Here is a 57,671-nt window from a genome sequence, read left to right as displayed (position 1 = left end):
GTCACGGGGCAGGCGCGGGTAGAAGACCAGCGAGCCGTCCTCGCGGGCCCAGACGCTCCCGCCCGTGCCGTCCACGTCGATGTCGAGGCGCTCGTCGAGGGTGGAGGCCCAGCCGGGGCCGTAGCTGCGTCCGTAGTCGTAACCGGATATGTGGGTGCGGCGCAGGATCAGCGGCAGGACGCCCGGGAGGGCGAGGTCGGTGTGCGCGAGCACCATCTGACCACTGACCACGTCCACCGGGTCGGTGGCGCAGCGGCGCCCGTTGAGGGGTACACCCTTCCCGCGCGGATCGTCCTTGACGTCGCGTGTGGACCGCGGGTCCCGGGCGGAGGGCGGGCTGTCGCTGTCGCCGCCGGAGCCGCCTTTTCCGTTGCCCTTTGCACTCGCGTCGCCGGAGCCGGAGCCATTGCGTTTCAGGCGGTTGAAGTCGTCGTGGAGGGCCTGGTCGTTCTTCTTGTGGTCGGTGGAGATCTGCTTGACCGCTTTGGGAAGGGTGGTGCCGACGTGGTCGCCCATGGCCTTGGTGGCTTTGGTGAGGGCGGTGAGGGCCTTGTCGGCGACGGGGTCGATGGCCTGGGCGATGGAGTCGCGGCCCCGGGTGCGGCCGTGGTGGGACTTGGCCTTGGTGAGTTTGGAGGTGGTCTTGCCGTGGATGCCGGTGCTGACCGTGTTGAGGTGAGTGCCGGCGCGGTCGTGTTCGGAGTGCTCGATGTGCAGGTCGACCAGGCCGGTACCGCCCCCGCCTCCGCCCCCGCCTCCTCCGGCCGAGGCGAGGTGGAGGGATTCCTTGCCGGACTGGACGCCTTCCTTGAAGCCGTCCTTGCCCGCGTTCTTCGCCTGGTCGAGGTCCACGCCGTCCTGGAAGCCGAGGGCCATCGAGCCGAGTTGGACGACGAGGTCGGCGGCCATGCCCTCCAGGGCGGCGACGGCCGGCTCGGTCATGGCCGAGACGATGTAGCCGACGGCCTCCTCCATGCACTCCTTGATGAGGCGCTTGATGACCTCCTGGGTGGCGCGCATGGCACCCGCGCCGATCAGCATCGACAGGCCGCCGGTGACGGGTATGAGGGAGAGCGCGATGCCCGCTTCGGTGGCCAGGTAGCCGAGTTGGACCAGGGCGGCGGACTTCATGGCGACCACGGCGTCGGCGGCCAGGTCCATGGCGCCGGCGATGGTGCGGGCCGCGGAGGCGAGGTCCTTGAAGTGCTTGCCCTTGACCGTGTTCCAGTGCTTGTTCAGGGCCTCGATCGACTCGCCCTTGCTCGCGGAGAGCAGGCGTTCGACGTGGTTGTTCGCGAGCTGGCCGTCGTCCAGGAGGTCCTCGGCGAACTCCCGGAGCGAGTCCGCCATGTCCCGGTAGGCGTCCTCGTCCACGTTCGGCCAGGCCACACCGATCAGATCCAGCAGTGTGTCCGCCCAATCGGGCACCGTGACAGACACGCAACCCCCGCCCTCCGTAGCCGAATTCGCTCAAACAGTCGAACAGTCCTATCATGCGACCGGCCTGACGGGTAATCCGCATTCGCAAACCGCCGGGGTCGGGGTTGAGGCGGACGGCGCAGGCGCCGCGGGTGGGCCGGGGACACAGGGGGAGGTTGGACATGTCGTCGTCTGGCGGGTCTGCTTGATCAGTACGGCGGTGGCGCGGTCCAGGAGGGCGTTCAGCGTGGCGTGTTCGGCGGACCGTGACGATCCCCGAGGTGTTGGCCCTGTTCAAGGCCTCGCGGGTCGGTGGCCGGTACGAGCACTACCGAGTTCCCGCCGACCCCTGATGTCCTGCGTAAGCGCTCGCAGAGGGGTGCGGACGAGATCTGGGAGGGCCGTCCCAAGTGGCGCCATCCCGAGATCCTCCAAGCGGCTCAGAAGGGAGCGGAGTTCGAGAGGTGCGCCCTGGACATGAACGCGGCGAACTTGTCGACGTTCAAGTCTGGCTCCGATCGGCCAGCTCCGCGAGACCACCAGCGGCGTCCACGATCGGAAGAAGTCCGGCGTCCGCCTCATCACCTCGACAGCCCGGCCGGCCGTGAGGCCTTGGCCGGGCAGGGCGTCACAGCCCGCACGGTGCGTTCCTGGATGCGCGGGAAGGCCACCCCGTCCCCGGCGTCCAGGGAGCGGATTGACGCGGCGTACTGGTGGCGCCGGCGGGAGAACCTGATCCGCTCCCGCTGGCTGGTCCGCCACCCCGACAACAACGGCCGCGGCAGCCGCATGGAGATCTACCCCGTCGACCAGAGCCACGTCGACGCCAAGTACGCCCGCCCCCTCAGCGACCGCTCCATCACCGTCCGGTACATCTGGCCCGACCTGGTCAGCGCATGGGCCGCCCGGGACGAGGCGATGGTGGACGAGATCTGGGACGACGTCATCACCGACCTCGACTCCGACTATGCCGCCTACGCGTACGTCTCGTCCGTCGGCATCGGAGCCTGATCCCCTCTCCTGCCTCGGACTGCGCGTGCGCGGCGTGCGGTGTCGGAGGAGGGACTGCGCGGCGGGCGCTGGCATTGAGGTCAGGTCGGTCGAAGACGGCACCTACTTGGGCCAGGACGGCCTGCGCGGGCGGGGTCTGGTTGCCGCCGAGGTCTCCCGGCAGCAGGAGAACGCCGACTGGGAGGCCGCCCCCGCGACGGCAATCCCCGCCGCGAGAGCAGGGGGAGGCTGTCCTCAGTACCCTTCTAGTCGCTGTACGGCCCGCTGGGCGCCCCGCAGCGCGTTGCCGCCCCTCAGTGAGCCTGTTCCATATCCCGGTTTTCGAGGCGTCCGGGGCTCTAGCCTGTAGTGGTGTCCGAGGGTTCCGGGCGTCCCGGAGTGCGGGTGTGTGGAGGCTGCGGTGGCCGGTTGAGGCCAGCCGCGCGGCCGGACGCAGTGTTCTGCTCGACGGCGTGTCGTGCCAGGTCATGGCGGCGGGATCGTCGGTTGCGGCGCCGGGTGATGGCGGAGTTGAACGGGTCAGGGCGGGTGGCGTGTCCCGAGTGCGGGACGGTCTGGGTGGCCGGGGTGGATCGGCGTTCGGACGCTGTTTTCTGTTCGCGGCGGTGCGTCATGAGGGCCTGGCGGTCGCGGAACGAATCGTTCGGAGAACGGTCACAGTGACCTCTCCACGAACGCATCCGAATCGGACCTTCGATCAGATTCCGGCTCTTTCCAGTCATCCATTGTGATCTTCGGCAGGTGGGTTCGACTCTCGGTCACGCAGTGGGCCGCGTCTTGTCACGGCCGAGGGGCCGTGCCCCGGCCCGTTCAGGGTGGTGAGAACCATGCCCGAGAAGATCGAGAGTGCCGACAAGGTCGGCAGCGTCAGCGCCCACCGTTACGAGCAGATCGTCGCGGAGCTGCGCAAGATCGTGGAGGCCCAGACCCGGGGTCAGTTCGCGATCGGGGACTACGCCTTGGAGATCGAGCCCATGCGAGAGCAGGGCCCGCAGGACAGGGGCGAGGAGTTGTTCACGGTCAAGGACTCGCTGTTCCGCCTGTCCGACATCGTGTGATGGCTCGGGGTACTTCGCCTTACCGGAGCGGACAGCAGCGCAGAGCGGCGATCTTGGCCCGGTTGGCACACAGTGACCCCGAGCTCCCGCAGCAGGACACCACCCCGGACGAGTCTCCTTGCTCGTACCGGGGTGGTCTGCGAGGGGGGCAACGCCGGGCCTTCGAGCGTCTCCACCCAAACCCGCAGAGAGGGTGTTCGTGGGCCGGTGGTGTGGAGTGGTGGAGGCCGGTGCACGGGGTCGTGCTCATGTTGCCGAAGGCCGTCGCCTATAAGCACAACGGCCGGCGCGTGACCGTGGCGACCCGGGCCGACGTCCTCGTTGTCGATCTCGGAGAAGCAGATGGGTGGCGTCTGCTGCGCGATGTGTGGATCTCCGGTCAGGGTGTCGCCGAGGCCGTGCAGACGTGGGAACCGGGCTGGTCGCCGGTGACCTTCCGCCGTTGGGGCCGGGGCGGCTGGACGGCGACGCGGACACCGGAAGCCGTTCCTGGGTGGCGCATCCTGGCCTCCGTGCTCGGCAGTGAAACGCGCACGCGACACTGTGCATAGCGCAAACCGGTGAGGGAGATACTCCCTCACAAAAGACCGGGACTCCGTTTCCCCGTATGGCCCAAGGAGTTACGGGGTCTCCATCTGAGTTAACGCTATGCGCCGCAGGGTGCGCTTTTTGCGTGCCGATAACAGCCCTTGCGAAAAACCTTTGCCCCTTGCTAAAAGGCCCTTACCCGGTTTTGCGCAAAGCGCGAACAATGGCTTTATGAATCGTACGAAGAGTGCCGCCCGCGGCAGCCGCCTTCGGGACGCCCGCCTCAGGCGGGGTTGGACCGTGAAGGAGGCAGCGGAGCGGGCAGGGGTACCTCCCATGTCGGTCTACGGGGCCGAGTCCGGGAGGCGCCTGCCGACCGCGCTTAACCGCCTCGCCGAGGTGTACAGCATCACGAACAGCGCCGCGCCCGCGGAGATGCCAGCGCGGCCACCAGCAGCACAGGGCCGTCCTCGCATGACGGTCCCCGAGGCGCTGGCCACCGATGACGACGAATCAGAGGTCGTCACCGACTTCGCTACCGGCTACTTCGCCCGCCGGGACCAGGAGCAGCGGCACCGCGAGCGGGAGGCGTCGTACCTGGCACAGCAGGAGGAGCCGGAGCACGGCCCGCGGAAGGTGGCCCCCATCGGCTACCTCATCCCGGAACCACCTCCGCCACCTCCTCCTCCGCAGCCGCGACCGCAGGCGTACCAGCGACTCATCCAGCCGAGGTGACCATGAAGTGCTTCAACCCCTTGCGCCGGCCGCGGCACGCCCCTGCCGAGCCGATCACCGACCTCTCGACTCCTGAGGCCCGCGGCGACTACGCCGAGGCCCTGGCGGCCAAGGAGGCCGACTACCAGTCGAGGCTGGCGCTGGTGGACTTCTCCCGGCCGCCTTCCCCGCCGGTCGTCCGTCGCCGCGGTGACGGTGACCCGCCGCCGACTTTCGCCCTGGCGCGGAAGGCGGCGCGACCCGTACCGCCGCGGGCGTCGGGCCTGCCCGATCTGGTGGACTGACGATGCGACGTACGCGTACGCGAGGCGACCAGCGACGGACCATGCTGCGGGGCGGCCCTGTGTTCATCGACGCCGACCTCCCCGTAGAGGAACCGGAGCCGGAGCCCGTACAAGAAGTTGTGAGCCCCGTTCGGGTGCTGGCTGAGCAGACCCTCGCCAAGCCCCCGCCGAGCTGCCCCAGGGCCCCCTACCGCCCCGAGGGGCCGCCGTCCCGGATGGTCTCCCCGGTGCCGGTGCTCAACGGCTGCGGCACTCCCGTCGCTTGGACGGACGAGCAACCGTGGCGCGAGTGGGAGAGCCGTGTAGGGGCCGCGGCGTACGAGCTGCAACGCGAAGACGAGCGAGACCGGTTGCGCGAGGCCGCGGAGGGACGCGTGGCACAGCCCTGGACGGGCTACGAGGCACACGACCCGCTCGCTAAGACGAACGCCGTCGTCAACCACCTGCGGAACAGACTCACCGCCCAGCAGCGGGCCCAGCGCGGACTCGTCAGGCCCTGGAACAGGACCGCACCGCCGAAGAAGGCGGAAGAGGAACTACCCGAAGCCCAGTGCTCCTTCACCCCTGTCGGCTGGTGGGAGTAACCCGCCGGCCCCTGACTTTCCGTACCCACCGAAAGAGAGCCCCACCATGGCCCGAGCAAGCCTCGGCGATCCGCTCGTACGCGACGAGACCGCACAGACCCCCGTCCCGATTCCCACCCCCACGTGGTACTCCGCCAGTGCTGACGGCGCCGCGGTACAGCCCCCGCTGCGTCCGGTACGCAAGGGCGATCCGCTCCCGGGCGGGTACGCCGCCGAGCGGGAGATCCAACTGTTTTGGCGCATGCCGCCCGGAACCGTCGACGGGTCGATGGCGCCGGGCTCCAAGGGCGTGGATGTGGTCCAGGTTCGCGGCTATCTCGTTTTCGTGGGTTCGCTGCCGATGCCTTCCCCCGGGCCCGCACCCCCACCCCAACACCCCCCGCCCCGGCCCCCGTTCCCGCAGGCCAGTGCCGTCCTCCCCCGCCCGTTGTCGTAGGCTGCGCAAGCGTGACTACCGGAACCGGCGGCATACTCGCCCCACTTGAACCCCAGGACCCCCGCGAGAACGCCGGCTACCGGCTGCTCGCCCGGATCGGCGAAGGCGGCATGGGGACCGTCTACCTCTCGCACACGCGCGGCGGCCAGCCGGTGGCACTGAAGCTCATCCGCCGGGAGTTCGGGCAGGACCCCGACTTCCGGCGCCGTTTCGAGCAGGAAGTGCAGGCCGCCCGCCGGGTGCAGGGCTACCACCTCGTCCCGGTCCTCGACCACGACACCACCGGCGCCACGCCCTGGCTGGCATCGGTGTTCGTGCCGGGGCTGTCGCTGCACGACGCCGTGAGCACCTACGGTCCGCTCCCGCTGGACACCGTCTTCCAGCTGGTCGGCTGCACGGCGCGGGCGCTCGCCTCCATCCACGCGGCGGGGGTCGTGCACCGCGATCTGAAGCCCGCCAACCTCCTGCTCGGCGCGGCCGGTCCGTACGTCATCGACTTCGGGATCGCCCGGGCCGCCGACAGTACGCAGCTCACCCGGACCGGCGGGGTCATCGGCACCCCGCAGTACATGTCCCCCGAACACACGCTGGGCGCCGAGGTCACCACCGCGAGCGACCTGTTCGCGGTCGGGCTCATCGCGGCGGTCGCGGCCACCGGGCGGCACCCGTACGGGGAGGGCGGGGCCACCGCCCTCGGTGTGCGGATCGCCAACACCGACCGGCTGCCTCCGGACCTGAACGGCTACCCGGCGGAGCTGCGGCCGTTGCTGGAGCGCTGCCTGACGGCGGATCCGGCGGAGCGGATCGGTACGGACGAGCTCGCCGCGATGTGCGAACTGTTCGCCGGGCGACCGCTGAACGATTTCGACGGCTGGCTCCCGGAGCCGGTCGGGCTGGAGATCGCCCGACGGGTGCGGGCCGCGGAGAACCCGCCGGTGCCCACGGTCGCGGACGCGGGCGCGGGTACGGGCCGCGCGGGCGTTGGCGCGGGCGGATCGGGTACGGGCGGTACGGGCGCTGGTCCCGCCGGCGCCTTCGGCGGGGTGTACGGGGCGCCGACGGTGGGCGCGCCGCCCCGGCCCGCGGGTCCCCCGCCGGCCGCCGGCCACCCGACGCACCCCCCGGTGCCGGGCCCGGCGCCCGCGCCGGCCCCCGGACCGAAGCGGTTCCGGGGCGTGCTGATCGGGGCCGGCCTCGTACTGGCCGTCCTCGCGGGCGCCGGCGCGGTCCGGCTGCTCGACGGCGGCGGCGCCGCGAAGGACGACGCGAAGCAGGAGGGGCCGGTCGCGCCCGCCTCCTCCGACCAGGCGCAGGTCCAGGCCCCGGCTCCGGCCCCGGTCTCGTCCGGGCCCAAGACCGCGCCCTCGGCCTCCTCCTCGCCGAAGTCCGCGTACACGCCGGTCTTCCAGGACAAGCCCCTGACCCTGCGCGCGCCCTCCTCCAGCACCGGGACCCACGTCGACCTGGACGCCCCGCAGATCTTCCCGAAAGGAGCCATCGGCAAGACCCAGGGCATGGAGCTCACCTACCAGGACTGGGGCGACGCCGATCTGCGCTTCCTGACGGCCATGGGCAAGAGCACCGGCACCACGCCGGAGGAGTGCCGGGACGCCGTCGCCACCAACACCTTGGCCTCCAGGGTGGGCAAGGACGAGCTGAAGGCGGGCAAGACGCTCACGAAGGGGACGGTGCTGTGCACCGTCACCGGTGACAACAACCTGGCGATGCTCCGCATCACCGAGGTCGTGCTCGACACGAGCAAGGGGTCCATCGGCCCCATGCCGGACTACGTCACCGCACTCACCCTCTGGAAGATCGGCTGACGCCGTGGGCCGGGGCTCCCGGGGAAGCCCCGGCCCACGGACGTTGCCCTAGACGCCGGCGCCGGCCCCGGCCCGGCGCCGCGACGCGGCGAAGCCCAGCGCCACGTCGGCCGCCAGGAACACCAGCAGGCTGATCCCGAGCAGCGGTACGAACCAGCCCACGAGGGCCGTCGCGGCGGCCAGCGGCACTCCGCAATTTCCCGCAATCTCGTTGAGGACAGAGCCGTGACCTCCGTAGCGTCGAACGACACCGACGCGACGCACTCAGCACACGGAGGCGGTGCCCATGAGCGCACCCACACCCGCCGGCCTCCAACCGGAAGACCAGCCGCACGCCTTCGGCCAGCCCTCCGCGGCGCTGATCGCTCGCGCCGATCGCGGCTACGCCCGCTTCCTCGCCGTCCAGGCCCCGGCCGCCGACACCGGCGACCACGACCAGGACGACGACGCGGCGGGCGCCCGATGAGCAGCACGCACCTGGTCCTCCACGACCCCGAGGGGCACCTCGACACGGAACTCCCCCTCGACCGGGAGCTCCACAAGGCTCTGGTCAAGGCCGTGCTCGGATGTACCGGGAACCCCAGCCTTCCACCCGCGGACCTCCAACAGATCGCCCTGCTGCTCACCGGCACCGCCCGCGCCGTCGCCGCCGATGTCCGCCGCGCCGCCGACCTGCTGCCCGAAGACCACGCCGCCCGCGCCCTGGCCGACGTCGTCCTCGAGGAAGCGAGCCGCCGCCTGTCCGTCCCGCCGGACGGCACCGCCCGCTGCGCCCAGAACCGGGCCCGGCTCGTCCGCGCCCTGTACGAGCGCCTGGACCGCCTCGCGGGCGTCGCACCCCAGGCCGCCATGGCCCCCTGAGACCACCGCGCACCCGACCGGGACCGGATCCCTTCGGGTGCGCGGTGCACGGCACCACCCCTGGCCCAACCCGGGCCGGGGGAGCACCACTCGACACCGAGAGGGGCACCACCGTGAGCACCGCAACCACCGAACTGGGACGGTTCCTGACCATCACTGGCCAGCGCTTCCACACCGGCCAGTCCGCACCCGAGATGTTCTCCCCGGCCGTCGACAAGGCGTGGCACGAACTGCTCGGCACCCCCGCCTACGAGGCCCTGTGCCTGGAGACCGCCAGCCAGCCGATCCGTCACGTCGCGAACAACGGCCACGGCCCGATCGCCTGGGTCGCCGCCTACGAGGCCGCGTACGGGCCGCTGCCGAAGATCTGGTTCACCGACGCCGACGGCAACCTCGACCAGGGCGCCATCGCCCGCTACCGGGAGACCGGCACCGTGGTCGCGGAGTGGGACTGCGGCCCCGCCGGCGGCGGCGACGGCGACGACGTCGCGCACGACCAGCCGGAGACCGCCAGCCGGTGACCACCGGCCGCACCATCGCAGCGCCCCGGCCCACCGCCGGGGCGCTGCGCCTCGTTGAAGCCGCCACCACCCGGCCGAGATCCGTGGACATCAGCGGCTACGTACGCCAGATGACCGCCCACTGCCCCTACCTCCCCCCGTCGCTCCAGCGGGGCCTGACGACCTGGACGGTCTACCGCGCCGACGGCGACGCCGACGCCGTCCAGGCGGAGCTCTTCCACGCGGGCGCCCAGGCCGCGGAGTGGCTGCGGCCCTTGCTGAACCGGCCGCACGGCGCCCTGCGGTGCGAGAACATCGTCCTGCTGGGCGACGTACCCGGTACCCGGCACCGTGACCTGCTCGCCTGGCCGCACTGGGTGCTGAAACACCTCTACGGCCCGGTCGGGGTGATGTTCGGCAAGTTCTACGCGGGAGAAGGGGAAGTCACCGCGGCCGGCCACCGGATCCCGGCCGCCCCCGCCTCGTTCCTCCCCGTGAGGGCCGCCGTCCGTCGCCGCGACCCACGCTTCCTCGCCGCGACCCCCGACCTGGCCGCCGTGCTCGCCGCGGCCGACGACGACGGCCGCGACGTGTTCGAGCACATCCCCACCGACTGGACGGAGATCCGCACATGGGCCAGGCGCCTGATCCCCCCGGCAAAGCCGTCGCCCTCCTCACCGGCCACACCGGCGAACCCACCGCGATCCAGCTCCTGAGCGACCGGCGCGGCTCCCGGGCCTGGAAGATCCAGGGCCCCAGGGCGCCGTCGCGCTGAAGGCCAACAACCCCGACGGCGACAACGCCCGCGACAAGGCCGCCGAGATGGCCCAGGAGGACGACCACCTCCGCCACCTCACCGCCGCGAACGCCCTGAGCCCCGACTACCGGGTGCGCGCCGGCACCTGGGACGGCGGCCGGTGGCTGGCCGTCAACTGGATCGACGGTGTACCCCTGTGGCGCGCCCTCGCCCTCGCCCGCGGCCCGGAAGGAGACCGCGCCTCGGTCCGCCCCTGGCTCGCGGGCATCGCCCGCACCTGGACGGAGCACCTCGCCCTCATGCACGCCGCCGGATGGGCCCATGCCGACGTCCAGCCCACCAACACCCTCGTCACGCCCGGCGGCCACGCCGCAGTCATCGACTACGCCCTCGCCTGCGGCCCCGACGACGTCCACCGCCGCGTCCCGTACCGCGGCGCCCTCACCCACACCACCGCCCCCGAAGTCGCCACCGCCGTCCTCGCGACCCCGGCCGACACACACGTCCAGGCGCAGCCGGCCGCCGACATCTGGAGCCTGGGCGCTTCCCTGTTCTGGTGCTGGACCGGCCACCGCCCCGTCGCTTACGACGACGACCTCGACCGGCTGGACAAGCTCGCCGTCATCGCCAAGGGCACCACCACCACACTGCGCGACGTCCGGCCCTGGCCGTTCCCCGAATTCGAAGGCGCCATCACCGCCTGCCTCGCCCCCCGCCCCGCCGACCGCCCCACCGCGAAGGAGCTGACCGCCGCATGGTGACCCTGCGCGCCCTGACCCTCGACGACGCCCCCGCCCTCACCCGTATCTACAGCGGCGCCTCCATCCGGCACACCACCGGCAAGCCCCTCACCCTCGACCAGGCCCACGAGAAGGTCCGCGCAGCCCTGGCCCGAGCCGCCGAAACCCCGCGGGCCCAGTGGAGCTGGGGCATCGTCACCGAGGACGAGCTGATCGGCCTGATCGCGCTGCGGCGACGAACGGCGTCCATGGGCACCATCAGCTACATCCTCCGCGAAGACAGCTGGGGCCACGGCTACGCCACCCACGCCGCCAACCACGTGGTCTCCACCGCCTTCACCACCGCCGGCCTCAACCGCCTGGAGGTCATGCACCACCCCGACAACCCCGCCTCCGGACGAGTCCTGATCAAAGCCGGGTTCACCCATATCGGTACGTCTGACTGGCACACCGAAGACGGAACCACTGTGCCGTACGAGGCGTACGCGCTGCAGAAGATGTAGGGCAACCCAGCACTCTCGTTCTCGTCTCTGCAGGCACCCCTAGGCACCACCAGGAGGAACCAGTGTCATACCCGCATCTGCTCACCCCCGAGGAGAAGCTCGCCGACGTGAAGAAGCTGTTGAGTCTCCCGCGTATCGTCGTGATCTGCGGCTCCACCCGCTTTATGACCGAGATGAACGAGGCCGATCTGCAGGAGACCAAAGCCGGAAGGATCGTCGTCAAACCAGGCATCGACATGAAGTCGCCGCGCGCGCTCTGGTCCTCTCCTGCAGAGGCAGAGGCGCTGAAGGTTCGACTCGACGATCTGCACCGGGCGAAGATCCGGCTCGCTGATGAGGTGCTCGTTGTGAATGTGCGCCCGAGTTCCCCCGCACGCGGTGTCCGTGGGCACCTCCCCAGTGGCCCTGCGTTGTGCATCGATAGGTCCCTGTCACCTCTACGGGTGAAGAGTGAGGGAACCTCGTAATTTGTGAGCTTTCTTCTAGCAGCCTGAGATTCCCTACGTTTCGGGAAGTTGAGGGGGCGGGATGTCGCTCGCAGTCGTTGCACCAATCCGATCTCGACCGCTGCTGCAGTCACCGCAAGACGTCGCGGACTTCGAGCAGGACCTGCTGTCGGAGTTTGTGCTCGCACGGGCGGCGGCCGGACTCGCCGACGAGACGATCTCCGGCGACGTGGACGCCCTGATGGAGATCCGAGGATGGTTCGGCGGCCCGCTCTGGGAGCTGGTTCCCACCGACCTCGACCGCTTCTTCGGCGAGGACCAGCGCCGACTGGCCACGCTGACGAAGGTGCGCAAGGCGCAGGCGCTGGCCACGTACTTCGAGTTCCTGGAGGTGCGGCACCAGGCCGACATCCACGCTGCCACCGGAGTGCTGGTGCAGTGCCCGGTGGACGAGATCAACCGTCCCCGTGGCAATACCAACATGCGGGTGCGGATCCCGCCGCCGGCCGCGGACGTCGACCGGCTCTTCGCCGGCTGGCGCGACGACCTGCACGCGGCTCGGAAGTACGCGCCGACCGTCCGCAACTACACCGCATGTCGCCTGGCCAGCCTCATCGGCCCGCGGGTCTCGGAACTGTGTCTGCTCGAAGTTCACGACATCCGCTGGGACTTGGGCACCTTCGGCAAGGTACTGCTGCGCGGTAAGGGCAGTCGCGGCCAGAAGAAGGAGCGCCTGGTCCCGCTCATCAACGGCTCCCGCGAGCTCCTCGAATGGTGGCTCCAGGGACCGCGGTGGGAGTTCGACGACCAGCTCGATGAGCCAGGCGCACCACTGTTTCCGTCCGAGCGCCGCGACACCGGCGGGCGCTGCAAGCGCGTGAGCACCAGCGCGATCCGGGGCGGCATGGCGGAGGCAGTGCAGCATCACCTCCCCCGCTGGACCGGCCGTGCCACCCCGCACGCGTTGCGGCACTTCGCCGCGTCGGATCTGTACGCGCAGGGGATGAACGTCGTCGCCGTCCAGGAGCTGCTCGGCCATCGCTGGATCAACACCACGATGATCTACGTCCACGTCAACAAGACCCACATCGAGGATGCCTGGATTTCCGCCGGACAGCGGTGGACGTCCCGGTTCACCGGTTAGCCCTGGACAGGAGCCCTTATGAAGTGGAACCTGCGGCTGGCCGCCGCGCAACGCGACATCTGGAAGTCATCGCAGCTGCAGGCGATGCTCGCCGACGCCGGCCTGGTGATCAGCGCCGGGAAGATGTCCAACCTGTGGTCCGGGCAGCCGGTCACGATCCGCCTGGACGACCTCGACATCATCTGCGAGGTCCTTGGCTGCGAACCCAACGACCTCATGGTCCGAGAACCGGAGAAGGCCCGCGCTCAGCGACCTGCGAGCACTCCCGCCCGTGCGGCGGTCGCGGGCGAGCGCCCTAGGCTCGAACGCAGGGTCGGCCGGACGGAACCACCGCTGTGAGCCACCTGCGTCCCCGATCGTGCAAGCAGTGCGGCGAGAAGATCGCGGAGTACGGCCGGGCCCGCTGCTTCAGCTGCCTGCATCCCAACCTTCCGCCTCCAAACTGCAAGGCCTGCGGCAGCGACGCCCACTACGCCGGCGGCTTCTGCCGCCGATGCCATCCCCGCGTGCCGTCCCCGGACAGCTGCAGCGACTGCCTTGCCTGGGGCCTCTGGCGCCGCCACGGCCGCTGCGCGGCCTGCACCTCCCTACGCAACCGCGGCCACCAGACCGGCACCTGCGCGACTTGCCGCCGCACCGTGCCGCTCTTCAAACAGGGGATGTGCCGACTGTGCCGCTGCCAAGCTCTCGCAGTTCCGCGCACATGGCAGCGCCCGGACTGGTCCACCGCGGCCAACACCGGGCAGCAGCTGTTCCTCGCCGATCTGGTCCGGCGGGTGCACCTTGCCGCCGCCGCTCGACCGCAAGGATACGGAGCCCCCGCGGCGCACCAGCAGCCCGACATCGCCTTCTGGGCGACACCCCGGTGGCGCCAGGAGCCGCTGTTCATCGCAGCTCGGGACATGTCGCGCGTCACCGTGACCGACGTCACGCCGATCGATTCAGCCTTCACCGCCTACGTCGCCACACAGGCCGATGCCAGCGCCGAGACCCAAGGCTGGTCACCAGCCTTGCGCGAGCGCGTCCAGAAGAGCCTGTACCTACTGACCGCTGTGCACGGTCCGCACGAGACGATCAAGGCCAGCACCGTTGCCTCGCTGCCGCGTCAGCAAAACCGACGTGCCGTCATCCGGGTCACCGAAGTCCTTGCCCACCTCGCTCTCCTCGACGACGACCGCATCGACCCCCTCGACGCGTGGATCCACCGCCGACTGGCCAGCGTGCACCCGGAGATCCGCGAAGAAGCCCTCGTGTGGATCCGCATCGTCCGTCACGGCGGACCTCGCCGCCGTCCCCGCTCGACTACCACGGTCCGAAACCAGGCCAACTCCGCGATCCCGTTCCTTCTTGCCTGCTCGCAGCGCTACCGCACCCTCCGCCAGGTCAGCCGTGCCGACGTCACCGAGTGGCTCGCCCAATGCGCGGCACCGCACACCGAAGCCGTCGCGCTGCGCGACATGTTCAAGACCCTCAAGAGCGAACGGCTGTTGTTCGCCAACCCCGCACGCGGCGTGAGCCTGGGATCCCGGCCCAGCTCGGTGCCCATGCCGCTGAGCCCCGAAACGATCCAGCGTCTGACCGCAGCCGCCGAAACCAACCCCGCCCTGAAGCTGCTGATCGCCCTCGTCGGCATCCATGCGCTCTACCCGCACCAGGCCCGAGCGCTGCCCCTGACCGCCATCGACTTCACCCGCGGCTGGCTCACGCTCGGCGACATCGATCACCCTCTCGACGCCTTCACCCAGCAGGCCGCCGTCGACTACATCCACCTCCGGCACCAGCGCTGGCCACATACCCGCAACCCTCACCTGTTCATCAGCTCGCAGACCGCGCACACCCGCGCCCCGGTCACGACCGGCTGGATGCAGCCTCTGCTGCGCGGCCTCCCGGTCACCGCCCAGCAACTTCGCGAGGACCGGATCCTCGAAGAGGCCGCCGTCACCGGCGCTGACCCGCAGCACTTATGCGCGGTGTTCAACATCACTCCGGAGACCGGACTCCGCTACACCCGCTTCTTCCACCCCGACCCCACGGACAGCGCCGACGCATCCGGCTGGGTAACTGGATAGGTCTGTGGGGTGGTGGTGATGAGCGATCCCGACGCCGCGGACCAGCGCGACCCGCGCGGGACAGGGGAGGATTCCAGAACGGACTTCGTTCAGGGGTGGACCAGCAGGCCCACCGTGCCGAACGCGTAGGAGGAGCCGTAGTGCTCGTCGCCCCGGAAGGTAGCGACGTAGCCATTGGTCAGCGTGCCGGCGCTGGCCGTGCCCAGGCGGAGGGGGCCGGTGCATGCGGCCTCGCCCTCGGCGTTGGTGACGCCCCGGCAGATCTCGCTGCCGTCGGGCGTGGTGAACTCCACGCGCTTGCCGACCAGGGGCTTGCCTGTCTCCGCGTCGTACAGAAAGGCCCTGGCGCCGATGGACGGCGGGAAGAGGTTGGCGTTCGCGTTCTCGGCGGAAATCCGTGTCGCGTGCGGTTCGCGGGGGCCGGGCTGACCGTGGGCCGAGGCAGCTTGCGAGCAGGCCAGGACTGCAGTGGCGGCAAGGACCGTGGCGCCGAACCAGGATCGTACGGACATGCAGTCTCCATTCAAGAGGTGTGATCCGGAAGCAGAATGATCTGCTCCCCATACGGGTCGACTAACGGTGTGGCGGAGCGGAGGTTATGGGGTGATCGGCCTGCGAAGCCTGGCATGCGCCAATGCCAACTGGACAACCGCGACGGCGCTGCAGATCGAGGCGTACCTCGTCGGGCCCACGGCCGCGCCGAAAACGCGGAGCGTCGTCGGCACGTCCGGACCGCCGGGCTGACGACGGCGCTCAGCCGTTCAGCGCCCAGCCCGCACTCACTTCTGGGAACCCAGTAATGGCACCGGACCCGCGACGGCCGCGACATTTGCCCCGCCTGCTGGATGAAAGAACGACGATGATCGCCAACCGACACGCGACTCGCGCCCAGGTTCGGGGCGCCGAGTGCTCAGTATTCGCGAACTCAGGCGCTTTCGTCGGCGACTACATCGGAGACAGCACCCCAGCCGAAATCGCCTACGCCCGGTCGCTGGGTAAGCCCGTGCGGTTCACGCACCCCGAAGTCGACTCCGACGCCTGACCACCCACCCCCACACCCTCCGCATGCACCTCGCTGCGCGGTCTGGTCGCATTCCTGGCGAGCGAATCGGTCGAGTGCCTTGAGTACATGGGCGCGTGTTGTGTCGCTGCCCAGATGGCCTGCGTTGCCGACGATGGTCAGCTCGGCATCGGGCCAGGCGCGGGCGAGTTCCCATGCGGTGTCGAGCGGGCCGGCCAGGTCGAGTCTGCCGTGGACCAGCACGCCCGGGATGCCGGCCAGCCGGTGTGCGTCGCGCAGGAGTGTGCCTTCTTCCAGCCAGGCGCCGTGGGAGAAGTAGTGGGAGCAGATGCGGACCAGGGCCAGTTGCGCGGTCGGCGGGCGGTCGCCGTAGGGGTTGGAGGTGCCGTTCGTTTCCCCGGACAGGACTGCGTCCTCCCAGGCGCACCAGTCGGCTGTGGCCTTCTCTCGTACTGCGGGGTCGGGATGTTCCATCAGGCGGGCGTAGGCCGCGACGATGTCACCGTCACGCGGTGTGCCGCCAGCTCCCGCTAGGAAGCGTTCCCACTGCTCGGGGAAGAACCGGCTCGCCCCGCGGTAGAGCCAGTCGATCTCGGAGCGCCGGGTGGTGGTGACGGCGGGGATGACGATCTGCGACACCCGCTCCGGGTACGTCTCGGCGTAGGCCAGGATCAGGGTGGAGCCCCACGAGCCGCCGTACAGCAGCCAGCGGTCGATACCCAGGTGCTCCCGCAGCCGCTCCATGTCGGCGATCAGGTGCTGGGTGGTGTTGTGCCGCATGTCGGTCGTGGGTTCGCTCGCGTTGGGGGTGCTGCGGCCACAGCCGCGCTGGTCGAACAGGACGACCCGGTAGCGGTCCGGGTCGAAGTACTGGCGTGCCCCGGTCCCGCATCCTGATCCTGGACCGCCGTGGACGACGAGTGCGGGCTTGCCGTCCGGGTTGCCGCAGACCTCCCAGTACACGAGGTTGCCGTCGCCGACGTCGAGCATCCCCTTCTCGTACGGCTCGACCGGTGGGTACAGCTCGCTCATTTTTCGGATCTCCTGGCAGCTAAATGTGGACAAGGCCTTGTGGTAGACAACACGGCCGAGGTGACTCCGGCACCTGCACGATCGGCGGGGCTGGGCTCTCGGCCAGTGCCTACTGACACGCCTCATGTGGCTGACCACTGACAGCTCGTGCCGCTAGCCACTGACGTTCTGGTGTCGTCCGTCAGAGGAACGGGCCGCAGCCCCGGCAATCCATATCCCCAAGATCCACAGGGACGCCCCTGTCATGAACGGCTCAGGAACAGGTACTGGCGAAGTGTCGGCGTCGGAGGGCTGACGCTTCGAAGGGGGGGTAGCTGGTTCTGGTCGTGATGGAAGACGGGTTTGCTGACAGCCAGCAGAGGCGGTGCGGCCGCTGGTTCATCCGGTGCGGCAGGCGGGCCGACTGCGGGCTCGACCGTGGGCCGGGCCGCGGGGGGAGGTTCGGCAGGGGCCCGGCCGCGGCCGGGGCTTGGGGGCGCTCCTCTCCGGACGCCGTGGCGGGCTGGCGGGGTTGTTACGGACGAGGGCCAGACGATCCTGTTCTTCAAAGTCTTCCTCCGCGGTTCCAGGCCAGGAAGGGACCGAGGCCGGGACGAGCTGATCGAGCGGGCCGGCGGAAATGCATCGTCGTCGGTGTCCAAGCGCACCACCCCCGTGGTGGCGGGCGAGAAGGCCGGCTCCAAGCGAACCAAGGCCGAAGAACCGGGCATCCGCATCCTCGGCCCCGAGGAATTCGCCGTCCTCGTCGCCGACCTCCTCCCCACCACCTAGCTTGGTTGTCGGTGCGGTCGCGCATGCTAGGAGTTCGCCCGGCGTGAAGGAGGACCGTGACTCGGGGTATCGGTATGCGGCAGAGAACGGGATGGAGAAAGGGGCAAGTAGCTGCTGGGGAGACTTCCTGATGAAGCAGCACACCTCGTGCGGTCGCCGACGAGCTCGGTGTGATTGAGCGGTCGGTGGCAGCCCGTCGACCTGGACAGGGTGTTCCTCTCGCCCCGCCCTCCCAAAAAGGCAACTGAACGAAAACACCCACCTCGGCCGATAAAGTCGCAGCTCAGAAAGTGTCGACCCCGCGCCCGCGGGGATGGTCCGACGAACACCTCCGCCGCGCCCGGGGCGACGAGGTGTCGACCCCGCGCCCGCAGGGATGGTCCGGCGCTACAGATGACCACGGATGCGCTGCGTGGGTCGACCCCGCGCCTGCGGGGATGGTCCGCCGACCTTCCACGTTTGCCGTTGGAGCTCGGCATCCGCTGCACCGCGTTTGCGTGTTGCGGCCCAGTCGGCTTCGAGGCGGGACCGGAAGCGGGTTCCGGAGTAGGCCGTGGGGACCGCGTCAATGGGCTCGGTCATCGTGGGGCTCCTTGTCCTTCGGTGGGAGATGAGCCAGAGCACGGCGGAGCAGGGTCGGACGAGCCGGGGAACTGGCGCTTGGTCGGGATGCGCCAGTTTGCCACCCTGGCACGCGGCAGGTGAGCGGGACGGACGTTGTCGGCCTCGGTGCGAGACCGGCTCAAGGTCTTCGGGCTGGCACGGCTAAGGGACGGCCGGGGCGGTGTGGCGTCGGCCACGGACAAACCCACCCGTCAAGGGGATGGTCAAGGAGGAATCGGGCACTGGTCGTCGTTGACGGTCAGACCGCGGACAAGGGGTGCTTCCTCACGGTGACCCCGGCCCGTACGCACATCCGCGTACGGGCCGGACGCTCACCTACCCGGCCCGCAGGCCGGGAGAAACCGAGGACACCGTGCCCGCCGACCTCACACCCGACCCCGCTCGCGAGCACCAGGCCGCCCGTGACCGCCGGCCTTCCGATGACGTCGACCAGGTGCAGGCCCCCTCCACGGGCCCCTCCATCGCCCCCTCCACGGCCACTTCGCCCGCCGGAGACGTATCCGCAGGTCAGCCCCGCAAGTCAAGGGGCCGCGACGCGTTCGACAACCCTCCTAGGTCGACACAGGTCTGGAAGCCGACCGGAGTGCGACGCAAGGAAGTGCTGAAGGCTCTGGGGATCTTCCAGCGGGCTACCGCCGATCAGCTCTGGCGGATGCTGCGCCCCTCCGATAGGCATGACCGGATGACCAGGGACACCCTGAACGCGTTGAAGGGCTCGGGCCTGGTCCGGGTGGAGACGCGACTGGAGTCCGGACACCAGCTGTGGGTGCTCACCGAGAAGGGCCACAAGGAAGCCAAGCTGCTGCTGCCGAAAAACGTACGGATGTCCGCGCTGCGCAAGCTGGAGTTCGACGACGAAGGCCGGCCGGTGGAAGCCGACGGGTACGACGAACACGCCGCCGCCGTCACCTCGACCGCCGCCGTGCTCACCGGGGCCGGGTACGGCACCCCGCTGTCCTGGCAGACGGAGATCGCTTATCGCCTGCCGTACGGGTACACCCAGTACGCCGACCTGACGATGCGCGCCCCGGACGCCGGGGTGCCCGCGATGCTCCTGGAGGTCGATCGCGTCACCGAGCCCGTCGATGACCTGGTCGACAAGCTGCGTCGGTACAGCGACTGGTTCGAGCTCCTGGCGCCGAAGGCCGACGCGAACAAGGAGCGGGCGGCACGGGGCGCGGCGGTGCATGACTTCCGGCTGTGGTCGCGGATCTACCCGCCGACCGGCCGCGAGGGGTACGTGCCGGTGGCGTCCGTGTTCACCGGGAAGACGGCGGCACAGCGGGAGAGCCGGATGCGGCGGCTGGAGCAGGCCGCCCGCACGTATTTCGCCGGCGCTTCGTACCCAGGCCGTAGCGCGGGTATCACGGCCGTCGACTACCACCGGGCGGTGCCCGTGGTCGTCGCCGAGCTGGAGCGGATCACCGCCGACCCGGCCGGGGCCGCTGGTGCGGTGTGGAGGCGGCTCGGGCGCGAGGAGTGGCAGACCCTGCCCGAGGCCCTGGACAACCCTGACGGCGACCGCCTGTACGCCGCGCAGTGGAAGGAGGCCCGCGACCGGCGGGCGGAGCGGGAGGCGGCGGAGCGGGAGGCGAAGCGGCCGGTGTGCGCGCGGTGCGGGGCGAAGTTCTCCGACGAACGCTGGCAGCAGGTGCGGCAGTCCTCGTGGCCCGGGAAATGGGACGACCTGTGCGGGGAGTGTGCGAAGGAGTCCGTCGCCCGCGCGGAGGCCGAGCGGGCGGCGCAGCGCCTGGCCGAGGACGTCGCGGCGACGGCGGCTGAACCGGAGACATTGAGGGTCCGGGGTCTGTTCAGGCGTCGCGGGTAGCTGCGCGACCTCGGGGAGTCTGGGCAAGCCGCCCTTTCGAGGACGGCTTGCCCAGCAGGAGACGGCTGGGCTCAGGAGCCGAGCGCGGGAGGGTTGCTGTGGTGGCGCAGCCGGAGCCACAAGGGGTGTTCGGCGAGGGCGTCGAGCAGGATCGCGGCCACCGACCGGTCGACGGTCCGGGTGCGCTTGACCTCGTCGATCACGAAGGGCGTTTCCCAAGCCCATAGTTCGCGGGCGGCCGTGTTCATCCGCCGGCCGACGATGCCCAGAGCCGTGAGGGCCGGCTTGCCGGTCAGCTCCGGGGAGATGTACTCCGCGATGACTTGGCCCCGGACACCGGGCGGGCCCGGCTGCGCGCACACCCGCCACACCACGTCCAGCTCCTCCACCGTGTGCAGCGACCTCACCCAGGCCCGCAGCATCTCCTCCGTCCAGGCCGCGCGCACGGTAGGGATCGCGTCCTCGTACGAATCGGTCTCGGTGTCGATCGTGAACCTCAACGCCCACCCCCAAGCTCAGCGTCTTGTGCCCGGACGCTACCCGGCGCGCACCGCCGCAACGGGGCGTTCTGGGGGAGTGGGCAAGCCCAAGGGGACTCTGGGCAAGCCGCCTCGGCCGGTGGCTTGCCCACCCCGGCCGGAGCACGCCGGGCGGGGCGGCGTCGGTCACGGCCCCGCCGCGCAGTTGCCCGGTGAGGCCGCGGCTGACCGATGGCCGGTGATCGGTCGGCGGGGGAGTTGCATGGATCGGTCACGGGGCCTGACGTGCGGTTTGACCGATGGACCGAGGAGATCGGTCACGCCCGCCCGGGTTACCGATCTGTCCGGCGGGCAAGCCCAAGGGGACCCTGGGTAAGCCACCCCCCGGACGGGGTGGCTTGCCCACCCCGGGCGGGGTGGGTAAGCCACCCCCCGGACGGCGGCTTGCCCACCCCGCCCGGGGTGGGCTGAGCTGGCCAAGCCGCGCCGGACAGCAAGGCCCGACCGGAGGAGGACACGGTGCGCGGTTTCGAGACGGGCCAGACGGTCGTACGGCGTGATGTGCACCGGTCGGGCCGGGTGTGGAGCGAGCAGGCACTGCGGGTCGTCTGCGACACCGGCGAGGCGCTGGTGACCGCCTGCGCGCCCGGAGCGCAGGCCCGGTGGCCCGCCCTGTATGCGCAGGCCCGCGCGGAGGGGGACCGGTCGGTGCGCACGGCGGCGTTCGATGCGATGGCGGACGGCCGGTGGGAGCTCGCGGGCGCGGTGTGGCAGGAGACCGACCTGCTGCTGTGGAAGCCGCCCACGGCCTGGTTCAGCATCAACGCTTTCTTCGTGCCCGACGGGGACGGGCGCCGGCTGCGGAACTGGTACGTCAACTTCGAGCACCCCACCCGCCGCACCGCGGCTGGGTTCGACACCCTCGACCTCACCGTGGACCTGGTGGTCACGCCCGACCTCGCCAGCTGGGAGTGGAAGGACGAGGACGAGTACGCGCACGTGCGCCGTCTCGGGATCGTCTCCGACACCGAGCACCGGGCCGTCGAAGCCGCCCGCGGTGAAGTCCTGGCGATGCTCGCCGAACTCTCCGGGGTTTTCGCGCAGGCGGAGCGGTGGGCGGCTTGGAGGTGGGAGCCGGCCTGGCCCACGCCGTGCCTACCCCGGCCTACGGCAGCCGCGGAGAGGGTTGCACCGGAAGGGGGCTGAACGGTTGCCTGGAGGGTTGCTTTCAGCGGGGGACCGCAGGTGTGACCGGGAGTGGGAGCCCGGCAAATCGGACACTGCCCATTGTTCCTGGTCAGCCCCACTGGGCAAGCCTGTCCGCGCCGATGACACCTCTAATTCGTTAGCAATTAGAGGTCCTGGATCTCTGGTGGGCCCGGGGCGGCGTGTTCAGCCCGGGGCAGGACGTGTGTGGTCCGGTCGGTGCCGTGGTGACCCCTACGACACCTCCGACCGTGCGAGGTCTGCAGAAAGACCGGTGGCGCTGGGTGCCGGCCGGTCCTCGCACGTTCTGCCCCCACGGGCCCGTCGGGTTCGGGAACCTTGACGGATGAGCTGCCGCACGGTGACGCGTTACTCCTCACGAGCTTCGAGCTCTGGACACGGCGTGCGCCCGTGCGGTCCGGCGGTGCCGCGCACGGCTGATGAGGTGGCGGACCTTGGAGTCCTGGAATTAGTGCGCCGTGCGGCCCGTGTGCTCGCCGTCAACAACAGCACCGGCGAAGGGGCGGGGAATGGACGTGTTCTGCGGGATCGACTGGGCGGAGGGACACCACGACGTCGCGATCATCGACAACACCGGCAAGCAGCTGGCCAAGTGCCGCATCGACGACGACCTGGACGGCTACCAGCTCCTGCTCGACCTCCTGGCCGAGCATGGCGACAGCGCCGAGACGCCGATCCCGATCGCGATCGAGACCAGTCGCGGCCTGCTGGTCGCCACCCTGAGGACCGGCACCCGGCAGGTGTTTGCGGTCAACCCCATGGCAGCATCCCGCTACCGCGACCGCCACGGCGTGAGCCGCAAGAAGTCCGACCCCGGCGACGCCCTGGTCCTGGCGAACATCATCCGCACCGACATGCACATGCACCGACCGCTGCCCGCGGACAGCGACCTCGCCCAGGCCATCGGCGTCCTCGCCCGCGCCCACCAGGACGCGATCTGGAACCGGCAGCAGCTCGCCAACCAGCTCCGCTCGCTGCTGCGCGAGTACTACCCCGCGGCGATCGAAGCCTGGCGGGACAAGGCCGGCGCACTGACCCGGCCGGATGCCCGGAAGGTCCTCGGGGCGGCTCCCACCCCCACCCAGGCCGCCGAGCTGCCCGCGTGGAAGCTCCGGCTGATGCTGACCAACGCCGGCCGCAAACGCGGTATCACCGAGGACGCCGAACGGCTCCACACGCTCTTCCGGCAGCCCGCCGGCCGTCAGCCCGCCGCGGTCGAGGAGGCCATGGGCCTCCAGGCCAAGGCCCTGCTCACGCAGCTCAATGCCGCCTGCAAGGCCGTCGACGAGCTCGCCAAGGCGGTGGAGCGGACCTTCCGCACCCACCCCGACGCGCCGATCATGCTGAGCTTCCCCGGCGTCGGTCCCGGCGTCGGCGCCCGGCTCTTGGCCGAGATCGGTGACGACCGCACCCAGTTCGCCACCGCCGGCGGACTGAAGGCATACGCGGGCGCGGCCCCCATCACGCGGGCCTCCGGCAAACGCAAATACGTCGGCCGCAGGTTCGTGAAAAACAACCGGCTCAACCACGCCGGCTACCTGTGGGCTTTCGCCACCCTCAGCCACTCACCCGGCGCCAACGCCCACTACCGGCGCCGACGCGAGGCCGGAGACTGGCATGCCCAAGCCCTGCGGCACCTGTTCAACCGCATGCTCGGCCAACTCCACCACTGCCTCCAGAACCGGGTGACCTTCGACGCATCCATCGCGTTTCCTCCTCCCACCGCAGCTGGCTGATCACTGAGGGCTCGGCTCATGACAGGCTGTCCTCCTGAGCACTGAGGGGGAGCCATGGCAGAAGTCGGCGGATGGATCTGGGAACGCAACCTGCGGTCGTTCCTGGAGTTGCTGTCGCACTACGTGGGCTACGGCTTCGACGCCACCGACTGGGAGACGGTGGCACTGGCGATCGAGGCGACCGACGACGAGCGGACCGACGGCTGGTACTCGTACCCCTTGGTCGGCGAGCACCGCGAGGTCGAGATTCGGCTTGCCCGCGCGGTCGGCGGCGATGAGGTCAGGCTGGCCGTGAATGGGGCTCTGACGCCCGAACTGGAAGTCCGAGCGGACACCTTGCTGGCCGCTTTTGCAGCTGGCTGACCAAGGTCAACTTGACCCGTTAGCCGCATGAGGTGTCTTTCCTACGCGATAGCCGAAGGGAAGAGGCCATGTCCCAGCCCGGGGCGGCCGGAGAGCGCCTTGCCCGCCGTCACCGCCGGGCGGAAAGATCGGCACGACACTGACGTCACGACCGAGGGGGAAGTACACGGTGAGCAACAAGCTGCTGGCGCCGGACGGATGGCTCGTGCTGGGGCTGCCCTGGCCGGAGCAGACCCAGGACGGCTGGGGCGAGTGCGCGGTGGCCATCGCCCCGACGATGATCCCCCGCGACCTCGTCAGCAAGAGCGCCGGCATCGCGCTCGACCTCGCGACGGGCCTGGCCCGCGACCCGAAGGACGGGCCCGGCAAAGCGGTTTTCTTTTCCGACGTCACCCTCTGGCTCGACAAGCAGGGCAAGGACTGGGCCGACTTCGGCGCCGACTACGAAACCGTCATCGACGAACTCGTGGGGGCACCGGTCCCCCAGCTCTACATGACGCTCGTGCAGAAGGCCCACGCCATCCTGTGCGACGCTAGCCGCGACGGGGTGCGCCTGTACTACCCGGGCGGCGACGTCGAACACGTCACCCCGCAGGTCCGCGCCGACGTCCACGCCGCCATCACCACCAGCCTGGAACGGGACTGGCCGCCCTACATCCAGGGCCTCATCGACCGCGGCGCCTTCCAGACCCGCTAGCCGGGCCGCACACGCGACGGGCCCGGCCTCCATCCAGGGCGGGCCCGCCGGCCATCGCGGCCCTCGCTGTCGGTGGCGGCTGGGAGGCTGGTCGGATGAACGCTGATGACGAGCAGCTGCTGCGCGGCCGGGTGTACGGCCACGATCACGACGACCCCAACCCGGGCCCGCTGCCGCACCACACGTACGCCGTCCTGGTCGGCGGGCCGTTGGACGGACTGCTGCTTGACATCACGGGCTGGCGGCCGGAGGAGATCGAGGACGGCGTCGCCCTGATGACCGAGTTGGGGCGGTGGCCCGGCGGCCGGGCGCTGTACGACCCATTTCGTCGGTGATGTCACCGGGGCGGAGTGCGCTCATCCCCCCACCGTGGACGACTGCCCCCGCTGAAGGCCACATCTCCAGAGCGCAGACCTGGGACGTGCGGCGGCGATAGCGCCAGCTGCAGCGGCTGCTGGAGATGACGGGGGCGCTGGGGCTGTTCACGATGCGCGACGGCCAGACACCGACAGCCGCCTCCTGAGACGGAGACTGGCCTTCAGGCCGGGGTCAGTCGTCATGGGCCTGTGCCGTGGATGCCCGGGGCCGCGCGGGGGTCAGGTGTGGATGCGGCTGTTGGGGCCCTCTTGGTCGTCGGCGGTGTCGTCGTTGAACCAGTAGTCGCCGGCGGCGAGGTAGCGGAAGGAGTGGGTGCTGTCCTTGGGGAGTTCGACGGTGACGGCCCGGTTGCCGTCCTTGCGCGGGGTGAGGGCGTGAACGCCGGGGCGCCAGCCGTTGAAGTCGCCGACCACGCTGACCTCGGCCGCGGGGGTGTCGGCGGGCAGGACGAAGGTGACCTTGGCGGAGTTCTTGCGCAGGGCGCGTTCCAGCACGGCAGGGCTCCAGACGAGGGTGAGGCGGCTCAACGGACCCATGCTCGACGGCGGGCATGAGCTGGGCCCGCTGACGTCGCCGTACCAGTCGCCGGGTCACCCACCCGCCACACCCGGCACGACCCAGGCACCCCCGCGTGTGACAGTCCAGATGGGAAGACTGAATCACGGGTTGTCCCACGCAAGCAGGGCCCGGCCGCCCGGTAGCCACACCGGTCGGGCCCTGCGCCACACAGCCCAGACACACAGACGACCCTGCGCGGGGCCTGCGCCTTCACGTCGGCCTTGGTCGCCAGCGCCTCAACAGTCTGGCCGAGCTCCTCGTGGGTGTGCTCGACCTGCTCGCGCAGCTCTTCGGAGGTAGGCGCACATCCATCGCCCTGGGGCTGATCGTATCTTCGGGGCAATACCCCGCCGCTCCCGTTGCAGGCCGACTTACTGCAGTAGTTTCAGGGCTGCAGTCGCCAGTCTTTGGGCAGTGAGGTGTTGTTCGTCGCCCGGCAGGATGAGATGGCTGATGGTCATGCGGACGATGACGTCCGCGGCCATTTGCAGAGACTCTGTGTGCTGTTGTGGGTATCGCGTGGCCAGCCAGCCCTGGACGAGGGTTTGACCGGCGTCGAAGATCGGGTCCGCTCGGGCGGTGAGGTAGGGCAGGAGGCTGTCGGAGCCCTTTCGGGCGGCTGTGATGACGGCTTTTATGAGGGGCTGATTGTCGGCCTCCTGAAGTACGTACAGGATGGCCGCCCGGAGGCAGGCATGGGAATCGGGCGCGCCGGGATAGAGGGTGTCGGCCACACCCGCCAGAAACTGCTGGGTTTCACGGACTACCAGCGCACGGCCCAGGCCGGCGCGGTTGCCGAACTCCTTGTACACCGAGGGGCGCGACACTTCGGCACGGGCGGCGACGGCCGAGAGGCTGACCTGGTCCCAGCCGGCTTCGCAGGTGAGGTCGCGAGCGGCGTCCAATACGCGCTGCCTCATCTGTTTGCGCCAGGCGACGCGCGGGGGGTCGGGTACCGACCCACCTGTGAGTGCCGCCGCTTCGATCCGGTGCCTTGCCGCCGCCATAGTGGCCAGTCTGTCAGGGGCCGAAGCCCGTCCGGCGAGCCGGGCTCGTGAGTGCGGGTCCGGCGGGCGCGCGGTGGTGCCGACCCTTGGAGAGGAGTCGGGGCCGGCACCACGTCTTGGCGCCCCAAGTGATCCGAAGGGATCAGGAGCGCTTGCGTCGCGCCGCGAAGAGGAGGCCGCCGCCGATGGCGAGGACCACTGCCGCGATGCCCAGCGGCAGGGCAGGGTTGGAGCCGCCTGTCTCTGCGAGCGGACCGCTTGCGCTTTGCGGCTTCAGCCCGGAGCCGCCATCGGTGCCGTCGCCGGCTTGCACGCCCGGTGAGGCGGCGGGGTCACTTCCGGCGGACTGACCGCTTCCGGCGGGGGCGTCCCCTTGCCGGCCGGGGGAGGAGGCGTCGGAAGCATTTCCCGGGCTACTGCTGTTCTTGGCGCCGAAGCCGTAGGCGCCCCGGTCGGGCGTGCCAACGGCCCGGCGGGCTCCGGTGAAGTCGGTGGTGACGGCGGCGAACGGCGTACCCGAGCCGGCGGCGGGGGAGCCCTCGCTCAGCCGGAAGTCCGCGTCGGCTCCGGTGCCCGTCTTGGCGAACTTCGGATCGGCGATGACATCGTTCGGGCCCTGGACCTCGGGGGCCTTGCCGCCGAAGTAGATGTTGTAGTCGTAGGTGACGTCCACGTTGCGGGACTTGCTGTTCGTCGCTTGCCCCGGCCGGCCGTACGCGATGTTGTTATGCAGCCGCACGTCGGTACTGTCGTGCGCGAAGATGTTGGCGTAGCTGTCCATGCGGGTGCTGCGCCCGTTGGCGTAGGCCGTGTTGTGGACGATGTCGACGTGCTGGCTCTTGTAGGAGTGGATGCCGGAGCCGCCGTTGTCGTAGGAGAGGTTGTTGGCGACCAGTACGCGTCCGTTGTAGGCGGGGTGATCGGCGTCGCCCTTGAGGGTGTCGATGATGATGCCGTTGCCGTCGGAGTAGCAGCCGCACTTCTCCCATTTGATCTTGGTCTCGTTGTCGTGGACGCGATTGCCGGTGATGCGGATCTTGTACGTCCCGGCGTCGCCGCCCCCGACGTCGCGTGGGGTGAGGACGGAGATGCCGCTGGTTGCGTACACCGCGTACCAGGAGGTCCCATGCACGTGGTTGCCGGAGATGGTCACGTGGTCGGAGTCGATGGCCGATATGCCGCCGCCGGCGCAACCGTGCACCTCATTACCGGCCACCTCGACGTGGTGCGACAGCGCACCCGTGGCCCGGTCCTGTTCCAGGGAGATGCAGTTGGTGTTGTAGGTGGGGTCGCCCTTCTTCGATTCTCGTTCGGCTCCGGCCAGGGTGAGGGCTCCGTTGTTGCCCTTGACCTCTAGGTTTTTGATGGAGATGTAGGAGGCGCCGGAGACGCTGATGCCGTTCCACGCCTTCACCGGGTGGATCACCGGATGGTGGCCGGGATGAGCGGTGAAGGTAATGGGGGCTCCGGGGAGGCCGGAGCGCTTGATGGTCAGCACGTTCGACCCCGCCGAGCGCTCGGAGTACGTGCCGTTCATGATCGAGACGGTGTCGCCCGGCTCGACGCTGTCCGCGGCCTTCTGGAGGGTTCGGAAGGGAGCTTGGGTGGACGTGCCCGAGTTGCTGTCGTTGCCGCTGGGGCTGACGAAGTACGTGCGCGCTGCGGCGTGCGCAGTACCGGCTCCCATGGTGGCGAGGCCGAGCGGGGCGGATGAAGCGAGCAGTGCTGCGGTCAGGGCGAGGGTGCTCGTGCGTTTCACTGTTGCCTGGTCTCCCAGTTTGTCCTGGTGAAGCGGCTGGTGCCCTCCGTGGGCCGTGGCCGCGAGCAGAGAGCACGCAAAGGGAGGCGTTTCGTCCGTATCGCCGCGCTGGGGCACGGCGCCGGGCGGTGAAGCCGGGGGGCGTTGCGCTCCGAAGTCCGCTGTGAGGGGGGTGAGTTACTCGAGTGACAGTTCCAGACTCGAAAATTGAACGCAACCCCGGACTATGTGTAAACGTTCTGACAGTACGTCATGTCATTGCTCTGTCTGGCTGACGCTGCGGAGGACCGCAGGGTGCCCGGCCTGCCCTCTGCCAGGGGTGCCGGGCCCGGCTTGTGGAGTCACAGCAGAGGCCGGCTCACCCGGGAGCCTGACTCAGCAGGGCTCTCTGGCCGCACCCACGCGCCCTACATGCCCTGTTCGGGGGAGGCTTCCGGTAGGCCACGGAGAGCCGGTAGGGAGGCCATCCCCGAGTGGTTCTGACTCCGCCCTTCGAGCCGATGCTCGCCCAGGCCGCCGAGTACGTTCCGGGCTCCGGCGTCCTGGCGAGCGGCTTCGCGGCGGAGCAGAAGTTCGACGGCCACCGCGCAATTCTCTTCACCCCCGCGACTTCGGGCGGCCGGCTGCTCCTGCAGACCCGGCGCGGTTCCCTGGTCCAGGACCGATTCCCCGATCTGGTCGCGGCCGCTGGGCAGCTGCCGGAGGGTCTGGTCCTCGATGGCGAGCTCGTCGTCTGGGACACGGCAGCCGGCCGGCCCGCAGTGCTGCGCGCAGCGGGGAGAACGGGTCCGGGGCGCGGCCGGTGGACGCTTGGCGCTGGCGTAGGGCAGGGACGGCGCTAGAGCGTGTCTCTTTGATGGGTTGGTCAGTTGATCGGATGTGTCTGTCCGATTAGTGATCACTGATGCGATGTGGGGCCGGATCGAGCCGCTGATGCCGGCCGATCCGGTCCGCGGCCGGCGGTGGGCCGACCACCGCCGCACCCTTGAGGCCATCGCTTGGAAGTACCGCACGAGCTCGCCCTGGCGGGACCTGCCCGACGAGCTCGGGTCGTTCCAGACCGCTCACAAACGACTGCTCAGATGGGCCGTCGACGGCACCTGGGAGAAAATCCTCGCCTCCGTCCTGGCAGCGGCGGACGCCGACGACGACATCGACTGGACCGTGTCAGTGGACTCCACGGTCGTCCGGGCCCACCAGCACGCGGCCGGCGCACGCAAAAGGGGGCGGCCCGCTCCGGCGAGCCCTCCGATCACGCGCTCGGACGCTCACGCGGCGGGCTGAGCACCAAGGTTCACCTGGCCGCGGACGGTGGGGCACGGCCGCTGGCATTCACCGTCACCGCAGGCCAGGCCGGTGACGCACCCGCCTTCGAGACGGTGACGGCCCGCATCCGGGTGCCCCGCACAGGCACGGGCAGGCCGCGGACCCGCCCCTTCGTCGTTCTGGCCGACCGGGCCTACTCCTCCCGAGCCATCCGCAGCCACCTGCGACGCCGGGGCATCCGCGCGGTCATCCCGCAGCCGTCCGACCAGATCGGCCACCGCCTGCGGCGAGGCCACCGAGGCGGCCGCCCGCCTGGCTTTGACCGAGAGGTCTACAAGCAGCGGAACACGGTCGAACGCTGCATCAACCGGCTCAAGCAGTGGCGCGGCCTGGCCACACGAACCGACAAGCTCGCCATCGCCTACCAGGCCGCACTCCACCTCGCCGGCATCCTCATCTGGACCCGACGCTGACCAAAGAGACAGAACCTAGTCGTAGGCGCCGGACGAGTGCGCTGCCGGGGCGGCGCATGATCGGTTCTTCGGTGAACGTGTTCCGCCGCCGGAGTGAGGCGTCCTCCACCCGGTCGAATCGGCGGGGGGCGGCCCTGTATCACCGGGGCCATGATCATGGCCCGCTGGTCTCGCCGGGCGGGAAGCGGCGTTCACGGTCCGGCAGGGCAGTCACGAGGGTATTTAAGCCCTTTACTTGGCTATTTACCGTCATAAACCGCTCCAGCTTGATCACCCTTCGTAGCGTCATATGTGGGTCCGGGTCACGCGCGTCCCGGGGCCTGCCGATCTGAGAGGACTGTCATGGAGTCTGGGGCAACGACCGCGGAAGAGCGGTTGGAGCGGTTGCAGGGTCTGCTGTCGGGTTCGCGAAGCGATTCGCGGACGGCACGGAATCTGGCGCGGGTGCCGAAGGCGAACGTGTTGTTCGGGGTGCTGCTGCATGGTGCGGACCGGTTGCGGCAGGGCGAGGAACTCACCGATCTGGAGCACGTGCTGTTGGGCGTGCTGCGGGAGTCGCTGGGGGATGAGGAGGTCGGGGAGTGGGGCCGCGTCTACCGCGAGTCGGTGTCGGCTCGCGGGGCGGCGCTGACGGGGGTGCCCGGGGTCATCACGGGCCGTTCGGTCTCCGAGGGGTACGGCTTCGCGGACTTGGCCGAGGACATGCCGGCGGTGACGGCGGAGTGGTCGGCGCAGTCGAACTGGTCGGCGGTCGCCCCCGAGTCGCTGGCGGCGGGGGAGGCTTTCGACAGCCCGGAGTTCACCGAGGGGATGCGCGAGTGGGGATGGGCTGTGACCGTCCCCGCCGATCTGACCGCGCAGAGCGCCGGCGACGAGCCGCAGGAGCCGCAGGAAAACGATGAGCGGGCGGGCCTGTACCGCGTCAGGCTGGACTACGAGAACTTCCACGTGCACCGCGAGGTGGGTGACGGGTGGCCGGGCACCAGGGACGAGATCCGCTGGATCTCCGGAGGCCAGAGCGACACCAGGCAGCACGCCGTGCCGTACCTGTCGCAGGAGTTCGGCGGTCACCAGACGGACAGGGGGCAGACACCGGCGTTCACCGGCCATCGGACGGCTTTCCATGGTGATGCTCGGCTCGGGCTGGTCCTGAGCGTCGCGTGCTGGGAGTGGGACACCGGCGACGGCAACGACGACAGCTTCCGGGAAGTCATGAACCGGCTGAACGAGAATCTGCTCTTCAACCTCATCTGGGATGCCATCGGCACGTTGTCGCCCGACCTCATCGGATACCTGATGGACCTCACGTCCATGGCGATCACCATCACCAACCTGATCGCGAGGAATGACCTCTCCGCGGCCCGCTCGCTCTACCTCGACCAGAAGGCCCTGGCCGCGCTCTCCCACACCGGCAGCGCGCAGTGGCACTTCGCCGGTGACGGCCACCACGAACTGAAGGTGAGGTTCACCGGAGACAAGATCCCCTTCCCCGCCAACGACCTGCAGTGCGTCATCCGCACCGACACCACGTGGAGCGCGCCGACCACCCTGCCCTTCCAGGGTCTGAGCGGCCCCACCCTGGCCGTCCACGACAACAAGCTGTACCTCTTCTACATCCGCACCAACGACCAGGCCGTCATGTGGGCCAGCATGGACACCAGCGGCAACTGGACCACCCCCGCCCGGGTCTCCACCGACCGCAGCTGGCACGCCCCCGGCGTGACCTCGGCCAACGGAAGGCTGTACTACGCCGTCACCGGGATGGACAACAAGGTCTACACCCGGACCTTCGCCTCCGGAACCTGGCGCGGCCACGACGTCAGGCCCGGCTCCGCGCTGCACAGCCCCGCCCTGGCCGCCCTCGGGGGGCAGCCCTGGATGGTCGTCTGCGGTCTCGACGACCGCCTCTATCTCGCCCGGCACAACGGCACCGCCTGGAATGCATGGTCCGAGGACAACCTCGACTGGAGGGTGGACACCCACGTCGCCCTGGCCCCGCACGGCAACCAGCTGTGTCGGATCGCCACCGGCAAGGACCAACGGATCTACACCAGCGTCAGCACCAACAGCGGCTGGGTGAACGGCGGCATCGCCTCCCCCAACTGGCGCGCCTCCCACGCTCCCGCCCTCGCGGCCAACACCGCCGCCAACACACTGGCGATCCTCATGCGCGGCACGGACGGCGCACTCTGGGCGGGTGAGTTCAGCGGTTCCTGGCACAGCGCCCACAGGGTCCCCGGGGCCGCGGCCAAGGAAGCAGCCGCCGCCGCGTACTTCAACAACAAGCTCTACGTGATGTACGTGGACAGGCCGGGGCCCGGGCTGGCGATCTGAACGAAGGCGCGCCGGATCGGGACGGCCCGCCCGCGGCGCTTGGACTGGTCCAGCAGCATCCGTATGGTGGCGTCCCGAGATACGGGCTTGTGCCGCTGGAGCACGGAGAGTTCGGTGGTCACGGGCACCACTATGGAGGCCGTAGTGCCGACGCTGTGACCCGATTACACGGGTCGCGGCCCCGTGCGTGAACCGCTCAGACGGCGAAGAATGATCTCCTGTGAACGATACGACCCCAGTAGGAAACATCCCCAGAAACGTCGCCGCAGGCCGGTGCCATTATGTGTGCCCGAATCCATAACATTTCAGAAGTTGATCTATGGCTGTCTGGGACCGGTCTCTTGACCGATTTCGGATGTGACTCCGTGCTCGACGGCTGAGGCGCCTCCGAACACTGTGCCGGTACGAGGGGCTTGCGAGGACGTGGACGCGCCGCCGGGCCGGCCTGGTGCTTGCCGCGGCCATCCGCCGGTCGCTGCGTCGCGCCCTGTCGGCGAGGTCCGTGCTGCACGCTCATGGGGGACGGAGCACGCTCTCCTCCGGCCCCGCAGACACCGAGCCCCCTGTAGGCAGGACATGACCCCTTCGCACACCACCGACGAGCAGCTTCTCGCTGCCCTCACGGCCCTGGGCATCGACGTCCCCGACGACCTGGGCCACAGCAGCCACGACCCCGAACTGCGCACGGCCGCTCTGTGGGCCCTGCTCTGGCGCTCCGCAGGCGTCGGCTACGAGGAATCCGTTGCCGGCCCCGGCCACGCACGCGCCTACTTCACCGGCCCCTGGGAGTGGCCCCTGGCCGAGGACCAGGTCCGGCGTGCCTGGTTCGAACTCGGCTTCGCCGGTGACCGGCTGGACTCCCTCACCATGACGGTGCCGCCCTGGTCGGTCGGACTTCCCCACGAGGACGCTCCCGACGACCCCACCGTCGCGACCGACGGATGGGCGTACGCCGCGAGCACCGCTGTCGGCCTCGCACAGGCTCTTCTCGGTCCACTTCGGTGGATGTCGTCCCAGCGTGCCCCGGCCGCCATCTCCCAGGCCGACTGCATGCTACGTCGCCTCCAGGCCACCCTCGAGGAACTCGGTGACGCCACCGCACACCCCCGGTGCGAGAACTGCGACGGCCTCCAACACACGACTGCCACTGTCCCCGAGTGCCTCGACTGTTCAGTCTCCGAATCAGCCACCAAGACGGAGGGTGCCGAGTAGACGGCGGCAACCCACGACAGAGATGCTCCGCGCCGGTTGCCCCCAGGCAACCGCAGCGTGCATGCCGTACTTCCGGTTGCCCATAGGAAACCGGGCCGACGAGCCCCAGGTGCCGACTCACCTGAACGAGCTCGGCGGCCTGCACATCGGTGCCGAGGGCCGTTCGTCGTTCGGCCGCCACTGGCAACGTCTGCTGAGTGAGCGTGGTTCATTCTTGACCTACGGTCGACAGGCATGGTGGCGTAGGGCACCGTGACAGGACCTCGCATGACCCGCCCGACCGTCGAGGTGCTGCGCCTGCTGCTGTCGGCGCCGCCGCACGAGCCGCTGTGGGCCACGGGAATCGGCGAGCAGACCGGCCTGGACTCCGCCGCATCCGCTTCCACGACCTCCGCCACTCGACCGCCACCCTGCTCCTGGAACGCGTCGACCTCGTCGTGATCAAGGAACTCCTCGGCCACGCCCACATAGGCGTCACCGCCGGCGTCTACGCCCACGTCCGACTCGGCCTCCAACGCCAAGCCATCGACAGTCTGACGGGTGCTCTCAACGCAGCCCCTGGCACTGCCTTCGAGCCGCCCGCCGCACCAACTGTCCGCTGACGTTGCCGTCAGCGTTGCCGTCAAGCGGCCAGATGCCCTCCCGAAGGGTCCGGGAGGGCATCTGGTTGTTTATTGCTCGACCCCCTTCACAAGACGCCTGGCAGTATGCCGTGTCCGTTGATTAGCCCAATCGGCCGTGGACAATCCCCGAAGTAGGACCAATTGGTCTCCTGGGATAGCCCTCTCAGACATCCAGCAGACTGCACGCTCTGCCCAGTGACTGCTCCGACTTCTGATCGCCATTGCCAGCACGTCATCGACTGGGACCAGGCTCTCAAGCCCGTCCGGTGACAGCTTGAACCGTTCAGCAGCAGACGCCAAGCCTGCTCGCAGCGACGACTCATCTGCGTCCAGAATCGTCACCCAAGACGAGGGAAGACCTTCCGCCGAGGATTCGACTACACCATCGAGTCGGCCTAGCGTCCACACTCCCTTCCTGTCGAGCCCCAGCCAAATGCCGGTCTCGCTGATTTTCGTCAGCGGCAGCCACATGACGGCGCCGGCTTCATTCGCGTGGGCAGAGAAGATCCAGCAGGTCTCAGGCACGGCTGAGAGCTCTGCCATCAAATCATTTTCCGTCACGACACCTGCCTTAAGAACTGGATGCACCAGGAACGTCATCCTGCTCACCAATGCATGCTCGGAGTGTGGCTCACGGTTATACCGTGTTGGCCCATGAAGTCCTGGAATGCCTTCCTTGCCGAATCGTCCCAGTTCATTCCGTAGTGTCCGGACCATTGATTGGTCTGAAGTTCTCCATCGGGACCTCGACGGAGCCGACCTCCCACCATCGTTGACTTGTCCGCGCCAATAGCACTCCCAAGGAAATCGTGCCCACCAACGCCTTGGTCTGCACCGGTCGCAAAGCGTCCCGTGGTCGGATCGAAGACGAAGTCCCTCTCACCCTTCGGGTTGAAGTTCTTCACCGCGCCGACAGATTTCACCCGGTCGCTGACCTCAAGCACTCCCCTAGCCGGACCACTTCCATCAATAACGTTGCAGTTGTGAACGAGGACCGGGGTGGCGCCTGCGAGCACATAGTACGTGTGAAGGTCGGCGACGGTGAGGTTGAAGGTCTGATTGAACGCTTCGTAGGCGTGGGTCGCGGCGATCGCTACGGAAGGCCCGCCGTCTGTACGTAGGGTTTCGCCAGGCTTGAGGTCCTCGGCATTCTTCCAGGCCTGGTCGGATTCCGACCAGAACGGGTGGTGACCTGTCGTGGTGATGGACTTGACTCCATCGGGCGTCTGTACGGTCAGGTCGACATAGGTCTTGTCGTCCTCCGTGTAGATGGTCGCGGTGATGGCCTTCTTCGAGGTCTCGCCGGTCTCGGGGTCGGTTGCGAGGACTTCATCACCTCCCACCAGGTCTTCGATGGGCCTGCTGGTTCCGTCGGCGAGCAGCACATGCGTTCCAGCGACAAAGCTGTTACCGCACGGCTTCCCCGCCGCCCCGTTCACCTTCTTAGTTGCCCCTGCGCGCGAAAGCATCCCCCCGGCAAACATTTCACCCATCACCTGGGCGTTGGGCTTTTCATATATGTCCGAGGAGATCAGTTCACCAGTCGCCAGGGACTCCAACCAGTCGTTACATTTTATGAATTCACAGTAGTTACGGTTGAAGTAGTCGATCTCCTCTTGGGGTGCGCCGAACATCCACATCTTGAAAGAGATCTGCTTCGTAATAGAACCGCCATTCGGGTCATACTTGTTCATCATTCGGTCAAATTCTTTACCCGAAGTGCTTTTGGAATTGCGTATGTAGCCTTTCTTCCCGGAAAGCAGCTTATAGCGAGTTCGCTCAAACGTGTTCCGCGTATTCTGTCGAATATCGTTCCGTCGGTCCTGTCTCGCCTGTGCAACCTCCACAACATTCTGGGATGCAGCCTGGAACCCCGGGTCGCTGTTGTCTCCCTCGAAGTACTTGAGGCCGTCCGGGTCCAGGTTGGTGATGGGGTTGCCGTTGGCGTACGTGTACCCGTTCATCTGGAGCGGGTCGGTGATGTCGATGACCGGGTCGACCGTGATGAAGCGGCCGGTGCTGGCCTCGTATTCGCGGGCGCCGATGTGGGTCAGGCCCGTGGTGTTGTCGTTCTTGCCGGTGCCGAGGAAAGTGCGGTCGCCGGGCCAACTGGAGGGCTGGCCACCCCGCGGGTTGCCGTACGGGTCGGATTTGCGCCGGGTGACCGGCTGGCCGGCCTTTTGGTCGACGCTGATGGTCGCCGTGTTGTGGTGGTCGGTGAGCAGGTGCGACAGGGTGTGGCCGGTGGTCTTGCCGTTGGTGCGGCGGACCGTGGTCGGGGCGCTGGGGCTGTTGTAGTAGCGGACGGCGTCGATGGCCTTGCCGGCCTTGTCGACGGTGATCTCGGTTTCACCGAGGTAGAGGGTGCGGGCGCTTCCGGTTTCCTGGACGACCCGGTTGCCGGACGCGTCGTAGAGGTAGCTGGTGAGGTTGCCGAAGCTCCACTGCTGCGCCGCCGTGACGGCCGGGCCGGCACACGTGAAGGTGTGCAGGTCGTTGCCCTCGGCGTCATTGTCGCTGGGGACGGTGAGGCACTGGTTGGTGCCGGTGATAAGGGCCTTGTCCGTCTCCCGGTAGGTGAACTTCTGACTCGCCTCGCCCGGCTTGCAGGCCTTCAGGACGGCCTTGCCGTTTTCGGAGGTGAGGCATTTGCCGAGAGCGCGGACGGTGTCGCCGGTGATGCGCCACTGCTGGGGCTTGCTCTCGTTGCAGGAGAGCAGCTGGACGGGGGTGCCGTCAGTGGTGTTGCCGTCCTGGACGTCGAGGCACTTGCCGGAAAGGCCCGTGACCGCGACGGAGCCGATGCCGGGGCTGGTGGCCGAGAGGAGCTTGCTGCGGTGGTCCCAGTTCAGGGTTTGGGTGTCACCGTCGATGGTGCGGGTCTTGGCGCTGCCCGCCGCGCTGTAGGTGTAGGTGGACAGGGAGTCGACCGAGGAACCAGGCGTCCTGGTGGTCTTGTTGACCTTGGTCAGGGCGTGGGGCTGCTTCTTCGGGTTCGGCAGGGCGCCGCCCCTGATCTCCACGCCGTACGTGTACGTCGTCTCGTCGTCGAGGGCGCTGTTGGTGGGGTCGCGATCGGTCAGCCTGGTGCGGTTGCCTATGGCGTCGAACTGGTAGTCCTGCCAGTAGGCGTCACCCGGCGTACCCGATCCCACTTCCGTGCGCGCCGGGCCCGCGGGACCGGTGGGGCAGCCTTCCGTCTTGCCCGTCCAAGCTCGGACGAGCTGTCCCATGGCGTCGTAGGTGTAGCACTGACGGTCGACGAGGGTCGGGGACTGCGGGGTGATGCCGGGGTAGGTGTCGGTGATGGAGGTCGGGTTGCCGACCGAGTCGTAGGTGTAGCTGAGGGAGGAGAGGAGATTCGAGCCGGACGCGGAGTCACGTGTCTCCTTGTGGCTGGTCGCCGAGGCGACCCGTCCGGTGTGGGGGTCGTAGGTGTTCGTGGTCCACACGCGGTTCGGTGCGTTGCCGGAGGCGGTACGCAGGATCTCGCCGTAGGGGCTGTAGACCGTTTCCGCGGTGTACCAGGACAGCCCGGACACGGTCTGCACCATGCCGTCGGCGTTGTAGCGGGTGATCAGCTTCTCGGAGGCGAGACCACCGATCGTGGCCGGGAGGGTCGTCGACTGGACCTTGCCCGTGGGGGTGTACGTGGTGCTGTAGGCGTAACTGCCGGCCAGACCCTTCGTGGCGGGCAGGTCCGGGATGGTGATCCTCGATCCGGTCGGCCGGTACTCGCTGTCGTAGCCGGTGACCTCGGTCTTGTACGAGCCGGCGCCCCATTTGCGGGTGGAGGCGACGGGCTGGCCCTTGCCGCCCGGGAGGGTGTCGTAGGTCCAGGTGGCGATGGGGTCGGTGGTTTCGGAGTCGTCGCGCAGTGCGGTCTTGCGGCCGAGTACGTCGTACGACGTGTACTGGGTGACGTTGTCGACGTTGGTTGTCGAGACCTGCTGGTCGAGGTTGTTGTAGGTGAACGTCGACCTGCCCGTGTCGGGGTCCTGCGACGAGGTCATCCGTCCGCGGGCGTCGTGGGTGTAGGTCCAGTTGTTGCCGGCCGTGTCGGTGACCTTGGCGAGTTTGCCGCGAACGTCGTAGGCGTAGCCGGTCCTGGTCGACGTGCTGAGGTCGGTGGCGGTGTAGTGCTCGATCTCGGAGGTGCGGCCGAGGGCGTCGGTCCATGTCTTGACGGCGCGGCTGCCGGGCAGCGGCGCCGACCCGGTGGGCGACATCCCGCTCCGGGTCAGGGTCCAGTCGCCGCCGTACTGAGTGATGGTGGACCGGCGGGCTTCGCCCTTCTCCAGGCTGGTGACGCGCACGGCGCGACCGAGGCCGTCGTAGGCGGTCTGGGCAGAGCTGGGTACCTCGGTGACCGACTTGGGGACGTACAGCTCCGTGCTCACCTTGCCTTCGGCGAGGTAGCCGCTGTTGGTCTGGCTGACGGTTCCGTTCGCACTGTGCAGGGTGTCCGTGATCAGCCGTGCGCCGCCCGGGCCCTCGCTCTGGCTCTGGCGCGGTCGCAGCAACCCGTCGTAGATCGCGACGGAAGTGCTGTAGGTGCCGTTGTCCTTGAGGGTGCGGGAGATGACGGCCGGCGTCTTGAGTTCCGCGATCTGGTATTCGAAGGTGTAGGCCGCCGGGTCGGTGGGCTTCTGCGAAGGCGTCCGGACCTCCGTGCTCCGGCCCAGCTCGTCGTACACCGTGGTGACTTTGCGGCCGTTCGCGTCGGTCGATTCCAGGACGCTGCCGCGGGCCGGGTCCACCTTGGTGGTCACGGTGTGCCCGAGGGCGTTGGTCGCCGTGATGGAGAACGGCGGTCCGGTCGGAGGGCTGAAGGTGATCCCCGACGGGTTGCCTGCGGCGTCGTACGTCTTGACGGCGCGGCCGAGGGCGTCGTACTCGGTGCGGCCGGACGTCGTCCAGCCGGTGCCGGCCGCGTCAGTGCTGTCGACCTGGTACGGGAGACCCTTGGTGGGCGCGGTGCCGAAGGCATTGATCGCGTCGTAGGAGATGCGGGTGGCACTGAGGCGAGTGCCGGCCTCGACGCCACCGCCGGAGCAGTCACCCGTCGTCTCAACCTTCTCGGACTGCAGACCGATCAGGTTGCTTGCGCCGTTGTGGACGTACTTGAGCCTGGTGCAGGACTGCTTGACGGTGGTCCACCCGGTGCCCTTGTTCTCCAGGACATCCGTTTGCGTCGTCTTGAGGAGACCGTATGCCTCCTTCCCCTCGTAGGTGCTGAGGGTGCGCTCCATACGGGACTTGCCACCACTGACGGACTCGATGTCATCGGTCCGGGCGATTCCCGTCTGGTACGCAACCAGATCGCTGGTATCGAGCCTCTTGCGCCTGGCTGTCTCCATGCTCCGCGGCCAGGTCAGCTTGCGACTCTCGACGCTGCCGCCGGCCTTGCCGTAGGTGATGGTCTCGGCGACCTGACCCTGGTACTGGGGCAGGTCCTCGCCGAGCTCTTCCGTGCCGGTGGAATCCTTGACGGTGACCTTGGCGGTATCGGTGGACAGACCTCGGAAGTACCGTTTGCGGGTCTGGCTCTGCTCGGTCGCGTTGGCCTTGCCCGTGTTCTCGGTCGCACCTGTCGTGGTGAGGACGCCGGCGTAGCCGCGCCACTGACTGTAGGTACGCCGATCGGGCTTGGTGAACTCGTCGTCGTCCTTGGCCCAGGCGGCGTCCTCGTACGTGTAGCTGGTCCTGACGTCGGGGCGCTGTGCCACCCGGTCCTTCTCGACCACGCTGTCCACGACGTACTTGTTGAACAGTTCGATCGGGGGGATCTTGTCCGGGTCCAGTCCTGTGTCCGCGGACCAGTGCACGGGGAAGCAGCGCGTGGTGTTCTTCGCCAGATCGGGGACGCTCGTCCCCTTCGCGCACGGGGCCGAGTACTTGACCTCGATCTCGCCACCGGTCTCGGTGAGGATGGTCTCCACGCGGAGCCTGTCGAAGTCCGGTGCGGCGTCAGGCTTCCCGTTTTTGTCGGCCTTCAGGACACGGTTGGGCATGTCCACTGCGTTGGCCTTGAAGGAGACCGGGGGAAGCGAGATGCCGAGGGTGCTGTTCTTGGCGCCGTAGGCCGTCCGCGTGATGGACTCCAGCCACAGCGGGGGGCTCGTATCGGTGCGGTGTTTGGGTAACGACTGCTTGAGGGCCCACTGGTCGACCTTGGTGAGCGCCGTGGAGCCCTCGGTCCGCTGTCCGTAGGTGGTGACCCGGTCCAGGCGCATGCGCGACCAGAACGTGGGGGAGAAGGTTTCGCAGACTGCCGCGTCCATCTTGCAGTTCAGGGAGGCGGGGGTGTCGTACCATCCGATGCCGTTCTTGGAGCCGAACAGGGACTCGGCGCAGGAGGTGTTCTTCTCCTCGAAGCACCGCTGCTCCACCCCGAACTCGACTCGGCCTGCGGGGGCGCCGGCGAGGTTGTCGGCGCGGAGTCCGTAGAGGATGCGGGTCGGGTATCCGCCGCGGATGTATCCGACCTTGGCGCGGTCCTTCTCGTTGACCTTCTCGTTCCTGGCGTAGCGGTTTTCTTCCTTCGCCCAGTCGATGACCATGGCGTTTCCGTGGATGTCCTCGACGTAGTCGAGGTTCCAGCGCCAGGCCTGGGTGCAGGAGGAATTCGCGTAGGCCGCCTGATAGCAGGGCTCGCCAGGGTGGTTGCCGAAGACCGGGACGGTGAAGACGGAGTCGGTGACGGTCTTGGGTGACGTGCCGTCCCCGTGGGTGCCGACGTTGTGGCGCCCGTAGTGGTAGCGCATGCCGTCACGCGTGGTGACGACCCAGTACTCGCCGTCCTTCGCGCCGTTGCTGCTGCCGGTCTTGAGCTCGACCTTGGAGCCGTCGTCGGTGACGGGGACCCAGGCACCGCTCGTTGCGTCGTGGACGAGTTCGGTCGTCGACCCGTTGAGGGACAGGACGACGTTGTCGCCGGCCCAGCACAGGTCGCCCTTCTTCTTGTCCGTGGCGTTGTCGTTGTTCGGCCTGCCGCTTGACGAAGCCTTCAGGTCGTCGGAGCAGGAGCGGTATCGGCGTTCGACGAACCCCGGGTTGTAGTCCCAGCCGTCACCGAGCCAGGACGCCTGACCATTCGTCACGGACGTCCTGCCGTCCACGACCTGCGAGGAGTACGAGAACGCGATGGACGGGGTGGGGCCCGCCGGCGCCGGGGGCACCGTCAGCGGGTAGGTCCAGGAGAAACCGCCCCCACTGCCGCCCGCGGTCCATTTGCCCGACGGGGAGAGGGAGGTGGCCTTGTACGAACCGCCCGCGCCCGCCGCCCCGTCGGAGGCGACGACTGCCATGGCGCCTGCGGCGGCGCCGATGCTCATGGTCTGCATGCCCTGAACGGGGGTCGCAGCCGGGGCGAGGGTCGCGATGACCTTTTTGCCGCCGGCGTCGTTCGAGCTCGGAACGTCTACGGAGACAGAACATTCGGGCAGTTCAGGATGGTCGAGGAAGCACGCGGGATACTGCCGCAGCTTCAGGCGCGAGGCCCACTCGGTGCCGTACAGGTCCTGGAACTTCGAGTAGTCCAGAGCGATGTCGACCGGGTTCACGGCGTCGACCGGCGGCGTGATCTTGATGATGGCGCCGTCCACGCCGGCGGCTTCGGTCTTCGCGCGGCTTTCGACGGCCGCAGACCACGTACCCGTCGGGGCGGTACCCGTCCCCGGGACCTTGCCGATGCTGACCGGGAGCGAGCCGACCTGGACGAAGTCGGCGGCAGGCGTAGGAGCCAGCGGGATACTGGCCGAGGCTTCCGCGGGCGGAGCCACTGCGGTCGGGGTGTAGTCCTCGAGCGGCTTCGGAGGATCACCCGCCCATCGACCGAGCGCGTCCATGGCGGCCTGGTCGGGCCTGACCTTGAGGTCCTTCTGGAGGCCGGGCAGCTCAACACCGCTGCGGTCGCCCGGTGGTGCCGCCCAGGCCTGGGCGGGTAGAAGAGTTGCGACCAGCACCACGGAGAGTGTGATGCCGGCGCGCCCGGCAAGGCGCGCGCGTCGTGCGCGCGCCTTTCTGATTCCGGGCAGGCGGAAATTGTTCGCCGAAAACGGCGACATTTGAACCCCCCACGCTCTGCCGCCACGGCAATGGCACATGGCAGGCAGGAAACTGACAATGAGCCACCGATTCTGTGGCCAGCGGATCAGGAAATCTACAGTTCCGCTATTCGGTGTGGGCTTTGTCACTGCGCCGGGTGTATACCCCGGGTTAATCGACGCAAATCGACCGCTAACGGCACGCCTGGTAGGCGGCGCGAGGGGTGAAGATGTCGGAGAGATGGTTCATGCTCGGCTCGCACGCCCTACGCCTGAAATGCATTGGCAGAGTGAGCTATTCAGCTGTTTCAGGCCAATGGCGTAAATCATTTAGTGAGTGCCGAGGGCTGCCATGCCGGGTGCCCGAGGGGGGAGAAGTACGTCTTGTCTATCAGTGATTCCGCGGGCCAAAGTCCGCCAAAAGGGGCTGGATCAGCAGAAGCCCCCGCACCCGCACGCCGGTGGTACAGGCGCCGGAGCGCCCTGGGGGGTCTGGCCGTGATGCTGGCCACCGCTGTCGCGGTGCCCGTCGGTGTGCACGTGATCGACGACGGGAAAGCGCACAGCCGACCCGACAAGGACGCTCGGGTCGACGAACCGCAAGCGCGGCGACTGGCCCAGAAGAGCGGCGAAGAGGTCGAGGTCACTGCCGCGCGCAGCGCCAACACCACGACATGGGCACAGCCTGACGGATCGTTCCGCAAGCAGATCCACAGTGCGGCCTTCCGTGCCAACGTGGACGGGCAGTGGAAGCCCATCGACACCGCTCTGGAGCGGGTGGAGGGCGGCTACGCGGCCAAGGCCGTCAACGGCCGCATCTTCTTCAGCGGGGGGTCGAAAGAGCAGGCAGGCGGCGACGGGCGCGCTGCGCGTGGCGTGAACCGGGTGGCTCTGCGGCAGGATGCACCGGGCGAAGCGTGGACCGAGCTGGTCCGCCTGAACACCGATGGCCACGACATGACCGTCAGCTGGCCCGGTGTCCTGCCCGCGCCCGTCATCGACGGCCCGCGCGCACTGTACGAGAACGTCCGCCCCGGGATCGACCTGGTGATGACCGCGCAGGACGGCGGCTACTCGCACCTGCTGGTCGTCAAGGACAAGCAGGCTGCGGCCGACCCACTCCTGGGACAACTGAAGTACCGTCTGGCCAGCCCCGACATGACGTTCCACCTGGATGACGAGTCGGACTCGCTGAGCGCCCGTGACGCCAAGGGCGAGGAGGTCGCGGGCTCGCCGACCCCGATGATGTGGGACTCCAGCGGCAAGGTCGCCACCACCGATAACCAGCCGGCGTGGAAGCCGACCGCCGTCGCCAAGCAGCACCCGACGCTGGCCCTGGCCGGCCTGGCCGGTGCGGAAGGCGCTCGCCTGAAGCCCGTAGCGGCGGCGCTTGCCGACAACGCCCTGTCCCTCACCCCGGACAATGCGCTGCTCAACGCTCCGGAAACGATATATCCCGTCTTCATCGACCCCTCGTTCAAGGGGCACAAGCACGCCTGGACCCTGCTTTACAAGACAGCAGAGAACTCGAGCTTCTACAACGGGCAGAACTACAACGCGAGCGGCACGAACGAAGCCCGCGTCGGATACGAGTCCTCGAGCGGCGGTACCTCCCGTTCCATTTTCAACTTCGACTTCGGCAGTCAGCTCCACGGCTCCGATATCATTTCGGCCAGCGTCCGGGCGTTGCAGACCTATTCGTGGTCCTGTGACAGCAAACAGATGCTCATCTTCTCGACCCCGTACATCACGTCGTCGAGTACCTGGAGGAACACCGACAATGCAGCCCACTGGGGCAGAGTGGTCGCCTCGGAGTACGCGGGATACGGCTACAACAGCTCGTGTCCCGACAACTGGATCGCACCCGACATCAAGGGCCTCGTCGCCGAAGCCGCCACCAGCGGCTGGGGGGCGCTGTCCCTGGGGTTCGCCGCCCCGAACGAGTCGGACGCGTACTTCTGGAAGAAGTTCATCGCCAACGGCGAGACCGCTCCGTACATCGAGGTCATCTACAACTCGCGCCCGGACACCCCGATCGCGGCGAACATGCAGACCTTCCCCGGTGGCCCGTGCCTGACCAGCTGGCCCGGGACCGGCATCGGCAAGACCAACCTCACCTTCCAGGTGAAGGGCACCGACCGCGACGGCAACCTCGACACAGTCCAGATCGAGGTGTGGAACGCCGCCGGTGGACCGCCGGTCTTCGACCAGCGGCTTGCACCCAACAGCGACGGCGTCGTCACCGCTGAGGTGCCCTGGGACGCCTTCACCGACGGCCAGACCTACTACTGGCTCTCCCGCGCCACGGACAAGGACGGCTCCTGGTCAGGCAGCGGGCCACACGAATCCGGCAGCGGGGCCTGGTGCACCTTCACCGTCAGCCACACCGTCCCGCCCAACCCTGCCGTCTCCTCCACTGCCTTCCCGCCGCAAGGCGACGACTTCAACGAGTGGAGCACGGAGTCTGTCGGCACGACGGGCCAAAGCTTCACCATCAAAGGCAACGGCGCCAAGGCGGAAGACATCCGCGAGTACCAGTGGAGCCTGAACCGGCCCCTCTTCGACCAGAAGGCCGTGCCGAACCCTGGTGGTGACGAGGTCTCCGTCCCGCTCCAGGTGGACACCTCCGGTCCGAACGTCCTCTACGTCCGCACCGTCGGCAAGTCCGGCAACATCTCCGCCCAAAGCACCTACGGCTTCCTCGTCAGGCCGAGGCCCGGCCAGGACACGCCCGGCGACGTCACCGGAGACGGCCACCCTGACCTCCTGGCCATCGACAACGACGGCAACCTGCGCACCTACGCGGGAGACAGCGTCGGTGACACCGACGCCTACATCCCCGGCGCGGTCGAGAACGGCAAACCCGTGGCCCCCGGCTACTGGAAGGATCCGGCCACCGGCCAGTCCGCGCTCATCGGTCACGCCACCGACTGGTACCCCGGAGACGGCATCACGGACCTCATCGCACGGATGCCCGACGGCAAGCTCTACATCTACCCAGGCACCGGCACCGGCCAGTTCGACGTCGGCCGCCGCATGCAGATGCAACTGCCCCTCAGCGCCCCCGATCCGTCCGTCTTCCGGCAGCTCGTCGTCACCGAGGACATCGACGGCGACGGCCTGGGCGACCTGTTCGCCCTGGACACCGACGGCTTCTGGGCGTTCTCCGGCTACACCGGATCCAGTTTCGCCTCCTACAAGAAGATGGCCACCGGCTGGGCGGGCCGCGACATCGTAGGCGTCCGCGACGTCTCCGGGGACAAGGTCCCGGACCTGATCTTCAGGGACAACACCAACGCCAACCGCGGGCTGGCCCTACGCAAGGGCAAGCCGGGCGTCAACGGCGGCGTCGACCTCACGTCCCTGGAGTCCAAGGCGAACGCCGAAGGCGGCGAGGACTACACCTACGCCACCACCGGCTGGGGCAGGGTCGCCTACCCCAAGGTCCTCGGCACCCCCGACGCCAACGGTGACGGCATCCCCGATATCTGGGCCGTCGGAACCAACGAGAACCAGTGGCTCTTCCAAGGCGGAACCAGCACCGTCGGCGCCCCCATCGGCCGTGACGAGGACGGCTGGAACACCTTCCTGACCATCGGATAGTCGGGACGAACAGCCCGCAACCGCGAGCGCTCTGCCAGGAGATCACTCCTGGCAGAGCGCAGCCGACTTCGGCGTTCTCGACAGCGTCGCACCACATCGACCACATGGTCTGGGCCGATCACGCCCCGTCCGCGGCAGCGGTGCCCGCATCGGCTCGGCTGCCGCGACCTACAAGTGCGCGAGCAGCACGAAGGACATCGACGACAGCAGCTATGACGGGCCGTGGCCGGACAACTGGAAGATCACGGTGAAGACGTGTGCGGCGCGGTCCGGGGGCACCGTGTACGCGTACGCCGAAGTGCGCTGGGACGGGCCCGGTTTCTACCCCGTGGACGACACGACGATCTTCGACGGGGCCAAGCTGCGCGTGCAGATCAAACAGTCCCGCGAGGGAACCGACCTCGTGGTGGTCGAGAGGGACTTCCCCGGCCTCGAGGCGCGGCTGGAGGACAGCACGTCGAGCGGGTCGCGCTCCGGCACCTACCGGACCGCGACCATCAGCCACCGGGCCGGCCAGTCCGCCCTCGGCGACTCGGCGCTTCTCCTGGACTGGCAGGGTGACGGACACGGCTACCGACGCCACGACTACACGGGCTCACCGACCGTCTGACCTGATCAGTCGCCGGAGGCGGGCGCGTCGTTCCGGCCGTGCGCGAGGATCGGCAGGAGCGTCTCGGCGGCGTCGCACGCGGTGCAGGCGACGGTGCCGGGCCGTGCGAGCACGTCGAGTGCCTGCGTGGTGCCCAGCGGGTGCGCCCGGCCCGTTGCGCTCGGGCAGCCTTGGGTGTGGACGGTGGCGGGCCGGCCGTGGGTGCGGCCGTCGAGCAGCCACGCCCACCGGCCCGGCACCGAGGTACGGGTCCGCGGGTGGGCGGGGATGCCGCCCAGGTCGACCCCGGGCAGCGGGCACAGCTGTGCGGCGGTGACCCACGTGCTGTACTCGGCCGGCTCGACGCCGCCACCCACGGCGGCCTGCCACAGGGTCACGCTGATGCGGTACATACACAGTCCGGTGTCGAGTTGCTCGCGTTCGTAGAGTCGTACCCGCTCGATGGCCTGTCCGTCGGGGAGGGTTCGGTCACGGTCAGGGGTGGGCGTACTGCTCCTGCCGGGCCGCTCGGCAGGTTGTGCAGAGAGGGTTCTCTGGGAGAGACGGTGTGGCGCGAGGCAGACGAAGGTGGGTTTGTGCAGCTCAGCGCGCGGACCGCCAAACCTAGTCGCTGCAACAGGTGTGGTGCCATCGCCGGTTCGAGTGACTCGAAGAACGGTGGGGCGGGTGCGGGGCGGGCACGACGGCGTGGGGTGCCGCGACCGGCCCCCGTCCCGGCCGCGGCTCCGCCGCTTCGAGGAGCCGTCGGTGGCTGCCGCAGCGGCGATGGTGAGGGAGGCCAGCACCCGCGAACGGATCGGCCGCCACCACGGCCGTGGCGCGGCGTCGTGCTGCTGGAGCGGCGCAGCAGCCTGGTGGTCTGAACCGATCCGGGAATTCCGGTTCCCGGCCGGCGGGCTCCGGGTGCAGGATTCCGCCATGGCCGTGGCCACGGCCATGGCTCGGAAAACCGTTGGCTGTCGGTGTTCCCTGCTGGAACGATTCTGGGATGACCGACCACCGTGACGCCGTCCTCCGCCTGTGGGGTCGCCAGCTCTACGAGCGTCAGGGCGAGCCACTCGCCTGGGCGGAGGCGGTCCTGGAGGCCACCGGTCGCCCGCCGCCCGCCGTCACCGCGGCGATGTCCGGCCGACTCGACGCCTTCGCTGATTCCCCATCGGACCCCGCATGGCTGCTGTTCCGCACGGTCGCCAAGCTGGCCGCGAACCTGCGGGGCGACGGCCACTACGACGCGGACCTCGGCACCCGAATCGGCCCACTGGCCCTGCAGCTGGGCGAGCTCGAACCACCACTCGCCGGCCCGCTCGGCGACGCACTCGGCCACCCGCCGGACGGGCCGACATCCCTCGTCACCGTCCACGCAGCCGATTTGAGCAGGAACCGCACGATCCGGCTGCGCGCGATCGACGCCCTGCTGGAGTGGGCCGAACTCGGCCATCCGCAGGCACGGGCGGCCCTGTCCGAGGTCGCCTCCGACCACCGGACGCAGGATGTCACCGTCTGGACCAAGGCACTCAACCGGATCACCCTGTTCGGTGACGCGAGCGTCGAACCGGGCCTACTGCGCGCGCTCGCCGACACCGGGCACCGCGGGGTGCGGTGGTCGGCCCTCGCCTGTGCCGAACTCGGCTTCCACCGGGCCGTTCCGCTGATCACCGCCCTGCTGGAGCATCCCGATCCGATGGTCCGCGAGGGTGCCTGCGAGGCGCTCGGCCTCCTTGAGGAACACGCCGCCGTGCCCGGACTGACAGCCCGGCTGAACGACGAGACCAACTGGATACGCAGCAGAGCCGCCCTGGCGCTCAGCCAAATCGGCGGCGACCGAGCACTCGCTGCGCTCTGGCAGGCCATGATGGAACGCCGGAACCCGAAGGCCAGCCATCTCGCCTCAGCGATCGCCGCCTTCGGCCCGCCGGTGGTGGACGACCTGATCGCCCTCACCACCGATCCCGACCCGGACCTCCGAGCACTGGCCTGCCGCGCTCTCGGCTCCACCGCCGACGACCGGGCCCTGCCAGCACTGGAACGCCTCGCCGCCCACGACCTCGCCAGAACCACCCTCGGCGGCCTCGTGGCAACCGCCGCCAAGCAGGGACTGCGGACCGCGCACCGCATTCGCGCGCGCACCGCATCGACCTGAGCTCGACGCTCGTCTCGACTGACGTTCACCGTGTGGAGATGCGTCAGCTCTTCTGATTGAGGGCGCGGGCCAGGTCGCGGTTGGCTGCTCGGGCGGCTTCAAGTTCGGCGTGACGCTCCTCAAGCGCGCGCGTCAGCTCAACGTTGCTCTGTTCAAGCCTGGTGATCCGACTGTTCAGCTCGGCGACGTCGGCGGGTGGCCCGAGGCCGGAGGCCCGCCAGATCTCTTCGCCGAGCGCCTTCGACAGGCGTTCTTCGAGCTGCTGGACGCGGGCGGCCAAGCGGGCGCTGCGAGCACCTGCGTTGGCGAGATCGGCTTGAAGCGATGCCGAAGTGGCGGTTGGCCCAGTCCCGGACGGCGTGGCCGGTTCGTGCGCCGCAGTGTGGAGCGCGTCGAGGAGGTCGCGATGGCGGTACAGGAAGGTGCGGTCGACACGGGCGGTGCGGGCGATGGCTGAGGCGGTCAGTGGGCTTCCCTCGCGCTGCGCGGTGGTGATCGCGCTCGTCACGCGGGTACGGCGGCGTTCGGTGTCGGCCTGGCGGCCGTCGTTCATGGGTGTGGTCACGACGGGTGGGTCCTTGGGGGTCGGACGTCGGGCAGGGGCTGGCCGACGCGGGGCATGCCGAGGTGGACGGTGCGCGAGCGGCGCACGAGGGTGACGGCCTGTTCGATCTGCGCGCGGTCCACGGCGGTGAGCTGGTCGAGGTCGGAGCTGACGCGGTCGATGAGCTGGCGGACCCGGCTGATCTCCTCCTGCGAGGGCATGGCCCGGGGTACGTGTCCATTCGTCGGCTTCGAAAGCGGACATCAGGCGTTCCCGGCTTCGCAGCAGGTCGGCGAGGTGGGCTTGGAGGTCGGGGAGGTAGGAGACGTCGGTGGAGAAGTGCTCGCACCCCAGGCAGCGGAACCGCAGCGGGCACGCGTGGCCGCCGGCGGCGACGTTGGAGGGTTCGCGGCAGACCCCGTACGGGGTGGCGACCTCCCCGATGGCGCGGCGGACGTGCTCGGAGTCGAGCAGGCTCTGGGCCGCGCGCCAGACTCGGTTGCCGTGCCGGTCGAACTGGAGGGCCGTGACCCGGTCGACGGCTTCCCGACGGCGTTCCGCGCCGACCCGGTAGTAGCCCTGGGTGGTGGAGATGAGCCGGTGGTCCATCAGCTCCTTGAGGACGTCGGGGTGCACTCCGGCGTCGGCGTGCCGCTGGGCGTAGCAGTGCCGGTAGGGGAAGACGCGGGTCTTGTCGAACGGCACCAGGTGGGTCACGGGGGGCCGACCTCGGTGGTGATGACCGGGAGGAGTGTCCTTACGAAGCGATCTCTGTTCGCTCATCCCAATGAGTGGCCGTGTCGTCGCGGGGCACTGGGAGGCCAATCAGTCAAAGCCACAACCACGGCATGAGCGCTCCAAAGCCACACCCAGGCCCCTGGGTCTCCCGATCGTACGAAGGACCGGAATCAACCCGCCAACACGGTAAGGAGCACTACATGTGTCGGATGAGCACTGGTTTTGCCGGTCTGTGCATTTGAAGTGGTCACCCCTCTCGTATCCGCTGTCCGGGGCTGTCGTAAGCTCCGCGCGGTTGATCGACTACGCATGCAGACAGTCGAACCTGCGACCGGGAAGGGCACGAGGCCTCTACGGGACCGGGAGGCGAGTGGGAACCGGGATGAGGTCGTAAGGGGTATGGGGAATATACGGGCACGGGGCGCAGCGGCAGCGGCCGCTCTGGTCCTGTCGGGGGCCGTGGGTTGTGGTCCGGCCGCGACTGCCGGAAGCAGCGGGGGGACGGCGCCCTCCGAGGTGAGCACCGTGGTTCACGACGGCGCCACCACCGAGGAGGACCGCCGTACGGTCGATGCCCACTGGGCTGGTGGTGGCATGGCCGAGGTGGCCCGCGCGGACGCCAAGGACAATCTGGTCCAGCCGGCCTGGACCGGCGGTGGCTCGATAGCACGTACGGTCGGCAGGCTGTACGCATCGTCGGGTGTGGGCGGCGGCTCCGGTGCCTGCACGGCGACCGTCGTCGGGGTCCGTACCGTGATCACCGCCGGGCACTGTGTCAGGACATCGACCAAGGGATCGCCTGCACGAGCCGCCGCCTGGGACCGGAATCTCTACTTCGTGCCGGGGTATCAGGGCGGGTCGGGGCCTCATGGCGGCTTCACGGTGCGCCGGGTGCGGATGGCCGAGGACTGGGAGACGGACGGACGGGACGTCGCCATGCTGGAGATGAACCCCGGCGCCGACGGGCGGAACATCTCGGATGTGGTCGGGGCCCAGCCGATCTCGTTCAACGCGGCACCGGGCGCGGCCGGGCATTTCTTCGGCTACCCGTACACGGACCGGGTCCTGCACTGCTCGGGCGTCACTGCCTGGGTAGCTGGCACAGCCCTGGTGCGCATTCCCTGCCACATGGGGGTGGGGTCGAGCGGCGGTCCGTACCTCTCGGGCGACCCGGCGGTCGGCAGCGTCGTCGCGGTGAACATCAGCGGCGACGCAAGCGTCAGCTACGGAACGGCACTCGGCGCCTTCGCACAGGGCCTCTACCAACAGTCCGAGCACGGCTGACGAACTCGTGCGCAATCTTCGCAGGTCAGGGCTGCGGGGATTGAGCACAAGAGTTGGCGAATCCCGCCAACCATCGCGCACGGTCACATCCCGGCGAATTTGATCACGCGCGGGTGGTCGTCTCCGGCTGGTCTGTCGGACCCTGGAAGGGGGACGCGCACGCCGTGAGGGAGGCCGTGGTGATGCTCAGGCCGCCGGTGGAGCCGATGCTGGCGCAGGCCGCGGAGGCCGTGCCGGGCCCGGCAGCTGTGCGGGCCGGGGGGCGTACGAGCAGAAGCTGGACGGTCACCGGGCGCTGCTGTTCACCGCGTCCGGGCCGGGCGGCACGGTGGTGGTGCAGACCCGCCGCGGGCCGAAGAATCGGCCAAGGCCGGCTGAGCTCCGCAGACCAATCTCAAGGTCCGCCGCCCTCACAGGCGGCGGGCTGCCGGCTCAGCGGGCGGAGCTGCCCCATTGTCCCTCGAGGCCACCGCTCTGCTCCAGGTCAGCCACGAACTGATCGTGCACTCTCAGCTCGGGCCCCCTGCCCGGACTTGTCAGAACGATTGTCTTCGCCTCGCCAAGCGCCGTGGGACCTGCCCCAAGCAGCTTGCGCGTGATCACCACCGCATCGAGCACCTCGACACGACGCTCACTCAGCAGCCGCTGCACTGCGGCCATCCCGCCGTCACCCTCCAACAGCGGCCGGCACTCGTTGACGAGCACCTCCAGCCTGGCCGTCCTCTCCGGATGCAGCCCACTGATCGCCATCACGCCGTCCCTTCCCCTCGCGAGCCCAGACTCCCCCTCGATCATCCCCGACGCAGCGACTTGCGATCACCCGCATGAGCAGGACGAGCCGCGAAGACCAGAGTGACGTCATTTGCCGTGAACATCGGCGGGCACGCGGACAGCAGACTGCCTCCCAGACTGCTGGACAAACGCTGCCCCTTGAAGGGTTCTGGCACACATTCCGTGAGGGCGATCAGCGGCGTTCTGCCACGGTGATGTCGCGTCATCTGGGACCGCGGTGCGGTGTGATGACCTCATAGAGCCTTCGTCAGCTTGAAGTCGCAGGTCAAAGGGCTGGTGTGACCAGTTCTCGGGGTGCTCACCCTGGTCGTGGGCGGCAGTCTGAGGCGTAGATCGTTTGTCAGCGGTTGACTTCGAGGTTCGTCAGGACGAGCAGAGCGCGCAGGAGGTGGGTGGCGCGGGTGGGGTCGTTGCGAAGTTTGGTGAGAGTCCGCCAGTTCTTGGGGTGAGCGAAACCATGTTCGACCGGGGCGACCAATGAGCCCGGGATGCCCTCTCATTGGGTAACAGTCCGTACTCAGGGGGAGTAATGAATCATCGCTCAGGCCGTGTACTCGGTATGACTGCCGCCGCGTTAATCGGCCTGGTCGGTTGCGGCAGTGGCAAGCCTTTCGACGGCTCTGCGCCCGAGTCCCGCTCGTCTGCCGTACCTGAGTACGTTGCCGCTTACCGTGCCGGATACACCGCGGGCAAGGCTGTCTACGACTCCTCGGGCAAGGGGGCGGCCGTGCGCGAGACGGTATGGGGCGGCTGTACGCGCCGGGCCCTGCAGGCCGGCAGCGCCGCCGAGGTGGATCGTGGCTCCTGGGTGCAGGGCTGCCTCAACGGCGTCGCCAACGCGCCTGAGCAGTTGCCCACCGGCCCCGTGACCAAGCGGACCACGGATGCGGAAATGCTGGAGCGGTTCCACATCTGGGCTCGCGCCAAGGGTGGAGCGCAGCAATTCGACCACGCCCGCATGCTGGCCATAGTCCAACTGACCGCACACGACTATGACGTTGAGTTGAGCACGGACTACTCAGCAGGGTCCGGAAGGCCTGGATCTGAATCGCTTGCCCAGAGTTTCGTCGAGTGGTGGGACGGCGATCACGGCCGGGACGGTACCGCCAGGAACGTTCTGGTCCTTGGGGCGGATGGAAAGAGGCTGACTGCACAGCGCATCTGAGGAGCGGCGACGGCCCCGTAGTGCCGGCTCTTCGGAAGTGCCGAAGAGCCGGTTCCTGCGGCCCGTGCCCGCTGACCCGCCCCGTCCCCACCCGAGGGAGTCGTTGCTGATGACGTCCGGATACCCGCCGCTGCCCGAGCCGTTCGCCGAAGCCCTCGGGGAGGCCGCGCACACCGCGGCGATGGCCTACCGCCTGGTGCTGGCCATCTCCGACGCGGTCCGCCGCGCTGCCCAGAAACGCCTGACCGGCCGGGAGGAGGAACTCGGCGAGGACGCCGGGAAGATGGCGCCGGGCTGGTCGGCCGACCGGCTGCGCGGCCGCCTCGGCGACGACGTCCTGGACGTGCTGATGCAGGACACGGACTGGCCGCGGATGGCCCGCCGGCTGGTGGGCCTGCAGCAGGCCGGTGTCGACCTCGGGGTGTTCCTGCCGCAGATGGGCCGGATGACCGCCGGGGTCCACCAGGCCGTCACGGCGAACGCCGCGCGCATCAAGGCCGAAGGCACCGACTGCTGGGCCGACCTCCTCAAGACGACGATGCCCGAGGGTCTGGTTCGCGACGCGATCCTCTCCTCCCCGGCCTGGCCCGACATCGCCGCCGCGATGGGTCGCCTCGACGCCGCGGGGATCGATGTCGCCCGGATCCTCACCGACGCCCACCGCGCCGGGGCCGGCGTCGACCAGGCCGTCGCCGCGGTCACCGCGGCCGCCGCCGACACCCCCACCCCCACGACGGCTCCGGCCTCGGCTCCGGCCGCCCCTACCGCGGCCCCGGCGGCGGCCGCTTCGGCTCCCGCGCCCGCAGCCGGCGCCCGCGTACCGGCGGATGACCCGTGGGCACCGCCCACCCGACCGATCCCCGCTCCCGCAGCGCCCGCTCCTGCTTCCGGAGTGTCCGTTCCTGCTCGCGGGGCCGCGGTCGGCGCCGCGAGGGACGTGCTGGCCGAACGCATGGGCGCGGCCGGTGACCCGTGGGCTGCGCCCGCCCGACCGATTTCCGCTCCGGCACCTGCGCGCTCCTGCGGGCGCGCCCGCGCCCGTGCCTGCGAGTGCGGATGCGAAGCGGGTATGGGGCCCGTTGACCGAGGGCCTGGCCGTGCCCCGGGACCTCGACCTCGGCAACCGGTCCCGCGCTCTGAAACAGCTCAAGGTGCAGTCGGCCGCGCACTCCCAGATGGTCGCGATGATCAAGCAGGTCCTGCCGGAGCGCGAAGCCGGCCTCCTGATCGGCTCACGCCCCTGGCCGCTGCTCGCCGCCCGCATGCAGCAGCTCGGCGAACACCACGGCACCGACACCGTCGCCCAGCACCTGAACCGTCTCACCACCGGTACCTCCTGGCAGGAGGCCACCGGCAGCGCCCTGGTCGGCCGCCTCGTCGACGCCACCTCATGTCCCTGACCACCCCACCCGGCGCACCGGCCCCCGCCCGGCCCCGGGCCTCCGCGGCCGCCGCCCGCTCCCGCTCCACCACCACCCCGGCCGCCGCGGCCCCCGGCCGGCCGGCCCCGGCGGAGGCCGCGGTCCCCGCCCACCGGCACCAGGCCGGGCGGAGGTCCTGCCCGGGGTCACCGTCCTCGGGATGGAGGTCGGGAAGTGGCTGGTCCGGCAGCGGAGACGAACATGTCGGTTCCGGTTGGTCGTTGAGGTCAGGCGGCATTCCGGTGATCGGGGTTCGCGTTCTGTGTTGCTGACTGCCTCTCCCGGTACCGTCGGGCATTGTCGGCGATGAGTCGCGCCAGGCCACGCTGCAGAGCGGGCCGGATGAGCTCAATGGCCGCGCCGAGGGTCAGGCAGCCGCCGGCAAGCATTCCCCAGAAGGCCAGGTCTCCGAGGCCCTCCGTTTCAGGATCCCCGTAGTACCGAGTCCCCCCGAGGAACCCGCAGACAACGATTGCGGCGCCTAGGAGCAGGAGCCACCACCACAAACCTCGGCGACTTCGCTCCTTGCGCTGCCTGTCTACCATCCCGATCAGCCCCTCGTTCGATGATCCACTCATAGATCCCCGGGACACTACCTGGCCGCCCCTGTCCCGCAGACCGGCCGTATCACCAACCCTTCACCCCGGCTCGGGCAAGACCAGCGACTCCGCCCTCGCTTCCGGCCTGCTCCAAGCCCTGGGCAAACCGGCCCGCCTCCCGGAGATCACGCTCGCCGCCCTGCGCCGGGCGCGCGCCGACGAACCGGACTTCCCGCCCCCGATGCAGCGAGTCAGCACGCACCTCTACCGCGTCGGCGACCTCAAGAAGTGGGCGCGCAACCTGCCCCGCGCCGCCCCCGGCACCACCAGCCTCGACTGATCCACCAGGCAGAGCGGCAGGGCGGCAGTCCGACCGCTTCGTCGACCGTAGGAACTTGGCGGTATGCGGTATGCGGTAGCTGGCTGCGGCTGCGGAGAGACCGGGCGATTAGGGCAGACCGAAAATCCGCGTCGCTTGTCGGACCTGGTTGCCAGACTGGTCGGATGAACGAGGGATCATCAGCCCAGTGGCTGGCGCGGGCGCAGCAGATCGATGACCGGATCGAGGAACTCCGTCCCGAGGCCGATCGTCACGTGGTCGGTCAGCACGTGATTTCCCAAGTGCTTCTCAAGCGCTTCGCCACTCCGTTCGGCAGTAACGGGCTTAAGCTTTTGCCCTTCAACCTTGACCACCCCAATCGTGTGCACAAGAAGGCGAGCCCGCGCGAGTGCGGCAAGGTCAAGCACTTCGCACGCTTCGCTTCTGCCTCTCTGGAACAGGTATGGGGCAGGCTTGAGACACGAATACCCGACGCCGCAGCCGCAGTGGATCGGGGCGACGTCTTCCAACACGAACAGTATGTGCAGACCCTCAAGGACCTCATCGCCCTGCACCTGGTCCGTTCGCTGAACTACCGCGATGTCCACGAGCGCATCTTCACCAAGATCTACACCGAGCAGCGCACTGCCCTGCTGACCGACCAATCCGACCTGCTGCGTCTCGCGGTACTGCAGCGCAGCGGACTCCACCTCGCTGGACCGCAGGGCTTGGTCGCAGCGGCGGACGAGATCCTGCGCCCACACTTGGCGAACTTCGAGAACGGCGCGGACTTCCGGGCGCGGATCGAGGACACCTTCGCCAAGGCGAAGGAGATGATCAGCGGCGCCGGGCTGGAGATTCTGGTGCCCGCCGTCGGCGAGTTTCTCCTTGGCGACATCCCGGCTCTGGCGATCCGGCAGAGTGGAAGCAGAACCGTCTTCAACGTTGCGATCGGCGACTCCACCGCCATCGTGTTGCCCTTCGGCCCCAAACATCTCCTGGTCGGCAGAGCGCCCCGCAACGGTATGGGCATCGCTACGGAAGAGGCGGTCGGCTTCCTCAACCGGCTTCAGATCGAAGCAGCGCAGCAGCGCGTCTACATCCGACCCAACAGCGGCCAAGAGGCCTTCGTTCGCAGCTACCTCAAACAGGGCGGCCGGAGTGCCAGGAGATAAAGGCTGACCCCGGGCTGGTCACACCACGGGCCCCGGGGTCGACGATGCCGTGTCCGATGGCGGTTGCTGCTCCGCTGAGGAGATGGACGCCAGCCTCGTCCCGAAGGCGCGCAAGGCCAGCAGCGGCCGCCGGTACACCGGCGCCGCGTACGAGCAGCCTGTGCATCTGCGTCAGCCCCCGCCGGGGCCAAGGCCAAGGACTGAGCTGACCCCCGCGGGTGCTGGGGACCTTGACCCCCGCTCCGTCGGTGTCCGCCGACGCGAGCGGGTATCGCTGTGGCTTGCCGCCGTTCGGGTGGACGCGGCCCTCACCTCCCTGACCACCCTGCCCGCCGCACCGGCAGTTTCCCGGCCTCGGGTCCTTCCGACAGCGGCCGGGTCCCGCTCACCCACCACTCCCGCGGCCCGCGGCTCCCGGTCAGCTGGCTCCGGCCGTGGGTGGCTGCGGTCCCGTCCACCGGGAGCAGGACCGCATCGACCTCTACGCCGAGCTCGCCGGCCCCGTACGCGGCTATCCGACCCAGCCGTAGCCGCGCCAGTCCTTGGCGGATACGGGCGCGCGACGGACCTGAACTCACCCTGGACGATGCCGTCACTGCCTACGCGCGACTGGGTGCCCGGGCAGGGCGAGTACTGACATGTCTCGGACGGTAAGCGGTCGAGAAAACCTTGTTGCCGGAACGGCCCTCTGCCCAGGTCGGAGCCGATCCAGGACGACCAGCCCCGGAACGGTCCCGGGCCGAACCAGCCGCACCGCAACCGGTGGTCGGGCGGATGAGTCCTCGGCGGCATGAGCACCCAGCCCCCGGCCGCAGGTTCCAGCCCAAGTGCCACGACAACGGCGCCCAGCGTCCCGGGAGAGCGCGAAGTCGCTGCTCGTGGGTCTATTGGTGAGGCGATCACTGGTGATGGGAACCAGCAGATGTGATCCGGCCCCACCGCCAGGCCGTTACCGGGCGCGGCTGCTACCGCCCTCGGCGACCTCCAGGACCGTTGCCGCCGCCACG

52 protein-coding genes and 5 pseudogenes (1 of these 57 running past the window's edge) are annotated in these 57,671 nt (G+C 69.0%); 40 read left to right on the top strand and 17 right to left on the bottom strand.

The features are described 5' to 3' along the window. Window positions 1–1,440: the beginning of an RHS repeat-associated core domain-containing protein gene (locus Sspor_RS01405; protein ID WP_202197333.1), read on the bottom strand. It extends 3,414 nt beyond the left edge of the window; 1,440 of the gene's 4,854 nt are visible here — the first part of the coding sequence; its start codon is at window positions 1,438–1,440; the stop codon falls past the left edge of the window. Window positions 1,441–2,073: 633 nt separating this feature from the next. Between Sspor_RS01405 and Sspor_RS01400 the strand changes: the two genes are divergently transcribed. The 9 genes and pseudogenes from Sspor_RS01400 (at window position 2,074) to Sspor_RS01365 (ending at window position 7,878) form a co-directional block, all read left to right on the top strand. Then, on the top strand, window positions 2,074–2,430 hold the full coding sequence (locus Sspor_RS01400) for a hypothetical protein (RefSeq protein WP_202197332.1): 357 nt from the start codon (window positions 2,074–2,076) through the stop codon (window positions 2,428–2,430). 827 nt (window positions 2,431–3,257) lie between these two features. Continuing rightward, window positions 3,258–3,479 (top strand): annotated as a pseudogene (locus Sspor_RS01395) (DUF6192 family protein); the annotation flags it as partial. Window positions 3,480–3,718: 239 nt separating this feature from the next. After that, window positions 3,719–4,039, top strand: coding sequence for a hypothetical protein (locus Sspor_RS01390; protein WP_202197330.1), 321 nt, complete (start codon window positions 3,719–3,721; stop codon window positions 4,037–4,039). A 97-nt stretch (window positions 4,040–4,136) separates the two neighbouring features. Beyond that, a pseudogene (locus Sspor_RS41435) lies at window positions 4,137–4,409 on the top strand (helix-turn-helix domain-containing protein); the annotation flags it as partial. A gap of 81 nt (window positions 4,410–4,490) precedes the next feature. Continuing rightward, the gene (locus tag Sspor_RS40150) at window positions 4,491–4,751 is read left to right on the top strand and encodes a hypothetical protein (protein ID WP_237403589.1); all 261 of its coding nucleotides are present in this window, start codon (window positions 4,491–4,493) and stop codon (window positions 4,749–4,751) included. Next, complete coding sequence (locus tag Sspor_RS01380; protein ID WP_202197328.1) at window positions 4,748–5,035, top strand: hypothetical protein; 288 nt, start codon at window positions 4,748–4,750, stop codon at window positions 5,033–5,035. Before Sspor_RS40150 ends, Sspor_RS01380 begins: the two co-directional genes overlap by 4 nt. Before the next feature lie 134 nt (window positions 5,036–5,169). Further along, window positions 5,170–5,619 carry a hypothetical protein gene (locus Sspor_RS01375; RefSeq protein WP_202197327.1) on the top strand — a complete coding sequence of 150 codons (450 nt, stop codon included), beginning with the start codon at window positions 5,170–5,172 and terminating at the stop codon, window positions 5,617–5,619. A 46-nt stretch (window positions 5,620–5,665) separates the two neighbouring features. Next, entirely contained in the window at window positions 5,666–6,055 is a 390-nt protein-coding gene (locus Sspor_RS01370) for a hypothetical protein (protein WP_202197326.1), read from the top strand. A gap of 11 nt (window positions 6,056–6,066) precedes the next feature. Further along, the gene (locus Sspor_RS01365) at window positions 6,067–7,878 is read left to right on the top strand and encodes a serine/threonine-protein kinase (RefSeq protein WP_237403588.1); all 1,812 of its coding nucleotides are present in this window, start codon (window positions 6,067–6,069) and stop codon (window positions 7,876–7,878) included. Between the two features lie 48 nt (window positions 7,879–7,926). Here Sspor_RS01365 and Sspor_RS01360 read toward each other — a convergent pair whose 3' ends face one another. Further along, window positions 7,927–8,067, bottom strand: a complete 141-nt coding sequence (locus tag Sspor_RS01360; protein ID WP_266820704.1) for a hypothetical protein — start codon at window positions 8,065–8,067, stop codon at window positions 7,927–7,929. 97 nt (window positions 8,068–8,164) lie between these two features. On the opposite strand from Sspor_RS01360, the gene Sspor_RS01355 reads away from it, so the two are divergent. The 10 genes from Sspor_RS01355 (at window position 8,165) to Sspor_RS01310 (ending at window position 14,898) form a co-directional block, all read left to right on the top strand. After that, window positions 8,165–8,344 (top strand): hypothetical protein, encoded by a 180-nt coding sequence (locus tag Sspor_RS01355; RefSeq protein ID WP_202197325.1) that lies wholly within the window; start codon window positions 8,165–8,167, stop codon window positions 8,342–8,344. Continuing rightward, window positions 8,341–8,739 carry a DUF6415 family natural product biosynthesis protein gene (locus tag Sspor_RS01350; protein WP_202197324.1) on the top strand — a complete coding sequence of 133 codons (399 nt, stop codon included), beginning with the start codon at window positions 8,341–8,343 and terminating at the stop codon, window positions 8,737–8,739. Before Sspor_RS01355 ends, Sspor_RS01350 begins: the two co-directional genes overlap by 4 nt. A gap of 113 nt (window positions 8,740–8,852) precedes the next feature. Further along, window positions 8,853–9,260 carry a hypothetical protein gene (locus tag Sspor_RS01345; RefSeq protein ID WP_202197323.1) on the top strand — a complete coding sequence of 136 codons (408 nt, stop codon included), beginning with the start codon at window positions 8,853–8,855 and terminating at the stop codon, window positions 9,258–9,260. Further along, entirely contained in the window at window positions 9,257–9,955 is a 699-nt protein-coding gene (locus tag Sspor_RS01340) for a DUF6875 domain-containing protein (RefSeq protein ID WP_202197322.1), read from the top strand. The genes Sspor_RS01345 and Sspor_RS01340 overlap by 4 nt, the downstream gene beginning before the upstream one ends. A 106-nt stretch (window positions 9,956–10,061) precedes the next feature. Beyond that, a complete protein-coding gene (locus Sspor_RS01335) occupies window positions 10,062–10,757 on the top strand; it encodes a protein kinase domain-containing protein (RefSeq protein WP_237403587.1) in 696 nt (231 codons plus the stop codon). Further along, window positions 10,751–11,239 (top strand): GNAT family N-acetyltransferase, encoded by a 489-nt coding sequence (locus Sspor_RS01330; RefSeq protein WP_202197321.1) that lies wholly within the window; start codon window positions 10,751–10,753, stop codon window positions 11,237–11,239. Before Sspor_RS01335 ends, Sspor_RS01330 begins: the two co-directional genes overlap by 7 nt. Before the next feature lie 62 nt (window positions 11,240–11,301). Then, on the top strand, window positions 11,302–11,706 hold the full coding sequence (locus Sspor_RS01325) for a hypothetical protein (protein WP_237403586.1): 405 nt from the start codon (window positions 11,302–11,304) through the stop codon (window positions 11,704–11,706). Between the two features lie 61 nt (window positions 11,707–11,767). Beyond that, window positions 11,768–12,829: a tyrosine-type recombinase/integrase gene (locus tag Sspor_RS01320; protein WP_202197320.1), complete on the top strand. Its 1,062-nt coding sequence runs from the start codon at window positions 11,768–11,770 to the stop codon at window positions 12,827–12,829. An 18-nt stretch (window positions 12,830–12,847) separates the two neighbouring features. Beyond that, window positions 12,848–13,168: a helix-turn-helix domain-containing protein gene (locus Sspor_RS01315; RefSeq protein ID WP_202197319.1), complete on the top strand. Its 321-nt coding sequence runs from the start codon at window positions 12,848–12,850 to the stop codon at window positions 13,166–13,168. Continuing rightward, window positions 13,165–14,898, top strand: coding sequence for a site-specific integrase (locus Sspor_RS01310; RefSeq protein WP_202197318.1), 1,734 nt, complete (start codon window positions 13,165–13,167; stop codon window positions 14,896–14,898). The genes Sspor_RS01315 and Sspor_RS01310 overlap by 4 nt, the downstream gene beginning before the upstream one ends. 89 nt (window positions 14,899–14,987) lie before the next feature. Here Sspor_RS01310 and Sspor_RS01305 read toward each other — a convergent pair whose 3' ends face one another. Both Sspor_RS01305 and pip read right to left on the bottom strand, forming a co-directional pair. Beyond that, window positions 14,988–15,410, bottom strand: coding sequence for a hypothetical protein (locus Sspor_RS01305; protein WP_202197317.1), 423 nt, complete (start codon window positions 15,408–15,410; stop codon window positions 14,988–14,990). Window positions 15,411–15,823: 413 nt separating this feature from the next. Next, window positions 15,824–16,951: a prolyl aminopeptidase gene (gene pip / locus Sspor_RS01300; protein ID WP_237403585.1), complete on the bottom strand. Its 1,128-nt coding sequence runs from the start codon at window positions 16,949–16,951 to the stop codon at window positions 15,824–15,826. 591 nt (window positions 16,952–17,542) lie between these two features. Here pip and Sspor_RS40145 point away from each other — a divergent pair. Further along, window positions 17,543–17,722 (top strand): annotated as a pseudogene (locus Sspor_RS40145) (BRCT domain-containing protein); the annotation flags it as partial. A gap of 880 nt (window positions 17,723–18,602) precedes the next feature. Then, complete coding sequence (locus Sspor_RS01290) at window positions 18,603–20,174, top strand: replication-relaxation family protein (protein ID WP_308445511.1); 1,572 nt, start codon at window positions 18,603–18,605, stop codon at window positions 20,172–20,174. A 71-nt stretch (window positions 20,175–20,245) separates the two neighbouring features. Here Sspor_RS01290 and Sspor_RS01285 read toward each other — a convergent pair whose 3' ends face one another. After that, entirely contained in the window at window positions 20,246–20,674 is a 429-nt protein-coding gene (locus Sspor_RS01285; protein WP_202197315.1) for a hypothetical protein, read from the bottom strand. Between the two features lie 498 nt (window positions 20,675–21,172). Between Sspor_RS01285 and Sspor_RS01280 the strand changes: the two genes are divergently transcribed. The 5 genes from Sspor_RS01280 to Sspor_RS01260 all read left to right on the top strand — a co-directional run bounded on the left by Sspor_RS01280 (window position 21,173) and on the right by Sspor_RS01260 (window position 25,011). Continuing rightward, window positions 21,173–21,859, top strand: a complete 687-nt coding sequence (locus Sspor_RS01280; RefSeq protein WP_202197314.1) for a ribonuclease FAU-1 family protein — start codon at window positions 21,173–21,175, stop codon at window positions 21,857–21,859. Between the two features lie 530 nt (window positions 21,860–22,389). Continuing rightward, window positions 22,390–23,616, top strand: a complete 1,227-nt coding sequence (locus tag Sspor_RS01275; protein WP_202197313.1) for an IS110 family RNA-guided transposase — start codon at window positions 22,390–22,392, stop codon at window positions 23,614–23,616. 54 nt (window positions 23,617–23,670) lie between these two features. After that, complete coding sequence (locus Sspor_RS01270; protein ID WP_202197312.1) at window positions 23,671–23,979, top strand: hypothetical protein; 309 nt, start codon at window positions 23,671–23,673, stop codon at window positions 23,977–23,979. A gap of 169 nt (window positions 23,980–24,148) precedes the next feature. Beyond that, a complete protein-coding gene (locus Sspor_RS01265; protein ID WP_202197311.1) occupies window positions 24,149–24,676 on the top strand; it encodes a hypothetical protein in 528 nt (175 codons plus the stop codon). A 95-nt stretch (window positions 24,677–24,771) separates the two neighbouring features. Then, window positions 24,772–25,011: a hypothetical protein gene (locus Sspor_RS01260; RefSeq protein WP_202197310.1), complete on the top strand. Its 240-nt coding sequence runs from the start codon at window positions 24,772–24,774 to the stop codon at window positions 25,009–25,011. 261 nt (window positions 25,012–25,272) lie between these two features. On the opposite strand, the gene Sspor_RS01255 is transcribed toward Sspor_RS01260, so the two are convergent. The 4 genes from Sspor_RS01255 to Sspor_RS01240 all read right to left on the bottom strand — a co-directional run bounded on the left by Sspor_RS01255 (window position 25,273) and on the right by Sspor_RS01240 (window position 28,378). Continuing rightward, window positions 25,273–25,548 carry an isoamylase early set domain-containing protein gene (locus Sspor_RS01255; RefSeq protein ID WP_202197512.1) on the bottom strand — a complete coding sequence of 92 codons (276 nt, stop codon included), beginning with the start codon at window positions 25,546–25,548 and terminating at the stop codon, window positions 25,273–25,275. A gap of 29 nt (window positions 25,549–25,577) precedes the next feature. Beyond that, entirely contained in the window at window positions 25,578–25,955 is a 378-nt protein-coding gene (locus Sspor_RS41430) for a DUF3618 domain-containing protein (RefSeq protein WP_372499552.1), read from the bottom strand. Between the two features lie 28 nt (window positions 25,956–25,983). Continuing rightward, complete coding sequence (locus Sspor_RS01245) at window positions 25,984–26,619, bottom strand: TetR/AcrR family transcriptional regulator (RefSeq protein ID WP_202197309.1); 636 nt, start codon at window positions 26,617–26,619, stop codon at window positions 25,984–25,986. Between the two features lie 142 nt (window positions 26,620–26,761). Next, entirely contained in the window at window positions 26,762–28,378 is a 1,617-nt protein-coding gene (locus Sspor_RS01240) for a right-handed parallel beta-helix repeat-containing protein (protein WP_202197308.1), read from the bottom strand. A gap of 473 nt (window positions 28,379–28,851) precedes the next feature. Between Sspor_RS01240 and Sspor_RS01235 the strand changes: the two genes are divergently transcribed. From Sspor_RS01235 to Sspor_RS01225, 3 genes are all read left to right on the top strand, one after another. Continuing rightward, entirely contained in the window at window positions 28,852–29,220 is a 369-nt protein-coding gene (locus Sspor_RS01235) for an ATP-dependent DNA ligase (RefSeq protein WP_237403584.1), read from the top strand. Window positions 29,221–29,287: 67 nt separating this feature from the next. Next, window positions 29,288–30,117, top strand: a protein-coding gene (locus Sspor_RS01230) for an IS5 family transposase (RefSeq protein WP_372499549.1) whose coding sequence is annotated in 2 segments (ribosomal slippage) — window positions 29,288–29,626 and window positions 29,629–30,117 — 828 coding nt in all. Because the reading frame shifts where the segments join, the coding sequence is not laid out codon by codon here. Between the two features lie 444 nt (window positions 30,118–30,561). Further along, window positions 30,562–32,451 (top strand): Kelch repeat-containing protein, encoded by a 1,890-nt coding sequence (locus tag Sspor_RS01225; protein ID WP_202197307.1) that lies wholly within the window; start codon window positions 30,562–30,564, stop codon window positions 32,449–32,451. Here Sspor_RS01225 and Sspor_RS01220 read toward each other — a convergent pair. Beyond that, window positions 32,406–32,573, bottom strand: coding sequence for a hypothetical protein (locus tag Sspor_RS01220; protein ID WP_202197306.1), 168 nt, complete (start codon window positions 32,571–32,573; stop codon window positions 32,406–32,408). The two genes, Sspor_RS01225 and Sspor_RS01220, sit on opposite strands and share 46 nt — an antisense overlap. Window positions 32,574–33,027: 454 nt before the next feature. Here Sspor_RS01220 and Sspor_RS01215 point away from each other — a divergent pair, with 454 nt between their 5' ends. Both Sspor_RS01215 and Sspor_RS01205 read left to right on the top strand, forming a co-directional pair. After that, the gene (locus Sspor_RS01215; protein ID WP_202197305.1) at window positions 33,028–33,663 is read left to right on the top strand and encodes a hypothetical protein; all 636 of its coding nucleotides are present in this window, start codon (window positions 33,028–33,030) and stop codon (window positions 33,661–33,663) included. A 353-nt stretch (window positions 33,664–34,016) separates the two neighbouring features. After that, a pseudogene (locus Sspor_RS01205) lies at window positions 34,017–34,265 on the top strand (tyrosine-type recombinase/integrase); the annotation flags it as partial. A 626-nt stretch (window positions 34,266–34,891) separates the two neighbouring features. Here Sspor_RS01205 and Sspor_RS01200 read toward each other — a convergent pair. Then, window positions 34,892–42,253: a polymorphic toxin type 43 domain-containing protein gene (locus Sspor_RS01200; protein ID WP_202197304.1), complete on the bottom strand. Its 7,362-nt coding sequence runs from the start codon at window positions 42,251–42,253 to the stop codon at window positions 34,892–34,894. A gap of 582 nt (window positions 42,254–42,835) precedes the next feature. Between Sspor_RS01200 and Sspor_RS01195 the strand changes: the two genes are divergently transcribed. Then, window positions 42,836–45,937 (top strand): DNRLRE domain-containing protein, encoded by a 3,102-nt coding sequence (locus Sspor_RS01195; RefSeq protein ID WP_202197303.1) that lies wholly within the window; start codon window positions 42,836–42,838, stop codon window positions 45,935–45,937. Between the two features lie 247 nt (window positions 45,938–46,184). Continuing rightward, window positions 46,185–46,547 (top strand): hypothetical protein, encoded by a 363-nt coding sequence (locus Sspor_RS01190; protein WP_202197302.1) that lies wholly within the window; start codon window positions 46,185–46,187, stop codon window positions 46,545–46,547. A 5-nt stretch (window positions 46,548–46,552) separates the two neighbouring features. On the opposite strand, the gene Sspor_RS01185 is transcribed toward Sspor_RS01190, so the two are convergent. After that, window positions 46,553–46,939, bottom strand: coding sequence for a DUF6233 domain-containing protein (locus tag Sspor_RS01185; protein ID WP_202197301.1), 387 nt, complete (start codon window positions 46,937–46,939; stop codon window positions 46,553–46,555). Between the two features lie 596 nt (window positions 46,940–47,535). Between Sspor_RS01185 and Sspor_RS01180 the strand changes: the two genes are divergently transcribed. Next, a complete protein-coding gene (locus Sspor_RS01180) occupies window positions 47,536–48,687 on the top strand; it encodes a HEAT repeat domain-containing protein (RefSeq protein WP_202197300.1) in 1,152 nt (383 codons plus the stop codon). 43 nt (window positions 48,688–48,730) lie between these two features. Here Sspor_RS01180 and Sspor_RS01175 read toward each other — a convergent pair whose 3' ends face one another. Together Sspor_RS01175 and Sspor_RS01170 are read right to left on the bottom strand one after the other, a co-directional pair. Then, a complete protein-coding gene (locus tag Sspor_RS01175) occupies window positions 48,731–49,252 on the bottom strand; it encodes a hypothetical protein (RefSeq protein WP_237403583.1) in 522 nt (173 codons plus the stop codon). Continuing rightward, window positions 49,249–49,452, bottom strand: a complete 204-nt coding sequence (locus tag Sspor_RS01170) for a hypothetical protein (protein WP_202197299.1) — start codon at window positions 49,450–49,452, stop codon at window positions 49,249–49,251. The genes Sspor_RS01175 and Sspor_RS01170 overlap by 4 nt, the downstream gene beginning before the upstream one ends. Here Sspor_RS01170 and Sspor_RS01165 point away from each other — a divergent pair. Then, the gene (locus tag Sspor_RS01165) at window positions 49,451–50,083 is read left to right on the top strand and encodes a hypothetical protein (RefSeq protein ID WP_202197298.1); all 633 of its coding nucleotides are present in this window, start codon (window positions 49,451–49,453) and stop codon (window positions 50,081–50,083) included. The genes Sspor_RS01170 and Sspor_RS01165 overlap by 2 nt on opposite strands. Window positions 50,084–50,494: 411 nt before the next feature. Then, entirely contained in the window at window positions 50,495–51,253 is a 759-nt protein-coding gene (locus tag Sspor_RS01160) for a trypsin-like serine peptidase (protein WP_237403582.1), read from the top strand. Window positions 51,254–51,356: 103 nt separating this feature from the next. Here Sspor_RS01160 and Sspor_RS01155 read toward each other — a convergent pair whose 3' ends face one another. The 3 genes and pseudogenes from Sspor_RS01155 to Sspor_RS41425 all read right to left on the bottom strand — a co-directional run. Beyond that, the gene (locus Sspor_RS01155; protein WP_202197296.1) at window positions 51,357–51,542 is read right to left on the bottom strand and encodes a hypothetical protein; all 186 of its coding nucleotides are present in this window, start codon (window positions 51,540–51,542) and stop codon (window positions 51,357–51,359) included. Window positions 51,543–51,685: 143 nt separating this feature from the next. Continuing rightward, window positions 51,686–52,006 (bottom strand): hypothetical protein, encoded by a 321-nt coding sequence (locus Sspor_RS01150; RefSeq protein WP_237403581.1) that lies wholly within the window; start codon window positions 52,004–52,006, stop codon window positions 51,686–51,688. 379 nt (window positions 52,007–52,385) lie between these two features. Beyond that, window positions 52,386–52,517, bottom strand: a pseudogene (locus Sspor_RS41425) (IS5/IS1182 family transposase); the annotation flags it as partial. 87 nt (window positions 52,518–52,604) lie between these two features. On the opposite strand from Sspor_RS41425, the gene Sspor_RS01145 reads away from it, so the two are divergent. The 4 genes from Sspor_RS01145 (at window position 52,605) to Sspor_RS01130 (ending at window position 56,664) form a co-directional block, all read left to right on the top strand. Further along, window positions 52,605–53,210: a hypothetical protein gene (locus Sspor_RS01145; protein ID WP_202197295.1), complete on the top strand. Its 606-nt coding sequence runs from the start codon at window positions 52,605–52,607 to the stop codon at window positions 53,208–53,210. A gap of 1,079 nt (window positions 53,211–54,289) precedes the next feature. Continuing rightward, window positions 54,290–54,610 (top strand): hypothetical protein, encoded by a 321-nt coding sequence (locus Sspor_RS01140; protein ID WP_202197294.1) that lies wholly within the window; start codon window positions 54,290–54,292, stop codon window positions 54,608–54,610. A gap of 546 nt (window positions 54,611–55,156) precedes the next feature. After that, window positions 55,157–55,510 carry a hypothetical protein gene (locus Sspor_RS01135; protein ID WP_202197293.1) on the top strand — a complete coding sequence of 118 codons (354 nt, stop codon included), beginning with the start codon at window positions 55,157–55,159 and terminating at the stop codon, window positions 55,508–55,510. Between the two features lie 164 nt (window positions 55,511–55,674). Next, a complete protein-coding gene (locus Sspor_RS01130; RefSeq protein WP_202197292.1) occupies window positions 55,675–56,664 on the top strand; it encodes a DUF4238 domain-containing protein in 990 nt (329 codons plus the stop codon). Window positions 56,665–57,671: the final 1,007 nt, after the last annotated feature.

It is taken from the genome of Streptomyces spororaveus, assembly GCF_016755875.1.
GTDB classification, from domain to species: domain Bacteria; phylum Actinomycetota; class Actinomycetes; order Streptomycetales; family Streptomycetaceae; genus Streptomyces; species Streptomyces spororaveus.
Note: the sequence above shows the minus strand (reverse complement) of the source record. Positions and strands in the feature narration are given on the sequence as shown.

Excerpts from the sequence above, each read along its gene's own strand:
- Sspor_RS01400 (WP_202197332.1), top strand. The coding sequence starts at position 2,074 with ATGCGCGGGAAGGCCACCCCGTCCCCGGCGTCCAGGGAGCGGATTGAC.
- Sspor_RS40150 (WP_237403589.1), top strand. The coding sequence starts at position 4,491 with ATGACGGTCCCCGAGGCGCTGGCCACCGATGACGACGAATCAGAGGTC.
- Sspor_RS01370 (WP_202197326.1), top strand. The coding sequence starts at position 5,666 with ATGGCCCGAGCAAGCCTCGGCGATCCGCTCGTACGCGACGAGACCGCA.
- Sspor_RS01355 (WP_202197325.1), top strand. The coding sequence starts at position 8,165 with ATGAGCGCACCCACACCCGCCGGCCTCCAACCGGAAGACCAGCCGCAC.
- Sspor_RS01350 (WP_202197324.1), top strand. The coding sequence starts at position 8,341 with ATGAGCAGCACGCACCTGGTCCTCCACGACCCCGAGGGGCACCTCGAC.
- Sspor_RS01335 (WP_237403587.1), top strand. The coding sequence starts at position 10,062 with ATGGCCCAGGAGGACGACCACCTCCGCCACCTCACCGCCGCGAACGCC.
- Sspor_RS01330 (WP_202197321.1), top strand. The coding sequence starts at position 10,751 with ATGGTGACCCTGCGCGCCCTGACCCTCGACGACGCCCCCGCCCTCACC.
- Sspor_RS01320 (WP_202197320.1), top strand. The coding sequence starts at position 11,768 with ATGTCGCTCGCAGTCGTTGCACCAATCCGATCTCGACCGCTGCTGCAG.
- Sspor_RS01315 (WP_202197319.1), top strand. The coding sequence starts at position 12,848 with ATGAAGTGGAACCTGCGGCTGGCCGCCGCGCAACGCGACATCTGGAAG.
- Sspor_RS01305 (WP_202197317.1), bottom strand. The coding sequence starts at position 15,410 with ATGTCCGTACGATCCTGGTTCGGCGCCACGGTCCTTGCCGCCACTGCA.
- pip (WP_237403585.1), bottom strand. The coding sequence starts at position 16,951 with ATGAGCGAGCTGTACCCACCGGTCGAGCCGTACGAGAAGGGGATGCTC.
- Sspor_RS01275 (WP_202197313.1), top strand. The coding sequence starts at position 22,390 with ATGGACGTGTTCTGCGGGATCGACTGGGCGGAGGGACACCACGACGTC.
- Sspor_RS01270 (WP_202197312.1), top strand. The coding sequence starts at position 23,671 with ATGGCAGAAGTCGGCGGATGGATCTGGGAACGCAACCTGCGGTCGTTC.
- Sspor_RS01260 (WP_202197310.1), top strand. The coding sequence starts at position 24,772 with ATGAACGCTGATGACGAGCAGCTGCTGCGCGGCCGGGTGTACGGCCAC.
- Sspor_RS01245 (WP_202197309.1), bottom strand. The coding sequence starts at position 26,619 with ATGGCGGCGGCAAGGCACCGGATCGAAGCGGCGGCACTCACAGGTGGG.
- Sspor_RS01215 (WP_202197305.1), top strand. The coding sequence starts at position 33,028 with ATGACCCCTTCGCACACCACCGACGAGCAGCTTCTCGCTGCCCTCACG.
- Sspor_RS01195 (WP_202197303.1), top strand. The coding sequence starts at position 42,836 with ATGCTGGCCACCGCTGTCGCGGTGCCCGTCGGTGTGCACGTGATCGAC.
- Sspor_RS01185 (WP_202197301.1), bottom strand. The coding sequence starts at position 46,939 with ATGTACCGCATCAGCGTGACCCTGTGGCAGGCCGCCGTGGGTGGCGGC.
- Sspor_RS01180 (WP_202197300.1), top strand. The coding sequence starts at position 47,536 with ATGACCGACCACCGTGACGCCGTCCTCCGCCTGTGGGGTCGCCAGCTC.
- Sspor_RS01165 (WP_202197298.1), top strand. The coding sequence starts at position 49,451 with ATGGCCCGGGGTACGTGTCCATTCGTCGGCTTCGAAAGCGGACATCAG.
- Sspor_RS01170 (WP_202197299.1), bottom strand. The coding sequence starts at position 49,452 with ATGCCCTCGCAGGAGGAGATCAGCCGGGTCCGCCAGCTCATCGACCGC.
- Sspor_RS01145 (WP_202197295.1), top strand. The coding sequence starts at position 52,605 with ATGACTGCCGCCGCGTTAATCGGCCTGGTCGGTTGCGGCAGTGGCAAG.
- Sspor_RS01130 (WP_202197292.1), top strand. The coding sequence starts at position 55,675 with ATGAACGAGGGATCATCAGCCCAGTGGCTGGCGCGGGCGCAGCAGATC.